At 62.1% G+C, this 55,268-nt stretch carries 57 protein-coding genes, 1 rRNA gene and 1 pseudogene (1 of these 59 running past the window's edge); 36 read left to right on the forward strand and 23 right to left on the reverse strand.

Annotated features, from left to right (window positions below; all coding sequences use genetic code 11):
• Positions 1-154 precede the first annotated feature (154 nt).
• From rrf to AB5Y72_RS06800, 3 genes are all read left to right on the forward strand, one after another.
• A 5S ribosomal RNA gene (gene rrf, locus AB5Y72_RS06790) occupies positions 155-269 on the forward strand.
• 362 nt (positions 270-631) lie between these two features.
• Positions 632-949, forward strand: a complete 318-nt coding sequence (tmaR, locus tag AB5Y72_RS06795) for a PTS system regulator TmaR (protein WP_325783544.1) — start codon at positions 632-634, stop codon at positions 947-949.
• 211 nt (positions 950-1,160) lie between these two features.
• The gene (locus tag AB5Y72_RS06800) at positions 1,161-4,244 is read left to right on the forward strand and encodes a transglycosylase domain-containing protein (protein ID WP_325783545.1); all 3,084 of its coding nucleotides are present in this window, start codon (positions 1,161-1,163) and stop codon (positions 4,242-4,244) included.
• A gap of 64 nt (positions 4,245-4,308) precedes the next feature.
• Here the strand turns inward: AB5Y72_RS06800 and yjgA are convergent, their stop codons facing one another.
• Positions 4,309-4,833 carry a ribosome biogenesis factor YjgA gene (gene yjgA / locus AB5Y72_RS06805; RefSeq protein WP_042074394.1) on the reverse strand — a complete coding sequence of 175 codons (525 nt, stop codon included), beginning with the start codon at positions 4,831-4,833 and terminating at the stop codon, positions 4,309-4,311.
• Between the two features lie 113 nt (positions 4,834-4,946).
• Here yjgA and pmbA point away from each other — a divergent pair, with 113 nt between their 5' ends.
• Positions 4,947-6,290, forward strand: coding sequence for a metalloprotease PmbA (gene pmbA, locus AB5Y72_RS06810; protein WP_325783546.1), 1,344 nt, complete (start codon positions 4,947-4,949; stop codon positions 6,288-6,290).
• A 92-nt stretch (positions 6,291-6,382) separates the two neighbouring features.
• Here the strand turns inward: pmbA and murA are convergent, their stop codons facing one another.
• From murA to mlaF, 7 genes are read right to left on the reverse strand one after another with little or no spacing between them, the layout of a single operon-like run.
• Positions 6,383-7,639 carry a UDP-N-acetylglucosamine 1-carboxyvinyltransferase gene (murA, locus tag AB5Y72_RS06815; RefSeq protein WP_325783547.1) on the reverse strand — a complete coding sequence of 419 codons (1,257 nt, stop codon included), beginning with the start codon at positions 7,637-7,639 and terminating at the stop codon, positions 6,383-6,385.
• A gap of 18 nt (positions 7,640-7,657) precedes the next feature.
• Positions 7,658-7,915: a BolA family iron metabolism protein IbaG gene (gene ibaG, locus AB5Y72_RS06820; RefSeq protein WP_010675882.1), complete on the reverse strand. Its 258-nt coding sequence runs from the start codon at positions 7,913-7,915 to the stop codon at positions 7,658-7,660.
• Complete coding sequence (locus tag AB5Y72_RS06825; protein WP_368198764.1) at positions 7,915-8,187, reverse strand: lipid asymmetry maintenance protein MlaB; 273 nt, start codon at positions 8,185-8,187, stop codon at positions 7,915-7,917. The genes ibaG and AB5Y72_RS06825 overlap by 1 nt, the downstream gene beginning before the upstream one ends.
• Entirely contained in the window at positions 8,184-8,816 is a 633-nt protein-coding gene (mlaC, locus tag AB5Y72_RS06830) for a phospholipid-binding protein MlaC (RefSeq protein ID WP_042074403.1), read from the reverse strand. Before mlaC ends, AB5Y72_RS06825 begins: the two co-directional genes overlap by 4 nt.
• A gap of 2 nt (positions 8,817-8,818) precedes the next feature.
• The gene (gene mlaD, locus AB5Y72_RS06835) at positions 8,819-9,319 is read right to left on the reverse strand and encodes an outer membrane lipid asymmetry maintenance protein MlaD (RefSeq protein WP_325783549.1); all 501 of its coding nucleotides are present in this window, start codon (positions 9,317-9,319) and stop codon (positions 8,819-8,821) included.
• A 7-nt stretch (positions 9,320-9,326) separates the two neighbouring features.
• On the reverse strand, positions 9,327-10,106 hold the full coding sequence (gene mlaE, locus AB5Y72_RS06840) for a lipid asymmetry maintenance ABC transporter permease subunit MlaE (RefSeq protein ID WP_042074408.1): 780 nt from the start codon (positions 10,104-10,106) through the stop codon (positions 9,327-9,329).
• Positions 10,106-10,906, reverse strand: coding sequence for a phospholipid ABC transporter ATP-binding protein MlaF (mlaF, locus tag AB5Y72_RS06845; protein WP_325783550.1), 801 nt, complete (start codon positions 10,904-10,906; stop codon positions 10,106-10,108). Before mlaF ends, mlaE begins: the two co-directional genes overlap by 1 nt.
• 206 nt (positions 10,907-11,112) lie before the next feature.
• Between mlaF and AB5Y72_RS06850 the strand changes: the two genes are divergently transcribed.
• From AB5Y72_RS06850 to npr, 10 genes are all read left to right on the forward strand, one after another.
• Positions 11,113-12,108: a KpsF/GutQ family sugar-phosphate isomerase gene (locus AB5Y72_RS06850; RefSeq protein ID WP_325783551.1), complete on the forward strand. Its 996-nt coding sequence runs from the start codon at positions 11,113-11,115 to the stop codon at positions 12,106-12,108.
• Positions 12,108-12,662, forward strand: a complete 555-nt coding sequence (kdsC, locus tag AB5Y72_RS06855; protein WP_042074412.1) for a 3-deoxy-manno-octulosonate-8-phosphatase KdsC — start codon at positions 12,108-12,110, stop codon at positions 12,660-12,662. Before AB5Y72_RS06850 ends, kdsC begins: the two co-directional genes overlap by 1 nt.
• Positions 12,659-13,219, forward strand: a complete 561-nt coding sequence (gene lptC, locus AB5Y72_RS06860) for an LPS export ABC transporter periplasmic protein LptC (protein ID WP_042074414.1) — start codon at positions 12,659-12,661, stop codon at positions 13,217-13,219. Before kdsC ends, lptC begins: the two co-directional genes overlap by 4 nt.
• Entirely contained in the window at positions 13,206-13,724 is a 519-nt protein-coding gene (gene lptA, locus AB5Y72_RS06865) for a lipopolysaccharide transport periplasmic protein LptA (protein WP_042074415.1), read from the forward strand. The genes lptC and lptA overlap by 14 nt, the downstream gene beginning before the upstream one ends.
• Positions 13,725-13,736: 12 nt before the next feature.
• Positions 13,737-14,462, forward strand: coding sequence for an LPS export ABC transporter ATP-binding protein (gene lptB / locus AB5Y72_RS06870; protein WP_010675872.1), 726 nt, complete (start codon positions 13,737-13,739; stop codon positions 14,460-14,462).
• Positions 14,463-14,527: 65 nt separating this feature from the next.
• The gene (locus AB5Y72_RS06875) at positions 14,528-15,967 is read left to right on the forward strand and encodes an RNA polymerase factor sigma-54 (RefSeq protein ID WP_325783553.1); all 1,440 of its coding nucleotides are present in this window, start codon (positions 14,528-14,530) and stop codon (positions 15,965-15,967) included.
• Between the two features lie 20 nt (positions 15,968-15,987).
• Positions 15,988-16,275: a ribosome hibernation promoting factor gene (gene hpf / locus AB5Y72_RS06880; protein WP_005305957.1), complete on the forward strand. Its 288-nt coding sequence runs from the start codon at positions 15,988-15,990 to the stop codon at positions 16,273-16,275.
• A gap of 2 nt (positions 16,276-16,277) precedes the next feature.
• On the forward strand, positions 16,278-16,724 hold the full coding sequence (ptsN, locus tag AB5Y72_RS06885) for a PTS IIA-like nitrogen regulatory protein PtsN (protein WP_010675870.1): 447 nt from the start codon (positions 16,278-16,280) through the stop codon (positions 16,722-16,724).
• A gap of 40 nt (positions 16,725-16,764) precedes the next feature.
• The gene (gene rapZ / locus AB5Y72_RS06890; protein WP_042074423.1) at positions 16,765-17,631 is read left to right on the forward strand and encodes an RNase adapter RapZ; all 867 of its coding nucleotides are present in this window, start codon (positions 16,765-16,767) and stop codon (positions 17,629-17,631) included.
• Between the two features lie 16 nt (positions 17,632-17,647).
• Positions 17,648-17,920 (forward strand): PTS phosphocarrier protein NPr, encoded by a 273-nt coding sequence (npr, locus tag AB5Y72_RS06895; RefSeq protein ID WP_042074425.1) that lies wholly within the window; start codon positions 17,648-17,650, stop codon positions 17,918-17,920.
• Between the two features lie 14 nt (positions 17,921-17,934).
• Here the strand turns inward: npr and AB5Y72_RS06900 are convergent, their stop codons facing one another.
• The 12 genes from AB5Y72_RS06900 to AB5Y72_RS06955 form a co-directional block, all read right to left on the reverse strand.
• The gene (locus AB5Y72_RS06900; protein ID WP_325783554.1) at positions 17,935-19,839 is read right to left on the reverse strand and encodes a PRD domain-containing protein; all 1,905 of its coding nucleotides are present in this window, start codon (positions 19,837-19,839) and stop codon (positions 17,935-17,937) included.
• A 106-nt stretch (positions 19,840-19,945) separates the two neighbouring features.
• The gene (locus AB5Y72_RS06905) at positions 19,946-20,686 is read right to left on the reverse strand and encodes a KDGP aldolase family protein (RefSeq protein WP_042074429.1); all 741 of its coding nucleotides are present in this window, start codon (positions 20,684-20,686) and stop codon (positions 19,946-19,948) included.
• Positions 20,687-20,794: 108 nt separating this feature from the next.
• On the reverse strand, positions 20,795-21,910 hold the full coding sequence (locus AB5Y72_RS06910) for a DgaE family pyridoxal phosphate-dependent ammonia lyase (protein WP_325783555.1): 1,116 nt from the start codon (positions 21,908-21,910) through the stop codon (positions 20,795-20,797).
• The gene (locus tag AB5Y72_RS06915) at positions 21,894-23,033 is read right to left on the reverse strand and encodes an amidohydrolase/deacetylase family metallohydrolase (RefSeq protein ID WP_325783556.1); all 1,140 of its coding nucleotides are present in this window, start codon (positions 23,031-23,033) and stop codon (positions 21,894-21,896) included. The genes AB5Y72_RS06910 and AB5Y72_RS06915 overlap by 17 nt, the downstream gene beginning before the upstream one ends.
• A 49-nt stretch (positions 23,034-23,082) precedes the next feature.
• Positions 23,083-23,733 (reverse strand): DUF4310 family protein, encoded by a 651-nt coding sequence (locus AB5Y72_RS06920; protein ID WP_325783557.1) that lies wholly within the window; start codon positions 23,731-23,733, stop codon positions 23,083-23,085.
• 11 nt (positions 23,734-23,744) lie between these two features.
• Complete coding sequence (locus AB5Y72_RS06925; RefSeq protein WP_042074437.1) at positions 23,745-24,521, reverse strand: DUF4311 domain-containing protein; 777 nt, start codon at positions 24,519-24,521, stop codon at positions 23,745-23,747.
• A gap of 25 nt (positions 24,522-24,546) precedes the next feature.
• A complete protein-coding gene (locus AB5Y72_RS06930; protein WP_325783558.1) occupies positions 24,547-24,843 on the reverse strand; it encodes a DUF4312 family protein in 297 nt (98 codons plus the stop codon).
• Positions 24,843-25,208, reverse strand: a complete 366-nt coding sequence (locus AB5Y72_RS06935; RefSeq protein ID WP_325783559.1) for an SFCGS family glycine-rich protein — start codon at positions 25,206-25,208, stop codon at positions 24,843-24,845. Before AB5Y72_RS06935 ends, AB5Y72_RS06930 begins: the two co-directional genes overlap by 1 nt.
• Positions 25,209-25,571 (reverse strand): transcriptional regulator, encoded by a 363-nt coding sequence (locus AB5Y72_RS06940; protein WP_042074444.1) that lies wholly within the window; start codon positions 25,569-25,571, stop codon positions 25,209-25,211.
• A 312-nt stretch (positions 25,572-25,883) separates the two neighbouring features.
• A complete protein-coding gene (gene degS / locus AB5Y72_RS06945) occupies positions 25,884-27,011 on the reverse strand; it encodes an outer membrane-stress sensor serine endopeptidase DegS (protein WP_325783560.1) in 1,128 nt (375 codons plus the stop codon).
• Between the two features lie 89 nt (positions 27,012-27,100).
• On the reverse strand, positions 27,101-28,459 hold the full coding sequence (locus tag AB5Y72_RS06950; protein WP_368198765.1) for a Do family serine endopeptidase: 1,359 nt from the start codon (positions 28,457-28,459) through the stop codon (positions 27,101-27,103).
• 81 nt (positions 28,460-28,540) lie between these two features.
• Positions 28,541-28,921: a YhcB family protein gene (locus AB5Y72_RS06955; protein ID WP_042078458.1), complete on the reverse strand. Its 381-nt coding sequence runs from the start codon at positions 28,919-28,921 to the stop codon at positions 28,541-28,543.
• Positions 28,922-29,060: 139 nt separating this feature from the next.
• Here AB5Y72_RS06955 and zapE point away from each other — a divergent pair, with 139 nt between their 5' ends.
• The 8 genes from zapE (at position 29,061) to AB5Y72_RS06995 (ending at position 35,242) form a co-directional block, all read left to right on the forward strand.
• Entirely contained in the window at positions 29,061-30,155 is a 1,095-nt protein-coding gene (gene zapE / locus AB5Y72_RS06960) for a cell division protein ZapE (RefSeq protein WP_368198766.1), read from the forward strand.
• Between the two features lie 266 nt (positions 30,156-30,421).
• A complete protein-coding gene (rplM, locus tag AB5Y72_RS06965; RefSeq protein ID WP_005336289.1) occupies positions 30,422-30,850 on the forward strand; it encodes a 50S ribosomal protein L13 in 429 nt (142 codons plus the stop codon).
• Positions 30,851-30,864: 14 nt separating this feature from the next.
• Positions 30,865-31,257: a 30S ribosomal protein S9 gene (gene rpsI, locus AB5Y72_RS06970; RefSeq protein WP_005336286.1), complete on the forward strand. Its 393-nt coding sequence runs from the start codon at positions 30,865-30,867 to the stop codon at positions 31,255-31,257.
• Between the two features lie 298 nt (positions 31,258-31,555).
• Positions 31,556-32,146, forward strand: a complete 591-nt coding sequence (petA, locus tag AB5Y72_RS06975; RefSeq protein WP_209794238.1) for a ubiquinol-cytochrome c reductase iron-sulfur subunit — start codon at positions 31,556-31,558, stop codon at positions 32,144-32,146.
• A gap of 2 nt (positions 32,147-32,148) precedes the next feature.
• Positions 32,149-33,366 carry a cytochrome bc complex cytochrome b subunit gene (locus AB5Y72_RS06980; protein WP_042078452.1) on the forward strand — a complete coding sequence of 406 codons (1,218 nt, stop codon included), beginning with the start codon at positions 32,149-32,151 and terminating at the stop codon, positions 33,364-33,366.
• Positions 33,363-34,097, forward strand: coding sequence for a cytochrome c1 (locus tag AB5Y72_RS06985; RefSeq protein ID WP_042078451.1), 735 nt, complete (start codon positions 33,363-33,365; stop codon positions 34,095-34,097). Before AB5Y72_RS06980 ends, AB5Y72_RS06985 begins: the two co-directional genes overlap by 4 nt.
• 87 nt (positions 34,098-34,184) lie before the next feature.
• Positions 34,185-34,814, forward strand: a complete 630-nt coding sequence (gene sspA, locus AB5Y72_RS06990) for a stringent starvation protein SspA (RefSeq protein WP_039040485.1) — start codon at positions 34,185-34,187, stop codon at positions 34,812-34,814.
• Positions 34,811-35,242, forward strand: a complete 432-nt coding sequence (locus tag AB5Y72_RS06995) for a ClpXP protease specificity-enhancing factor (protein WP_325783563.1) — start codon at positions 34,811-34,813, stop codon at positions 35,240-35,242. The genes sspA and AB5Y72_RS06995 overlap by 4 nt, the downstream gene beginning before the upstream one ends.
• A gap of 716 nt (positions 35,243-35,958) precedes the next feature.
• Here the strand turns inward: AB5Y72_RS06995 and AB5Y72_RS07000 are convergent.
• Positions 35,959-36,117 (reverse strand): annotated as a pseudogene (locus AB5Y72_RS07000) (acyl-homoserine-lactone synthase); the annotation flags it as partial.
• Between the two features lie 63 nt (positions 36,118-36,180).
• Here AB5Y72_RS07000 and AB5Y72_RS07005 point away from each other — a divergent pair.
• The 3 genes from AB5Y72_RS07005 to AB5Y72_RS07015 all read left to right on the forward strand — a co-directional run bounded on the left by AB5Y72_RS07005 (position 36,181) and on the right by AB5Y72_RS07015 (position 39,955).
• Positions 36,181-36,963, forward strand: coding sequence for a LuxR family transcriptional regulator (locus AB5Y72_RS07005; protein ID WP_325783564.1), 783 nt, complete (start codon positions 36,181-36,183; stop codon positions 36,961-36,963).
• 264 nt (positions 36,964-37,227) lie between these two features.
• Positions 37,228-37,848 (forward strand): L-lysine exporter, encoded by a 621-nt coding sequence (gene lysE / locus AB5Y72_RS07010; RefSeq protein ID WP_325783565.1) that lies wholly within the window; start codon positions 37,228-37,230, stop codon positions 37,846-37,848.
• 127 nt (positions 37,849-37,975) lie between these two features.
• Positions 37,976-39,955 (forward strand): bifunctional 2',3'-cyclic-nucleotide 2'-phosphodiesterase/3'-nucleotidase, encoded by a 1,980-nt coding sequence (locus AB5Y72_RS07015; protein ID WP_325783574.1) that lies wholly within the window; start codon positions 37,976-37,978, stop codon positions 39,953-39,955.
• 253 nt (positions 39,956-40,208) lie between these two features.
• Here AB5Y72_RS07015 and lpxL read toward each other — a convergent pair whose 3' ends face one another.
• Entirely contained in the window at positions 40,209-41,132 is a 924-nt protein-coding gene (gene lpxL, locus AB5Y72_RS07020) for an LpxL/LpxP family Kdo(2)-lipid IV(A) lauroyl/palmitoleoyl acyltransferase (RefSeq protein ID WP_209793703.1), read from the reverse strand.
• Positions 41,133-41,396: 264 nt separating this feature from the next.
• Between lpxL and hldE the strand changes: the two genes are divergently transcribed.
• Complete coding sequence (gene hldE, locus AB5Y72_RS07025; RefSeq protein ID WP_219142937.1) at positions 41,397-42,824, forward strand: bifunctional D-glycero-beta-D-manno-heptose-7-phosphate kinase/D-glycero-beta-D-manno-heptose 1-phosphate adenylyltransferase HldE; 1,428 nt, start codon at positions 41,397-41,399, stop codon at positions 42,822-42,824.
• 232 nt (positions 42,825-43,056) lie between these two features.
• Here the strand turns inward: hldE and tolC are convergent, their stop codons facing one another.
• Positions 43,057-44,382, reverse strand: coding sequence for an outer membrane channel protein TolC (tolC, locus tag AB5Y72_RS07030; RefSeq protein WP_042076817.1), 1,326 nt, complete (start codon positions 44,380-44,382; stop codon positions 43,057-43,059).
• A 307-nt stretch (positions 44,383-44,689) separates the two neighbouring features.
• Here tolC and nudF point away from each other — a divergent pair, with 307 nt between their 5' ends.
• The 10 genes from nudF to parC all read left to right on the forward strand — a co-directional run.
• The gene (nudF, locus tag AB5Y72_RS07035) at positions 44,690-45,331 is read left to right on the forward strand and encodes an ADP-ribose diphosphatase (protein ID WP_318162104.1); all 642 of its coding nucleotides are present in this window, start codon (positions 44,690-44,692) and stop codon (positions 45,329-45,331) included.
• 99 nt (positions 45,332-45,430) lie between these two features.
• Positions 45,431-45,877: a DUF1249 domain-containing protein gene (locus AB5Y72_RS07040; RefSeq protein WP_219142935.1), complete on the forward strand. Its 447-nt coding sequence runs from the start codon at positions 45,431-45,433 to the stop codon at positions 45,875-45,877.
• Between the two features lie 27 nt (positions 45,878-45,904).
• Entirely contained in the window at positions 45,905-46,723 is an 819-nt protein-coding gene (gene cpdA, locus AB5Y72_RS07045) for a 3',5'-cyclic-AMP phosphodiesterase (protein WP_042076814.1), read from the forward strand.
• Between the two features lie 10 nt (positions 46,724-46,733).
• Complete coding sequence (locus tag AB5Y72_RS07050; RefSeq protein WP_368198767.1) at positions 46,734-47,321, forward strand: YqiA/YcfP family alpha/beta fold hydrolase; 588 nt, start codon at positions 46,734-46,736, stop codon at positions 47,319-47,321.
• A 2-nt stretch (positions 47,322-47,323) separates the two neighbouring features.
• Positions 47,324-47,947 carry an NUDIX hydrolase gene (locus AB5Y72_RS07055; RefSeq protein WP_368198768.1) on the forward strand — a complete coding sequence of 208 codons (624 nt, stop codon included), beginning with the start codon at positions 47,324-47,326 and terminating at the stop codon, positions 47,945-47,947.
• Positions 47,948-48,043: 96 nt separating this feature from the next.
• On the forward strand, positions 48,044-48,265 hold the full coding sequence (locus tag AB5Y72_RS07060) for a DUF1656 domain-containing protein (RefSeq protein WP_325783570.1): 222 nt from the start codon (positions 48,044-48,046) through the stop codon (positions 48,263-48,265).
• Positions 48,258-49,124 (forward strand): efflux RND transporter periplasmic adaptor subunit, encoded by an 867-nt coding sequence (locus AB5Y72_RS07065; protein WP_368198769.1) that lies wholly within the window; start codon positions 48,258-48,260, stop codon positions 49,122-49,124. The genes AB5Y72_RS07060 and AB5Y72_RS07065 overlap by 8 nt, the downstream gene beginning before the upstream one ends.
• A gap of 1 nt (position 49,125) precedes the next feature.
• Positions 49,126-51,135, forward strand: coding sequence for an FUSC family protein (locus tag AB5Y72_RS07070; RefSeq protein WP_368198770.1), 2,010 nt, complete (start codon positions 49,126-49,128; stop codon positions 51,133-51,135).
• A gap of 115 nt (positions 51,136-51,250) precedes the next feature.
• Positions 51,251-53,149 (forward strand): DNA topoisomerase IV subunit B, encoded by a 1,899-nt coding sequence (parE, locus tag AB5Y72_RS07075; protein WP_368198771.1) that lies wholly within the window; start codon positions 51,251-51,253, stop codon positions 53,147-53,149.
• Between the two features lie 83 nt (positions 53,150-53,232).
• Positions 53,233-55,268: the 5' portion of a DNA topoisomerase IV subunit A gene (gene parC, locus AB5Y72_RS07080; protein ID WP_368198772.1), read on the forward strand. It continues 259 nt past the right edge of the window; only the first 2,036 of its 2,295 coding nucleotides appear in the window; its start codon is at positions 53,233-53,235; the stop codon falls past the right edge of the window.

A 55,268-nucleotide genomic window follows, 5' to 3' on the forward strand; every position in this document is an offset into this window, starting at 1 on the left:
GATAGGTGGGGTGTGTAAGCGCGGCGACGTGTTGAGCTAACCCATACTAATTACCCGTGAGGCTTAACCATACAACACCCAAGAAGTGTTCGAAGGCTTGTAGCAGATACCGAGAACGAATAATTAAATCAGCTTTTTCAGATTGAAGATTTTGCCTGGCGGCAATAGCGCAGTGGAACCACCTGACCCCATGCCGAACTCAGAAGTGAAACGCTGTAGCGCCGATGGTAGTGTGGCATTCGCCATGCGAGAGTAGGACACTGCCAGGCACCCAACACGAAGAACCCCGCTCATTTGAGCGGGGTTTTTTATTGCCTGAAATGTCTGTTCGCCGTTGTCCTGCCCCTCGCTCCCTCTTATTTATATCTCTGCATGGAGTGGCCTATTTGCCCGCTGTCATTGCTTGGCGTATGGACATGACTTTACCTGAGCACCCACCGCTGTGCATCAGATTGTCCAGTTGGCTCTCTTCTGTTTAAACCCGGTATCGGGCCTGCGATTGGGGTTGTATCTGCATCATAACTCGGTAGAGTAAAGGGCATTCTAGGTTTGCCCATGCCATGCCTTCGTCTCTTTATCTGGTACTGGGAATACCGATCAGTTTTCATTCACCTTCAGTAGTGGTATCGATATGGAACAAGTAAACAAGTCTACCTTCAGCGATGTGTTGGAATATGTGCGTATGTCCCGTCGTCAGAACAAGCTCAAGCGTGAGATCGCGGATAACGAGAAGAAGATCCGTGACAACCAGAAGCGGGTCCTGCTGCTCGACAACCTGAGCGACTACATCAAGCCCGGCATGAGCATCGACGAGGTACAGGCCATCATCGCCAACATGCGTGCGGATTATGAAGAGCGGGTTGATGACCACATCATTAAGAACGCAGAGCTCTCCAAGGAGCGCAAGGAACTGAGCACCAAGCTGAAAGGCATGGGTACCAGCAAGTAATCCCGCCCTGCTCTCGCAAACACCGGCCTTGGGCCGGTGTTTCATTTTCCCCTCAGCTCGGATCTCTTGCCGCGCTGCAACAATCGGCTCCCATTTTCACAATTGCCCTGTTAACATCGCTGCAAAGCAGTCAATAGTTTTCAAGCCCTTGACTTGAAACGACTAAGCTTGATTGAAAGACAATAAATTGCGCAACCATGGTGGGGCTGATATGGGCGCATCAAAACAGACGGATTCGAATAAAGTGGCATCTCAGGATTCATCCGTCCCGCATGCGGACGGGCAACATCAGCGCAAGCGTCGCCCTTGGTGGCGCTGGTTGTTCTGTTTTATCTTCGTGCTTTGCCTGGCTGCCGTGATTGCCCTGGTCGGCTATGAGATGAAGACATCACGGCTGCAGTCGCAGGAGGTCTCCCGCTATGCAGCCAAGCTGACGTATCAGCTTGAACCCGGCCCCAGCAAACAGATCGCCTTCCCGGACGATGGCCCCTTCGACAAGCGCCTTGGCTATGTGCTGATGCCCATGATCCAGGAGCGTCTAACCCAGCGCGGCTATCAGGTGAGCGAGCAGGTGCGTTTTTCTGATGCACTCTACAACTATGCCAGCCATGGTTTCTTTGTCCCTTACACCGAGAAGGTTCAGGCTGGGCTGACGCTGCATGACTGTCGTGCCGAGCCCTTCTACCAGTACAAGTATCCGACCCATTACTATCCGGATTTCAACGCCATACCGCCTCTGGTAATACAGTCGCTGCTGTTTATCGAGAACCGGGATCTGCTGAGCAACAAGGAGCCCCTCGCCAACCCGGCCGTGGACTGGCCACGCTTCGCCAAGGCGGCCCTGTCTCAGGTGGGCAAGGCATTGGACATGCAGGATCAGTCGGCCGGCGGCAGTACCCTGGCGACCCAGGTGGAGAAGTATCGTCACTCTCCCGATGGCCTGACCGTTTCGCCGACCGAGAAGATCCGCCAGATGGTCTCTGCCAGCGTGCGTGCCTATCGTCTGGGGCCCGAGACTCTGGAGGCGCGCAAGCTGGTTGCCTGGGCTTATCTCAACTCGGTGCCGCTCTCTGCCGCCCCGGGATACGGCGAGGTTCATGGTCTGGGGGATGGGCTCTGGGTCTGGTTCGGGGCCAATGTGGACGAGGTCAATCGTCTGTTGGACCCCGCCCGCAATCAGGACGCTACCTTGGCCGAACAGGGCTTGGCACTGCGCCAGGTCGTTTCCCTGATGATTGCCCACCGTCGCCCCTCCTACTACCTGGCTCAGGGCCGGGAGGCATTGTCGACCCTGACAGACAGCTACCTGAGACTGTTCGTGCAGGAAGGGATGATCACGCCCCCCCTGATGGAGTCCGCCCTCAAGGCCCAGCTGGTCTTCCGCGATTTCCTGCAGGCACCGGCCATCACCCGGGTCAACAACAACAAGGGCCTGCAGGTGGCTCGAACCCGTCTGAGCCGCCAGCTCGGGGTTCAGCTCTATGACCTGGACCGCATGGATCTGACGGCCAATACCACCCTCAACATGCCGCTGCAAAACGAGGTCTCACGTTATCTGCAGCAGTTGGCGGATCCCGCCTTCGCCGCCCAGGTCGGCCTGTTTGGTGAGCGCCTGCTCTCGCCGGAGAAAACGGGGGACGTGAAATACAGCTTTACCCTGTTCGAGAAGACCCCGGAAGGGGTCAAGGTGCGCGTGCAGACCGACAACACGGATCAGCCGTTCGATATCAACGAGGGAAGCAAGCTGGAGCTGGGGTCCACCGCCAAGCTGAGGGTGCTGACCACCTATCTCGAGATCGTCACCGAGCTGCACGACAGCTACGGGAACATGCCGGCCGAGAGTCTGCGCAAGATCGAGGTCTCCGATCAGGACAACATCAGCCGCTGGGCCATTTCCTATCTGATCAATGCCAGGGACCGGAGCCTGCCCGTGATGCTGGAGGCCGCGCTGGACCGCAAGTACTCCGCGAGCCCCTATGAAGGCTTCTTCACCGGGGGCGGCATGCACACCTTCAACAACTTCCGCAAGGAGGACAACGGTCGCATCCCCCCTATCCGCGATGCCTTGCGTGAATCCATCAACCTGCCGTTCGTGCGGCTGATGCGGGATATAGTGCGCTACAGCCTTTACAAGGAGGGCAACCGTGCCCAGTTGCTCAAGGATGACAAGGATCCGCGCCGCACCGAGTATCTCGCCAAGTTTGCCGACAAGGAGGGCCAGACTTATCTGCTGCGCTTCTGGCGCAAGTATCGCGGCAAGACGGTGGAAGAGCAGCTCGATACCTTCCTCGACGGTCTCAAGCCCAGCGCCGTGCGTCTCGCGGCCGTGCATCGCTACCTGATGCCGGAGGCGTCGCAGGCGGAGTTTGCCGCCTTCCTGGCGAAGCGCCTGCCACGGGAGAAGCTGAGCGAGAAGCGGGTCGAGCAGCTCTATGTCAGCTACGGTCCGGGTAAGTATTCACTGCCGGACCAGGGCTATATCGCCCGGGTCCACCCCCTGGAGCTGTGGCTGCTCTCCTATCTCAGGGCGTTTGACAAGGCGACCTTCGCCGACGCCGTCGAGGCCAGCCGGGACGAGCGTCAGGAGGTCTACAGCTGGCTGTTCAAGACCCGCCATCGCAGTGCCAGGGACAGCCGGATCCGTACCATGCTGGAGGTCGAGGCCTTCCTCGACATCCATCAGCGCTGGGCACGCCTGGGTTATCCGTTCGACCATCTGGTGCCCTCCCTGGCAACCGCCCTTGGCAGCTCGGGTGACAGGCCGGCGGCTCTGGCGGAGTTGATGGGGATCATCCAGAACGGCGGGATGCGGGCGCCGACCCTGCGCATCGAGCATCTCTCCTTCGCCAAGGACACCCCCTTTGCCACCGCCTTTGAGCCGGCCAATACCCAAGGGGTCAGGGTGATGCCGGTCGAGGTGGCGGATGCCCTGCGCAACGCCTTGTCCAAGGTGGTGGAAGGGGGCACGGCGCGGCGCATCGCCGGAGCCTTCGCCCTGCAGGACGGCACCATCCTGGCCCTGGGGGGCAAGACGGGGACGGGGGACAACAGGATCGAGACGGTTGGCCGCTACGGCAATGTGACCAGCTCGCTGGCCCGCAACCGTACCGCGACCTTTGTCTTCTACATCGGGAATGATCACTTCGGCACCCTGACGGCCTATGTGCCGGGCAGCCAGTCCGACAAGTTCCGCTTCACGTCGGCGCTACCGGTGCAGGTACTCAAGGGGATGGCCCCCCTGCTGGTGCCTTATCTGCAGCCCGGCACCCATACCCAGTGTATGGCGGGCAACTGATCTAGCATAAAAAACGGGGCCTGATTGGCCCCGTTTTTGTTTCTGCCGTCAGCAGGCTGCTGGCTTACAGCTGGTCTTCGATCTCGCCGCGCAGGTACTGGTACATCTCGCGATAGGCGACCGGCGGCTTGTTCAGCTCCCGCTCCTTGTTGGCGGTCCGGATCAGCTGGCGCAGCTTCTGGCGGTCCAGTTCGTGGAACTGGGACATCAGCTCGTTGAGGGCGCTGTCACCCTCGGTGATCAGGCGCTCGCGCCACTGTTCGAGACGATGCAGACGGGCGTTCACGGTGGAGTGGCGCATCTTGATGATGGAGAGGGCCTCTTCGATGGGGCCGACATCGCGGCTGCGCATCAGGCGACCGATGAACTGCAGATGGCGGCGGAAGGACTCATCCTTCTTGGGCTTGAGCTTGCGGCCCAGCTCGACCGCTTCGGCCAGCTCCTCGTCCAGCGGGATCTTCTCCAGCTCGCTGTGGCTCAGGGAGACGATCTCTTCCCCCATCTTCTGCAAGGCCTCGGCATCGCGCTTGAGCTGGCTCTTGCTGGGGCCCCAGTCTTCCCACTCGTTGTCGTCTTGATATTGACTCATCGGTCTCTAGATTCCTGTCATTCACGTTTGGCGGATATGTTACCAGCTTCTCCCGCTGGGCGCAGGGGTCTGATATGCTTAGCCTCTTTCCTTCCTTCATACAGATGTGAGTTATGGACCAGCAAGATCAAATCCGCCAGGATCAAGCCCATCTCGAGGCCGTGGTCGCCGAGGCCCTGGCGATAGCAAAAGGGCTGGGCGCCGGGCTTGCCGAAGTCTCCATCAGCAAACAGACAGGCCTCTCGGTGAATACCCGGGGCTGCGAGCTGGAAAGCATCGAGTTCAACAAGGACGGGGCGCTCGGCATCGCCGTCTATCGCGATGGCTGCAAGGGCTCCTCGTCCACCACGGATCTGACCAAGCCGGCCATTCGTGCCGCCGTGGAAGCGGCCATGGAGATCGCCCGCCATACCTCTCCCGATGAGTGCGCCGGCCTCGCGGATGCGGATCTGCTGGCCTGGGATGCGCCGGATCTGCAACTCTGTCACGCCATCGAGCTCGATCCCCAGCGCGGCATCGAGCTGGCCATCGAGTGCGAGCGACTGGCCCTGGGGCGCGACGCCCGCATCAAGCACTCCGACGGCGCCAGTTTCTCCAGCCATCTGGGGGTGAAGGTCTATGGCAACAGCCACGGCTTCGTCAAAGGCTATGCGGCATCGCGCAACTCCCTGAGCTGCGTGCTGATCGGCGAGCAGGACGGCGATATGCAGCGGGACTATGGCTACTCCTCCAGCCGCTCCCTGGACGGGCTCTGGAGCCCGCAGCGCATCGCCGACGAGGCGGTGGAGCGCACCGTCTCCCGCCTGGGAGCTCGCAAGATCAGCACCCGTCACGCCCCCGTGCTGTTCCACCCCGATACCGCAGCCGGGCTCTGGGGCCACCTGGTGATGGCCATCAGCGGGGGCAACCTCTATCGCAAGTCGAGCTTCCTGCTGGACAAGCTGGGCAAGCAGATCCTGCCCGAGTGGCTCACCATTCAGGAGTTCCCCCACTTGCTGGGGGGGCTCGCCAGCACCCCGTTCGACGGGGAGGGGGTGCGTACCCGCGACCTGGACATAGTCCGCGACGGCGAGCTGATGAGCTGGCTGCTCACCTCCTACTCCGCCCGCAAGCTGGGGCTGACCACCACGGGCCACGCCGGGGGCATCCATAACTGGCAGGTCTCCAGCACAGGTCAGGACTTCCAGGGCATGCTCAAGGAGATGGGCACCGGCCTGCTGGTGACGGAGCTGATGGGGCAGGGGGTCAACATCGTCAATGGCGACTACTCCCGCGGCGCTGCCGGTTTCTGGGTGGAGAACGGCGAGATAGCCTATCCGGTGGAGGAGATCACCATAGCGGGCAACCTGGCCGAGATGTTCAGCCATATCGTGGCGGTGGGGATGGACGAGGACGAGCGTTCCAGCCTCAAGACCGGCTCTGTGCTGGTCGAGCAGATGAAGTTGGCGGGGCACTGATCTCCCTCTGCCCTGTCTGAATCGCGACCATGAAAAAGGCCCCCTCGCCTGGCGAGGGGGCCTTTTTATGCACGGCTCATGAGGAACCGGACTTATTCCTTGATGCGCTCGATGCGACCGCCCAGGCCTTGCAGCTTGTGCTCGATATCTTCGTAGCCACGGTCGATGTGATAGATGCGATCGACTATGGTGGCCCCTTCGGCCACGAAGCCGGCCAGCACCAGGCTGGCGGAGGCGCGCAGATCGGTCGCCATCACCTGGGCACCCTTGAGCTGGTTGGTGTCGCGGCAGATGGCCACGTTGCCCTGCAGTTCGATTTCGGCGCCCATCCGTACCAGCTCGGGCACGTGCATGAAGCGGTTCTCGAAGATGGTCTCGGTGACCATGCCGGTACCCTGGGCGACCGCGTTCAGGACGGTGAACTGGGCCTGCATGTCGGTCGGGAAGGCCGGGTAGGGGGCGGTCTTGATGGTAACCGGCTTCAGGGGGCGGCCCGTCATGTCCAGGGTGATCCAGTCCTCGCCCTTCTCGATCAAGGCGCCTGCCTCTTCCAGCTTGACCAGCACGGCTTCCAGCAGACTCGGATCCGTGTTGCGGCAGGTGATCTTGCCGCCGGTGACCGCTGCGCCCACCAGGAAAGTCCCGGTTTCGATGCGATCAGGCTGCACGCTGTAGCTGCCACCGTGCAGACGCTCGACGCCGTCGATGGTCAGGGTGTCGGTACCCGCACCCTGAATGTTAGCTCCGAGCGCGTTGAGGAAGTGGGCCAGATCGACCACCTCCGGTTCCCGCGCGGCGTTTTCGATCACGGTGCGACCGTCGGCCAGGGCAGCGGCCATCATCAGGTTCTCGGTACCGGTGACGGAGACCATGTCCATCAGGATGTGGGCACCCTTCAGGCGGCCGTCGACACGGGCCTTGATATAGCCGTCCTCGATGGTGATCTTGGCGCCCATCAGCTCCAGGCCGTGGACGTGCAGGTTGACCGGGCGGGCACCGATGGCGCAGCCGCCGGGCAGGGAGACGTCGGCCGCCCCGAAGCGGGCCGCCAGCGGACCCAGCGCCAGGATGGAGGCGCGCATGGTCTTCACCAGCTCGTAGGGGGCGACGTGGTTGTTCACCGCACCGGTCAGCACAGTCACATTGCCGTTGACCTTGGTGGTGGCGCCCAGCATCTCCAGCAGCTTGAGGGTGGTGCCGACGTCTTTCAGACGCGGCACGTTGGAGAGCTGCACCTCTTCGTCGCACAGCAGGGTGGCGAACAGGATGGGCAGGGCGGCGTTCTTGGCGCCGGAGATGGTCACTTCACCGGAGAGGGTGCAGGGGCCGGTGATCTTGAATTTGTCCATGGTTACTTCTTTACCAAATCAGGAGGGCAGCTGGAATTTACGCTCGCGTTTCCACTCGGCGTCGGTATAGGCCTTGATGGAGAGAGCGTGGATCTCGTTGGTGGCGATCTTGTCCATCAGGGGGGCATAGATGGCCTGTTGTTTCTTGACCCGGCTCATGCCGTCAAACATGTCGCCGACGGCGATCACCTGGTAGTGACTGCCATCCCCTTTGACATGGACTTCGGACAATGGCAAAGCCTCGAGGAGTATCGCTTCAATTTCAGAGACTTGCATTATGAGTCCTCAGTTGTGAGCGGGGTTGAATGAAAGAGGCCGGCCACCCCGTAGAGGTTGGTCAGCGTATGAAAATCGTCGGAGGCGCCCACCAGTGTCGGTGTGGCACCTCGTGCCAGGGCCGCCTTGGCCCATTTGACCAGCAGGGCCAGGCCGGCGGAATCCAGGGTGGTGACGGCACCGAGTTCGAGTCGGTCGTCCTGCCACCAGTCGGCGCGGCGTTGCCACAGATCGTTGACCTGGGCAGCCTGCAAGTCACCGCTCAGGATCATGACTTGATGACCAGCGGCTTGGCATTGTGTTCGCGCAGCTGGGCAATCACCGCGTCGATGCCGTTCTGGCGGATGAGGCCGCCGAGCTCGTTCTGCTTGGCAGAGAGCAGGCTGATCCCTTCTGCGACCATGTCGAAGGCTTTCCACTCGCCGGTCTTGTTGTTCTTGCGCAGCTTGAATTCGAGGAAGATGTCCGGCTTGCCGGCCTCTTTCACGCTGACGTTGACGGCGGTGATGTTGCTCTCGGCGGCCTTGCCCGGCTGAACCTTGACGGTCTGCTTGTCGAAGTGGGCCAGGGCATCGGCGTAGGAGCTCACCATGTACTCGGTGAAGACGTCGACGAAGGCGTCACGCTGGGCCGGGGTGGTCTGCTTGATCTGGTTGCCGAGCACCTTGTAGGCGGCGAAGCGGTTGTCCACATAGGGCAGCAGCTCCTCGCGGATGATCACCCTCAGGTGGTCCGGGTTGCTCTTCACCTGGGCCTGGTCGGCTTTCAGGCGGGCAAAGGTCTGCTGGGCGGCCTGATCCACCAGGGCGTAAGGATCCGAGGTGTTGACATCCGCCCGGGCGACGAGGGAGAACAGCATGCTGGTCATCAGACCCAGCAGCAGGGCGACTTTCTTGAACATGGTTACTCCTTGGTTGCGGGTGTATTGGCGGCCGGAGAGGACTGGCTGTAAAGGAGCTTGCCAATCAGGTCTTCCAGCACGATGGCGGACTTGGTGTCTTCGATCATGTCGCCGTCCTTGAGCATGCTGGTGCCCATCTCCTCGTCGGTGAAGCCAGGAGCCAGACCGATGTACTGCTCGCCGAGCAGACCTGAGGTGAGGATGGAGAGGGTGCTGGTTTCGGAGAACTCGCCGGCACTCTTCTGCATCTGCAGGGAGACGACGGGCACCTGGCTCTTGGCATCCAGGCTGATGTCGCTGACACGACCGACGACGACACCGCCCACCTTGACCGGCGAGCGTACTTTCAGGCCGCCGATATTATCGAAATGGGCGCGCAGGGTATAGGTTTCTCCTTCCGGTTTGAAACTCAACCCCGCCACTTGCAGCGCCAATGCCAGAATGGCCGCGATGCCAGCCAGCATGAAGGCGCCAACCAGAAATTCTACTTTGCTGAACTTCATCTTTCCCTTATCCAAACATGACTGCGGTGAGTATAAAATCCAGACCGAGCACGGCCAGGGATGAGTGGACCACGGTGCGGGTCGTCGCCTGACTGATCCCGGCCGAGGTCGGTTTGGCATCATAGCCGTTGAAGAGCGCGATCCAGGTGACCACCAGGGCGAAGATCAGGCTCTTGATGGCCCCTTGCATGATGTCGTCCTGCCAGTCGACGGAGGCCTGCATGGCGGACCAGAAACTGCCCTCATCCACCCCCAGCCAGTCCACGCCAACCAGCTTGCCGCCGAAGATGCCGATGAGGCTGAACATGAAGGCCAGCAGCGGCATGCTGATGACACCGGCCCAGAAGCGTGGCGCCACGACGCGGCGCAGGGGATCGACGGCCATCATCTCGAGGCTCGAGAGCTGCTCGGTGGCCTTCATCAGGCCGATCTCGGCGGTGAGGGCCGAGCCCGCGCGACCGGCGAACAGCAGGGCGGTGACCACGGGGCCCAGCTCCCGCAGCAGGGAGAGGGAGACCAGGGGCCCCAGGCTCTGCTCTGCGCCGAAATCCTTCAATACGTTGTAGCCCTGCAGCGAGAGCACCATGCCGATGAAGAGGCCCGACACCAGTATGATGGCGACGGACTGTACACCCACTACGTAGAGCTGCTGCACCAGCAGCGGGAAGTGCTTGCGTGGCTGGGGACGGCCCGCCAGCGCATGAAACAGCATGATGGTGGCGCGGCCGATGGCGCTGATGAAGCGCACCCCGCTCCGACCCAGCTTGCTTACCTGAGTTGTCAACATCACAGATCCTGTAGCAGGTCGCCTGCCGGAAAATGAAACGGAACAGGACCGTCGGGCAATCCTTTCAGGAACTGCTCGACTTCGGGGTTGTGCTCTTCGCGCAGTTGCTCCGGCGTGCCCTGGGCCACCACCTTGCGGTTGGCGATGATGTAGGCGTAGTCGGCGATGCTCAGCACCTCTTTCACGTCGTGGGTGACGATGACGGAGGTGATGCCGAGGGCGTCGTTGAGCTCCTTGATCAGCTTGACCAGCACCGCCATGGTGATGGGATCCTGACCGACGAAGGGCTCGTCATACATGATGAGATCCGGATCCAGCGCGATGGATCTGGCCAGGGCCGCGCGTCGGGCCATGCCGCCGGAGAGCTCGGAGGGCATCAGTTTCGCCGCGCCGCGCAAGCCCACCGCCTGCAGCTTCATCATGACGATGGTGTGGATCAGCTCCTCCGGCAGACCGGAGTGCTCCCGCAGCGGAAAGGCCACGTTGTCGAAGACCGTCATGCCGGTGAACAGGGCGCCGCTCTGGAACAGCATGCTCATCCGCTTTCGCACTTCATACAGCCGGCTGCGCGAGAGGGTGGGGATGTCTTCCCCGTCAAACAGGATGTGACCGGATTCAGGCTTCAGCTGGCCCCCGATCAGGCGCAGCAAGGTGGTCTTGCCGATCCCGCTCGGCCCCATGACGGCGGTGACCTTGCCACGGGGAATGGTCAGGTTGATCCTGTCGTACAGCAACCTATCTCCGTGACTGAACGTCAGGTCGGAGATGGTGATCAGGTCATCGTTCAAACAATTGTCCATCCGGTATAAATGAAGAGCGAATTTTATGGGCTAGTCTAGGTCTAAGCAACAGCGAGGAACAACTATTGAGCGGGTTTCCCCCCCAAAGATGCGACAGTTTTATGTAACAACTTGCATCAACGACCAGCCCTTCCGCATCCGATTCGCTTATCTCGGCAGACTTTTTTATAATCCCGCAGCAAATTTCGGCCCGGAGCTGTGCCTTTATGTCTGTAAAGCCTGAAAAAGTGTCTGAATTGTTCGATTTCCGTCGCAGTGCCCGTGCGGTGCTGGACATAGAAAAACAAGCCATAGATGGGCTCTACCAGTACCTTGACGAAGCCTTCGAGCGCGCCTGCGAGATGGTGCTGCGCTGCGGCGGCAAGATAGTGGTGACCGGCATGGGCAAGTCGGGTCATATCGGCAACAAGATTGCCGCGACCCTGGCCAGCACGGGGACGCCCGCCTTCTTCCTGCACCCGGGCGAGGCCAGCCACGGGGATCTGGGGATGATCTCCAGCGGGGATCTCATCATCGCCATCTCCAACTCCGGCGAGAGCGACGAGATCCTGGCCCTGCTGCCGGTGCTCAAGCGTCGCGGCATTCCACTCATCTGCATGACAGGCAACCCGGCCTCCACCATGGCGAAAGAGGCCAATGTGCATCTGTGCATCAAGGTGGAGAAGGAGGCCTGCCCCCTCGGTCTGGCCCCCACCTCCAGCACCACCGCGACCCTGGTGATGGGGGACGCGCTGGCCGTGGCCCTGCTGGAGGCCCGTGGCTTCACCGCCGATGACTTCGCGCTCTCCCATCCTGGCGGGTCGCTGGGCAAGCGGCTGCTGCTGCGGGTCGGCGATCTGATGCACAGCGGTGAGCTGTTGCCCAAGGTGGGGATAGATGCCACCATCAGCCAGGCGCTGCTGGAAGTGAGCCGCAAGGGGCTCGGCATGACGGCGGTGGTGGATGAACGGGGGCTGCTTGCCGGCCTGTTCACCGATGGTGACCTGCGCCGCATTCTGGACCTGCAGGTGGATATCCATCACACCCCCATCAGCCGCGTCATGACGGTGAACTGTGTTACCGTAGGACCTGAGATGATGGCGGCCGAGGCCGTCAAACTGATGGAAACCAGAAAGATCAACGGGTTGTTGGTCGTGGACGGGGAAAGACGTCCGCTGGGCGCCTTCAACATGCACGACCTGCTGAAAGCCGGAGTAATTTGATGCAAGACGTACCGACCCTCTATGGTCCGGTGACGCGCAGCCAGTACGAGAGGGCGGCGCAGATCCGCCTGCTGGTGTGCGATGTGGATGGAGTGCTCTCCAATGGCTTCATCTATATGGGCAACAATGGCGAAGAGCTGAAGACCTTCTGCACCCGCGACGGCGCCGGCATGCGGGCCCTGCTCAATGCGGGCATCGAGATCGCCATCATCACGGGGCGCAACTCCCGCATCGTCAGCGATCGCATGAAGGGCCTGGGGGTGCAGCACCTGGTGCAGGGGGCGGATCAGAAGCTGCCCCACTTCGAGGCACTGCTGGCCAAGCTGGGGCTGGATGCATCACAAGCAGCCTATATGGGGGATGACACCATAGACCTGCCGGTGATGCAGGCCTGTGGCCTGGGTATCGCCGTGGCGGACGCCCATCCTCTGGTGCTGGCGCGGGCCGACATGGTGACGCGGCTGGGAGGCGGTGTCGGTGCGGTGCGCGAGGTGTGCGATCTCATCCTCCAGGCCAAGGGCCTGGGAGACTATCAACCCGAGGCGTCGATATGAACAAGCAGACGGTGCTCTTCGGACTGCTGTTCCTGGTGGCGCTGGCGGCCTGGCAGCTTGGCGAGATCGAGCTGGCCCCGGAGCCGACCACCAAGGTGGAGAACTTTCAGCCGGACTTCACCGCCAGGAACCTGGTGACGACCCGCTTCAACGAACTGGGCAAACGGACCGAACGGCTGGAGTCGGAATACGCGGAGTATTACCAGATCCTCGAGCAGGCCACCTTCGACAAGCCGGTGGTCTACATGTTCGACGAGAAGGGGGAGGCCGAGTGGAAGCTGACGGCCGAGACCGGGGTGCTCAACACCGATGACAATGTGATCCTGCGTGACAAGGTGCATCTGGACGGCCTGCTGCCGACCTCGTTCATCTCCACGCTGGACAGCCCTTATCTGGAGCTGGATCTGGTGACTCAGGAGATGAGAAGCAACCAGCACATCAGCATAGTGGGCCAGGAATTCCAGACCGAAGGCGTGGGCCTGAAGGGTCACCTGGAACGTAAATATTTCGAATTACTGGATAAAGGCCATGCCACTTATTTCAATGAAAAACGTTAATCTGGCCCTCACGACCCTGCTGCTGTGCGGCACCCTGAGCGCCAAAGAGTCCGACTTCGCCGAGAAGGTCTATGTGGATGCGGTCAAGCAAGTGGCCGAGATGCAGGACAACCGCATCACCTTCAGCGAGGACGTCATCATCACCCAGGGCACCATCAAGATTCAGGCCGACAAGGTGGTGGTGATCCGCTCCGGCGAGAAGGGGGCGGAAGTGATGACGGCCTATGGCAATCCGGCCACCTTCTTCCAGGTGCTGGACAACGGCAAGCCGGTCAATGCCCACGGCAACAGCATCCGTTACGAACTGAAGAACCGGCTGGTGACCATCACCGGCAACGGCCAGCTCAAGCAGGAAGACAGCCAGGTGAACGGGGATCTCATCCGCTACGACATCGTCAAACAGAAGATGATCGCCGAGAGCAAGGGGCCGGCCCAGCGCGTCAAGACGGTGTTCCTGCCGGATCAGGTCGAGAACTTCGACAAGCCCGCCGACCAGAAGAAGTAGGAAACAGAAACCATGGCAGTGTTAAAAGCAACGGGTCTGCAGAAGAGCTACAAGCGCCGCATGGTGGTCAGCGACGTGAGCCTGGAGGTGGGAACGGGCCAGATCGTGGGACTGCTCGGCCCGAACGGGGCGGGCAAGACCACCTCCTTCTACATGATCGTGGGCCTGGTGCAGCGGGATGCCGGTCTCATCACCATCGACGAGCAGGACATCAGCCTGCAGCCCATGCACATCCGAGCCCGCAACGGCATCGGCTACCTGCCGCAGGAGGCCTCCATCTTCCGGCGCCTGTCGGTGTTCGACAACCTGATGGGGGTCATGCAGACCCGCAAGGGGTTGAGCCGGGAAGAGCGGGAGGATAAGGTCGAACAGTTGCTGGAAGAGTTCAACATCACCCATATCCGCGACAGCCTGGGGCAGAGCCTCTCGGGCGGGGAGCGCCGCCGGGTCGAGATCGCCCGGGCACTGGCGGCTGAGCCGCGCTTCATTCTGCTGGATGAGCCCTTCGCCGGTGTTGATCCTATTTCCGTCATAGACATCAAAAAGATCATCCAGCATTTGAAAGAACGCGGGCTGGGTGTGCTGATCACCGACCACAACGTCAGAGAGACGTTGGATGTGTGCGAGAAGGCCTACATCGTCAGCCACGGCAAGATGATTGCCGAAGGTGCGCCGGCCGACATCCTCGCCGATGAGCAGGTCAAGCGCGTCTATTTGGGCGATCAATTCAGTCTATAGTAAGGGGGCACCCCTCATTTTTGTTAGGTGACTGCCTCGCTGAACATAAGGATATCCCGACGTAGATGAAGCCGACATTACAGTTGCGCCTCGGTCAGTCCCTGACCATGACGCCACAATTACAACAAGCGATTCGTCTGCTCCAGCTCTCCACCCTGGAACTCCAGCAGGAAATTCAGCAAGCGCTCGACAACAACCCCTTGCTGGAGCAAGAGGAGAACGAGGCGCAGGAAACCAGTGAGGCAGAGACAAAGGACGCCAGTCAACTCGACTCCAGCGATGCCATGGCCCAGGAGAGCATGCCGGACGAACTGCCGGTGGACACCACCTGGGACGAGGTCTACTCCGCCGGTACGGCCCAGAGTGCAGGGCCCATTCACGACGGGGAGGACAGCATCTATCAGGGGGAAACCACCGAAAACCTGCAGGACTACCTGCTGTGGCAGATGCGGCTCACCCCCTTCAGCGATGTGGATGCGGCGATCGCGCTGGCCATCATCGATGCCATCGACGAATCCGGCTATCTGACGGCCACCCTCGAAGATATTCAGGCTGCAGTCAGCAGCGAAGAGGTAGAAGTCGAACTGGATGAGGTCGAAGCGGTGCTCAAGCGGGTGCAACATTTCGATCCGGTCGGCATCGCCGCCCGCTCGGTACAGGAGTGCCTGCTTATCCAGCTCGGCCAGTATTCGCCTGAATTGCCCTGGCTCAACGAGGCCAGGGAGGTGATCCGCGAGCACATGGATCTGCTCGGCAATCGCGACTATCGCACCCTGGCTCGCAAGACCCGCCTCAAGGAGAGCGATCTCAAGGAGGTGCTGGACCTCATCCAGCAACTGGAGCCCAGGCCCGGCAACGGCATCATCCAGAGTGAATCCCAGTACGTGATCCCGGATGTGTCCGTGGTCAAGAAGGGGAGCAAGTGGGTGGTGGAGCTCAATCCGGACTCGGCACCGCGCATCCGTGTCAACGAGGCCTATGCGGCCATGGCGCGCAATGCCCGCAGCAGCACGGATACCCAGTTCATCCGCTCCCATTTGCAGGAGGCCAAGTGGTTCATCAAGAGTCTGGAGAGCCGCAACGACACCCTGCTCAAGGTGGCCAGCTGTATCGTCGAGCAGCAGCAGGGCTTCTTCGAGTATGGCGAAGAGGCGATGAAACCCATGGTGCTCAATGACATCGCCGAGGCCGTGGAGATGCATGAGTCGACCATTTCTAGGGTCACGACCCAGAAGTACATGCATACGCCCCGCGGCATCTTCGAACTGAAGTTTTTTTTCTCCAGTCATGTCAATACGGAGGGAGGAGGAGAGTGCTCATCGACCGCTATTCGTGCGCTCATCAAGAAGCTGGTGACGGCGGAGAACCCCGCCAAGCCGCTTAGTGATAGCAAGATCGCGGATTTGCTGGCCGAACAGGGTATTATGGTGGCGAGACGCACGATCGCAAAGTACCGTGAATCCTTGTTGATCCCGCCATCCAATCAGCGCAAACGCCTGGTTTAGGCAAACAAAAGGAAGACGTTATGCAAATCAACCTGACCGGACACCATGTCGAGATTACCGAAGCTCTGCGTGACTATGTGAACAACAAATTTGCCAAACTCGAGCGTCACTTTGACCATATCAACAACGTACATGTGGTGTTGAGCGTCGAAAAACTGAACCAGATCGCCGAAGCCAAGCTGCATGTCAGCGGGGGAGAGGTGTTCGCCAATTCGCAGCATGCCGACATGTATGCGGCGATTGATACCCTGCTGGATAAACTGGATCGGCAGATCATCAAGCACAAAGATAAGTTAAATCAAAAATAACTATGCAACTTGAACACATACTGAGTCGGGACTGCACCAAGAGTGCGGTCCCTTGTACCAGCAAGAAACGTGCGCTAGAGATCATCAGTGAACTGGCCGCAGAGCGCCTCGGTGCCTCCCGCCAGGTGCTGTTTGAGAGCCTGCTGGCGCGTGAAAAGATGGGCAGTACCGGGATCGGTGCCGGTATCGCCATTCCCCACGGCCGGATCGACGATGCTTTTGCCCCGACCGCCGTATTGATGACCTTCTCCGAACCCATCCCTTTCGATTCTATCGACAATCAACCGGTTGACCTGCTCTTTGCATTGCTGGTGCCGGAAAGCGAGTGCAAACAGCACCTCAAGACCCTTTCCCTGATGGCATCCAAGCTGGGTGACAAGGCCGTCTGCCGCCAGTTGCGCCAGGCGACCAGCGACGAAGAACTCTATCAGATCATGACGTCGGCCTGAGGCCGGGTCTGACACAGCCACGTTGGCGTGAGGGGACAAGATGCAGTTAATAGTGGTAAGCGGTCGTTCGGGCTCCGGCAAGACGGTAGCCCTGAGGGTGCTGGAGGATCTCGGGTACTACTGCGTGGACAACCTGCCGGTCAACCTGCTGCCCCAGCTGATCGTCTCGGTGGAGAGCCAGTATGACAAGCTGGCGGTCAGCATCGACGTGCGCAACCTGCCAGCCCAGACAGACAGGCTGGAGAGCCTGCTGAGCCAGGTTCGCAACGAGGGACGGGTGAAGTTTTCGAGCTTCTTCTTCGACGCGGACAACACCACCCTGCTCAAACGCTACGGCGAGAGCCGCCGTCTGCATCCCCTGTCCCGCAACAAGCTGTCGCTGGACGAGGCGATCCGGGAAGAAACCCATCTGCTGGCGCCGCTCTCCTCGACCGCCGACCTGCGCATCGACACTACCAACCTCAGCATTCACGATCTCAGCGAGCTCATCAAGACCCGGGTGCTCGGCAAGAAAGAGAACGAACTGGTGCTGGTGTTCGAGTCGTTCGGCTTCAAGTACGGCATTCCCAAGGATGCGGACTTCGTGTTCGACGCCCGTTTCCTGCCCAACCCGCACTGGATCCCCGAGCTCAAGCCCTTCACCGGCAAGGATGAGCCCGTGGCCAACTACCTCTCGAGCCAGCCCGACGTCATGCTGTTCATCCAGCAGATCGAGAACATGCTGGGGACCTGGCTGCCCCATCTGGAGCGCAACAATCGCAGCTATGTGACCGTCGGGATCGGCTGCACCGGTGGCCAGCACAGGTCGGTGTTCATCGCCGAGCGGCTCGCCAGCGCATTCCGGCTGCTTGGCAAGAACGTGCAGATCCGCCATCGCACGTTGGACAAGCGTTCAAACCCCGCCTGACACACAGGATGCTCAGATGACAGTTTCCGCCTCGGTAGAAGTCAAAAACAAGCTAGGCATTCACGCCCGACCGGCTATGATGCTGTTCGAGCTGGTACAGGGATTCGATGCCCACGTGTTGCTGCGCAACGAGGATGGCGTGGAGGCCGACGCGGACAGCGTGATCGGCCTGCTGATGCTGGACTCCGCCCAGGGCAAGCAGGTGGAGGTGCAGGTGGAGGGCCCCGAAGAGGTGGAGGCCCTGGCCGCCGTGGTGGCGCTGTTCACCTCTGGCTTCAACGAGGAGTAAATTCCCCCGTTGCCTCAGGGAGCGCTGCGCGCCAGCGCCTTGAAGGCGGCAAACTCCCGACAAGCCAGTAGGTTCCTGCTGGCTTTTTCGTTCATCAGCGCCAGAAACAGGTCGTAAAGTCCCATCGCCTCCTCGTAGTCGGCCTTGGCGATGGCCAGCACGAAGATCAGGGTGGCGCTCTCCCCGTTGCCCCAGTCGATCCCCTGTGGCGCCAGCACCGTATAGACCAGGGTGCGGCGCGCCAGCAGACCGAGGGAGTGGGGCAGGGCGATGCCGTCCCCCAGCAGGGTGGAGACGATCCGCTCCCGCTCCTGTAATGATCCCCGAAAGCCGGTTTCCACCAGGTCTTCCGCCTCCAGCTGGCTGCAGATGCGATCAAACAGCGCCGCCTGACTGAGAGGTTCATCAAGCACCATGAAGTGGTCGGCATCGAAGTACTTGTCGAGCAGGTAGGGGCGGGTGCGATCGACCAGCACCAGCTTGCCGAGCTGCTCCAACTGGTATTGGGTCGGGAAGGGGGCCACCTGCACCACGGGGGCATTTTTCTCGCTCACCTTGACGGTACTGATGACGAAATCCTGTTCGACCCGCACCAGCCCCTCGTAATCCCGCACCGACTCCAGCGTGGTCAGCTGAAGCTGGGGGTATTCCCGCCGGATACGCGCCTCCAGCACCCGGAAGGTGGCGTTGCCCGCATCGCACAGCAGCAGCGCCTGGGGGCGCCGGGTGTAACCGATGTCATGGTGGCGCTCCAGGCCGACCCCGATGTGGATCACCAGGTAGCCTATCTCGTGATGGGTCAGGTGGTACGGGGTCTGCCTGATCCACTCCGAGATGGCCGCCAGCGTGATGTCGTAGGCGAGGGGGTAATACTGCTTGATGTGGTCCGCCAGGGGATTGTGGCTGCCGATCTGGTACTTGACCCGCAGCAGCATGACGCCGATGTGGGTCTGCAGGTCGGCCCGCAATTGCGGATCGCCGCGAAGGTCATAAGGGTAGTGCTGGTGGATGTAGTCCAGCAGGTGTGCCACCAGTTGCTCGCTTTCGGCCGCCATGGCCGGGCTGAGCAGGGGCGTCTCCGCGGTGAGGCGTGCCTGGATCTGGATGGCGAGGCAGGCGATCTCCTCCTGCCCCGGCGGGGTCAGGGTCGGCAGCTCGGCATAGATGTCGCGGGCCACCGCAGCCAGGGCCGGCGTGATGTCATCGCTGGCAAACTGCTGCAACTCGTGGCCGGACGCCTGGCGCAGCAGGGCGACGGCGCAGTAGACGGTGACTTGCTGCAGGCTCTCGTCGGCCAGACGCAGCTGATGGCGACCGAGTTGCTCGTGAATGTGGTTGCCCACTACCTCCAGCGTCTTGCTGGGGCAGAGGGTGGGCAGCAGGCTCTGGAGCGGATGCCGGTGCAGCAGCTCCTGGCAGAGCAGCTGGGTGAGGCAGGCGCGGATCGCCGTCTCGCCCCCCTGGATGCGCATCCCCAGCCGGGGTCTGCTGTCGATGGCGAGCCCGAAGTGGGCGAGCCGCTCCCGCACCTCCGTCATGTCACCCTGCAAGGCCGCCCGGCTCAGATACCAGGTGTCCGCCAGTTCGTCGAGCTTGATCCCCTGCTCCGCCTTCAACAGCAGGATCTGCAGGTGCAGCACTCGCTCGCGGCTGGTGCGGGGCAATCCGCTCTCCTGCTCCTGGGCCGCCAGCAGCGCCTCGAACAGCCCCTGATTGTAGATCTTGAGCTGATAGCCGCTGCCGCGCTGGTGGATCAGGTGGGCACCCCGGGTGGCGATGAGCTCGTTCAGGGTCGCCACGTCGGTACGCACCGTACGGGTGGAGACATTGAGGCGGCGGGCCAGCTCCTCCTGCGGCAGCGGCTCGGCGTGGAGCAGGGTGAGCAGTTGCTGGAGTCTGGGGTGGGGCAGCTTGATCATGAGGCGGGATCGGACTCCTGTCGCGGAATGAAAAATCGATGTTAACAAGGGGGTCATTGACAAGCCAGGCACCGGTCAGTGATCGGACCGGTGCCTGAGGGTGTCGCTATGCCAGCAGTCCTTTCATCGTGGCCAGCAGGGTACGCACGTCCTCGGGACGGGTCTGACCGCTCTCGCTGTCGATGATGGAGCTGTAGATGTGGGGGATCACCTTCTCGACCCCGGCATCCAGCGCGATGCGCACTATCTCCTCGAAATTGTCGAGATCGATGCCGCCGGTGGGCTCCAGCCAGAAGCCGTGACGGGCGCAGGCCTCGGCCACCGCCTGATACTCGGCGCGGCACGCCAGGCCTCCCATGGGGAAGAACTTGACCGAACTGCCGCCCATGTCCTTGAGCAGGGCGATGGCGGTGTCGATGGGCACAATGCCGTCCGGCTGCTGGCTGCTCAGGGGACCGGTGGAGATCTTCACCATCCCCGGGGTGCCGGTGGGGGAGACAAGGCCGTTCACCAGGGTGTCAGACTGGCCGAGCAGTGCCCGGCTGGCGCCAACGCCAGTGAACACCTGGTTGACGTGCTGGGGCTGGAGCTGGCGGGCCAGCTCGGCCACCATGGTGGACTGGCGAGGATCGCCTGCCCCCAGCCCGATGGAGAGGGCGTTGTCGATAAGCCTGGCGTAAGCCTGCATGTCGGCCACCGCGGAGGACACATCCGGGTAGTTTTTGGAGAGCACACCGACCAGCACGTGGCCCTCGGCAGCCTCATAAATGTCGACGGCATTTTGTCGGGAGCCGGCCAGCACGTTGAGGCAGACCCGATCGCGGTAGTAATTGGGGGTAAGAGACATCAGTTGTTCTCCTGAATCAGAGGTAGCTGTCGACGACGGCGTGCTGTTTGAAACCCGGTAATGCGTTTTGGCAGACCCGAATGCGGTTGTCGTTGGGAACAAGGGACATCAGCGGTTCTCCTGAACGAGGTGGGCGATGGCGGCATGGATCTGGTCGAGCTGGGGCAGGGTGACGCTGCGCACGTCTATCTCGATGTGCCCCTCATTGGCCTTGTAGCCGCGGCAGTAGATGGCAGGCGTGCCCTGCTGCAGGCGTGCGACGACCTGCTCTGTGGTCATACCGATCTGCTGGTGGTCGAAGGCGATATCGGTGCGGGCGATGTCGCGCCCAGCGCTGTCCCACACCACCCGGGCCTTGACGCCGGGCAACTGGTTGAGGCGTTCGATGAAGGGGGTCATCTTGGCGACCATGGCGGTACCGCTCTCCTTCTCCTTGGCCAGGTAGCGCTCGATGGCGTGGGTCAGGCCGAGGATCCCCTCCTTGCCCACCTTCATGGCACGGCCGATGCCGTTGGCCTGCTGCTTGACCCACTCCACGTACTGGCGCTTGCCGAGCACCAGCCCGCTGGTGGGCCCTTCGATGGCCTTGGCGCCGCTGTAGATGACCAGATCCGCTCCCTGGTTGTAGTAGAGACGCAGATCCTCCTCGGCCGCCGCATCGACGATGAGCGGGATCCCGTGGGCCCTGGCCACCTCGGCCGCCTCGGCCACCGACAGAATGCTCTTCTGCACGCAGTGGTGGGACTTGATGTAGAGGATGGCGGCGGTACTGGCATTGATGGCGGCGGCCAGCTGGGCGGCAGAGCACTCGTTGGCGTAGCCGGCCTCCACCACCTTGCCGCCCCCCAGGTTGACCATGGTGCCGACGGGGGCACCGAAGTTCACGTTGTGTCCCTTGGGCAGCACGATGTCGCTCGGCACATTGTGGGCATGGGCGTGCAACTGCTCGAGGCGGTAGGGGTCGCCGCGCACTATCACCGCGGCCACCGACTGGGCGATGCCGGCGCTGGCGCAGGAGACCACCACCGCATCTTCCACATCCAGCAAGCCCGCCAGGTAGGCGCCGGTCTTGTTGATCAGATCCTTCACCTCGAAGTAGTGGCCGAGGCCGAAGTTGACAGCCTCGACCACCTCCTGCTCGGGGGTGGAGACGCCGAGCAGGGTCATGCGCCCGGAGGCGTTGATCACCGGTTTGAGCCGGTATTTCTCATACACGGAAGGCATGGTGTGATTTCCCATAGTGAGTCAGAACCAGTTCGCCGCCGACCAGGGCGGCGAGGGGCATCAGTTGCCGATCGCCACTGCGGGCGCCGGCTTCGGTATCGGTAAAGAGGGTGGGGCCGTTCATCACCTCGAACAGGGTCAGATCGGCATCGGCGCCCACCTCGAGTCGCCCCTTGCCGGACAGGCGCAGGGCGTCGGCGGCCTGGTGGGTGACGCAGGCGAGCACCTGCTCCAGCGTCATGCCGATGGCGAGAAATTTCGACATCACGTGGGCCAGGCTGTAGACCGGCCCCTTGATGCGGTTCTTGCAGTAGATGTCGGAGCTGATGGTGTGGGGCAGGATCCCCTGCCGAATGGCCGCTTCCGCCACCTCGAAGCTGAAGCTGGCGCCGCCGTGGCCGATGTCGAGCAAGAGTCCACGCCGCATCGCTTCGCGCACCGCCTGGCGCAGCTCGCCCGCCGGAGTCAGGATGCGATTCGGCTTGCCGTTGAAGCAGTGGGTCAGCAGATCGCCGTCCCCCAGCAGGGCGACGATCTCGTCCAGATCCGGCGGCGTGTTGCCCACGTGCACCATGAGCGGCAGGTTGCCGTTGGCCTGCTGGATCTGCTTGGCCATGCGCAGGGGTTGCAGACCGTTCTCGCCCACCACGCTGCCGCTCATGCGTGCCTTGATGCCGACGATGAAGCCGGGGTGGCGGGCAATGGCCGCCGAGGCGAGATCCATGTCGAGGTCCCGGCTGTCGGCCAGCTCGTTCTGGCGCAGCAGGCCGATGCGGGAGATGTTGAGCAGGGCGTGGACCCGGGTCTTGCAGGTGGCGGCTATGCGCTGGAAGTCGTCCACGTCGTCGGCGCCCGTGCTGCCGGCGTCGATGACGGTGGTGACGCCGGACGCCACCCCCACCTTGTCCGGTTCATCGCAATAGATGGGGGAGGCGGGATAGCAGTGGGTGTGGCCGTCGATCCAGCCGGCGCTCACATGCACCTGTCCGGCCAGAGTGAGGGTTTGCTTCGCCTCCGTGGTCTCTGGCAGCGCACCCAGGGCCGCTATCCTTCCGTCCAGGATGGCGATGTCGACAAGCTGCCCGTTTCCCAGGCGTCCCGCCCTGATGATCATGTCGTACATGCTGATGGCCTCGACAAGGCCGCCCCGAGGGGCGGCGGTGATTCCGGGCTTATGCCAGGGCGATGGGGAAGAAGGTGCCGAACAGCATGGCTCCCAGGATGGCGCCACCCGTGATGGGCTTCTCCCAGAGGTAGAACACCAGGGCGCCCAGCAGGGATCCGATGCCGATGGGGATGGAGGCCCCCATGGCGGAGAGGATGATGAGGGGGCCGAGGAAGCGGCCCGAGCTGTTGCCGGCCCCCATCATGACGTCCGCCCCGTAGGTGGAGTCGCTCTGGTTGATGGTGAACTTGCGCGCCAGGATGATCACATAGCCGATGGCCAGACCAATCCCCATGCCGGTGATCAGGGAGGCGGTGAAGTTTTCCACCGGATAGACGATGCCTGCCCCCAGCAGCAGGGCGGGCACGCCAAGGCCGACCCCGGTCTGGATGGCGCCGCCGATGTCCAGGATCCCCACCAGGGAGCCCTCTATGATGCGGGCGAACAGGAAGCTGGCGCCGAAGGCGGCCACCGCACCGTAGGCGCCGGTGTCCATCCCGGCCTTGAGCATGGCAACGAAGGCCACCTCGTTGAAGGCACCGACCCCGTAGAGGTAGAACATATGGGTACCGGCGAAGACGCCGGAAGAGAGCAGACCGACGAAAATGAGGAAGGACCAGTCGGCATACCAGAAGTTGTTTCTCAGTTTCTCATCCATGGTGTGATCCCTTATTTGCCACTCAGCAGGTTGTGGACGTTCTCCAGCCACAGGGGGATCCCCAGGTGGAAGGACTCGATCAGTTTCATGTCGAAGCCGCGGAAGAAGCCGCTCAGCACGAACAGCAGCACGATGGCGCTCATCATGACGCGGGTGACGTGGTTCCAGCCGCTCTCTTCCACCCCCTTGCCGATCAGGATGCCGAGCACCAGGCCTGGTACCGCGTTGCCCATGATGAGCTGGGCCAGACCGCCGAAGATGGTGGCCCAGAAGCCGGACTTCTTGCCCGCCTCGATGGCGGCCAGCCAGAAGATCACCGGCATGACGGTGTTGACCAGCAGGTTGGCGGCCGGCACCAGCACCTTGACCGCGGTGACCTGCAGGGCGGCGGGGACGGCGGCGGCGGTGCTGTTGAGGAAGGCGACCACGATGGCACCTATGATGCCGCAGGCGATGGCCATCTTCCTGGGGTCGTGCAGGGTGGTGGCGAGATCCCGGTTCTTGATCATCAGGGCCGCCGCGCCCCAGTTCGGCAGAATGCGGTGATCCACGTCCTGGGTGAAGGCGCCGGCCGCGACCGTGGAGGCCCAAGCGTTGAAGAAGAAGCCCAGACCGAACGAGAAGTGGGAGGCGGGATCCCCTTCGCAGGAGTTGAGCTCGCCCAGGGTACGGAAGGCCCCCATGCCCTGTACGGTCGGGGCGTGGAACATCCGCGCCGCACCTGCCCCCACCCCGACGCCCACCAGGCCGCCGATGATGAGTGACTTCATCAAAATGATTAGAAACATCCAACTTGTCCTTTTGGTTGTGGGGTCAGATCCGGGTGAAATCCACCTTGTCGACATCCAGGCTGGTGACCTTGACGGTGATCGCCAGCCGGACCCGGAACTCGCGGCGCTGGCGTGGCAGGAAGAAGAACAGGAACTTCTCCACCCGTACCGACTCCTCGGCCTCGAGCACCTCGACCTCAATCGGTTCGATGCGCAGCATCACCTTGGGGCTCTCCTTGAGCAGGCTGGGTTGCACCTGACCGAGGGCGGCGGCGAACGCCTGCTGGCGAGTCGCCCCCTTGCCGTTGACCGTGATCCGGGTGGTGAAGTGCTCTTTCATCAGGCGCGTCCGTGTTTCTTGGCGAAGGCTTCGATCAGCTTCTGGCCCAGCTCTTCCTTGTCCATGAAGCCGAAGCCCAGCACCACGCACCCCTCGTTGATGGCGGTGACGCCCTCCTCGACGGAGCGCATGCCGTAGCGGCACTTGTAGCCGTACCTGGTCTGGGCCGTGATGGCACCGGCGCCGCCGCTGCCGCAGAAGGAGATGCCAAGGTCGGCCTGCTCCCTGTTCATCACGTCACCGAGCTTCATGTCGGCGGCCATGCCGGGGATGACGGTCACGGTGGCGCCGGCGGCTTCTGCGCCCGCCCCCACTTTCTGACCCTTGCCGAGACGATCTCCAATCACGAGTTTGATGGCTGTCATTTAGCTTTCTCCTTTGACTGAGCTGAGCTCATTTTCTTTGGCAACTTCGAAATGGACGGACAACAGGTGTGCCTCCTCGTAGGCGAGTCGCTCCAGCCAGCTGACGACCTGCTCCGCCAACCGCAGGGAGAGCGGTGAGATCTCCTCGAACAGGCTGAGGTCGACCTCCGGCAGGGATTCCCCGCTATGGGAGCGCCACACCATTGCCTTGACGTGGGAAGCCAGCATCTGCTGCTGCACCTCGTTGGGGCGTATGCCCTGATCCGCCAGCAGATTGTGGATGCGGGCCAGGGTGAGATCGGTCTTGCGCAGCAGCGCCGGGCTGTCCGGGGTCAGGGGACTGTCATGGGGGTCGGTATTCAAGGTCTGCTCTCCAGGCTGGCAGAAAGGATGGGAGCACCTTAAGGCGGGAGAGAGGGCAGGAGGAGGCAGGTTTTTTCCGATTCGAAATGGAAATTCCAGGCAAGAAGCCCCGAAAGAGGCCGAATTTGCGGCAACAAGGGGGAAAGGGAGGGGATTGTCCCTGGCGTTCTGTGAGCGGGAGCACAGTTCCACCGCACCGCTGCCCGATCAGGAGCGGGTGGAAACTGTGAGTCATCTCACGTCAGGGGCGGGGGCACTGAGAGGGCGGCACGAAAAAGGGGCTTGATGGCCCCTGCATTAGTTGGTCTGTCGTCAGGTGGCGGGGACGGCGCCGCTGGTCGGCAGGTTCTGATTCTGGTAGCGCAGATCCTCTTCGATGACGACTTCGACGTCCAGGGGCTTGCCATTGCGGATCACCGAGATGATGAGTCTGGTGCCGGGGCGGCTCTCGACGATCTTGTCCATGACGGGACGCACGCCCGTGATGGCCTCGCCGTTGATCTTGAGCAGCACGTCTCCGCGCCTGAGGCCGGCCTTGGTGGCGGGACCGTTGGGATCCAGGCTCTCCACCACCAGGCCCTGCAGATCTCCGAGGTTCAGCATGCGCGCCACTATGGGGTTGATCTCGACGCTGGAGATGCCGAGGTAACCTCGGATCACCCGGCCGTTGGCGATCAGCTCGTCCATGATGCGCTTGGCCAGCTTGTAGGGAATGGCGAAGCTGATGCCGTAGCTCTCCTGGTTGCCATTGAGGTGGTAGGCGGCGGTGTTGATGCCCACCAGGTTGCCGCGGGCATTGACCAGAGCCCCTCCCGAGTTGCCCTCGTTGATGGCGGCGTCGGTCTGCAGCAGATCCTGCCGGCCGTTGCTGTCCGGCCCCATGCTGGAAAGGCCGATGCGGCCGGTGGCACTGATGATGCCCTGGGTGATGGTCTGGCCTACGTTATAGGGGTTGCCGATGGCGAGCACTACGTCCCCCACGTCCGGCAGACGCTCCGGATCCTGCGGGATCACCGGCAGGTTGTCCGATTCGATGTAGAGCACCGCCAGGTCGGTCAGCTGATCGGTGCCGACCAGCTCGGCGCTGAATACTCGCCCATCCTGCAGGGCGACGATGATCTGATCCGCGTCGGCGATGACGTGATAGTTGGTGAGCACGTGGCCGCGCTGGTTCATGATGACGCCGGAGCCCAGCCCCTGGGGCCTGAGTTCGGCCTTCTCGCCGCGATTGCCGGCGAAGCTGCGGGTGTAGATGTTGACGACGGCCGGGCCGGCCCTATGGGCGGCGTAGGAGAAGCTCAACTCGCGAGCACTGGTGATGAGGCCCGGCAGGGGAGCGCCGCCGCGAAAACTGGGAAACAACAGCAACAGGAGTGCAGCCACGGTGAGGCCAAAGCCGACAGACTTGCCCAAGTAACTGATCAAAGGTGGGATTTTCATGTCATTCTCGTCCGTACACGCTGCGCGCAGAGAATAACATCATCGGTGGATAAAAATCACCCGCGGCGGTTGCCGCGGGTGTGAGGGACTTAACGGATCACCAAATAGAGGGAGGAGTCGCCGCGCTGGATGTTCAGCGCCAGCACGTCCGGCTTGTTCTTCAGTGCCTTGGTCAGTTCACCCATGGAGTTGATGCGCAGGCGGTTGACCCCGATGATGATGTCGCCCTTCTGCAGGCCGGAGGCGGCCGCAGGGGAGCGCGGATCGATGTCGGCCACGGCCACGCCGGTCACCGGCTCCGTGGTGGTGCTGAGCTTGGCCCCTTCCAGTGCCGGGTGCAGGGCGCTGGCGAGGATCTCGCTGTCATCGGCCTTCTTCAGGGTGACCTTGACGGTCTGCTCCTTGCCGTCGCGGATGAGGCCGAGGGCGACCTGCTTGTCGGCCCCCATGGTGGCGATCTTGGCGCGCAGCTCACCGAAGGAGCGGATGGGCTTGCCGTTGATGCTGATGATGATGTCGCCCGCCTTGATACCCGCCTTGGCGGCGGCGGAGTCGGGCATGACCTGGTTGACGAAGGCGCCGTCCTTCTTGTTGTAGCCGAAGGTCTTGGCGATCTCGCTGGTGAGCTCGGTGCCGGTGATCCCCAGCTGGCCGCGGCGCACTTCACCATACTTCACGATCTGCTCGGACAGGTCGCGCACCATGTTGGACGGGATGGCGAAGCCGATGCCGATGTTGCCGCCGTTCGGGCCCAGGATGGCGGTGTTGATGCCGATCAGCTCGCCGCGCAGGTTGAGCAGGGCGCCACCGGAGTTGCCCGAGTTGATGGCCGCATCGGTCTGGATGAAGTTCTCCAGGTTCTCGATGTTGAGGCCGCTGCGTCCCAGGGCGCTGACGATGCCGGAGGTGACGGTCTGGCCCAGGCCGAACGGGTTGCCGATGGCCAGGGCGTAGTCACCCACCCTCAGCTCGTCGGAGTCGGCAAACTTGATCTGCACCAGATCCTCGGCCTTGATCTGCAGCAGGGCGATGTCCGACTGCTTGTCCTCGCCGATCTTCTTGGCCGCGTACTCGCGACCGTCTTTCAGATTGACCTTGATCTCGTCCGCCTCGTGGACCACGTGGGCGTTGGTGATCACGTAGCCCTTCTTGGCATCGATGATGACGCCGGAGCCCAGCGCCTGGAACGGCTGCTCGCTCACCTGCTCGTCAGGCATGTTGGGGCCGAAGAAGAAGCGGAACTGTTCCGGCAGACGCTGGCGGGTGATCTTCTTGCCAGAGACGGAGATGTTGACCACGGCAGGGGTCACCTGCTCGAGGACGGGGGCCAGGCTCGGCATCTCCTGGCTGTTCGCCGACAGGGGCAGGGCGGCTTGTGCCGGTGCTGCGGACAGGGCGATACCGACACTGAGGGCTAAGACACTGAATACAGAAAGAGATTTACGCATATGAGAAACAGCTCCCAGAAAAAGTTGCAGTGCAATCGTCAAGGTCTGACCACGATAAGGCGTAATTAGTTCCACCAGAGACTAGCCTGGCTGCTTGAGCAGACCGGAGGCACCCGCGTAATCGCGGGGGGGTTGACCCGGCTCTTCACCGGTAGAGGCGTCGCTTGTCTCTTCCACCTGAGGTTCACGGAACAGCGGCTCCTGCGCCTTGGCCAGGAACTTGCTCTGTTCGGCCATGTGGCGATAGAGGGTCTGGTACTGTTCGGCCAGTTGCTCCATCAGGGCGGCGCTGTCGGCGAAGTGGGTGGTGATCTGGCCCTGATAGCTCTCCAGCTCCTTGTGAGCCTTTTTCAGCTCCTGTTCCAGGCGTCCGGCATCCCGGCTGCGGACAGTGAAACGGCCGATCAAGACGCCGATGATCAGGGCGGCAACCGCCAGCAGGATCCCGTTAAGCAGAGTCATAGAAGCTCCTTGTTACAGCTAAATCGATGAATTTGAAGCGGTCGGATTGACCGCAACGCCTCGTTGGCACTATACCGTGCCCCCCGAGAGCGTGATACCATTTTGTCCCTCATTCAGGGACTTGGAGGCGGTTTACAGGATGACCCCGCAGCAAAAATATCAGCAGGATTTGCAGCGTCCCGGCTTTGTGGCCGACCCGGCCCAGGCCATGGCCGTGGCCCGCCTGGAGCGACTCTATCAGGATCTGTGTGCCAGCCCGACTCCGACCAGATCCCGCGGCCTGCTGGGCTGGCTGCAAAAGCCGAAGAGCCGCGACCCCATCCAGGGGTTATATATGTGGGGCGGTGTGGGCAGAGGCAAGACCTGGCTGATGGATACTTTTTTTGAGAGTCTGCCGGGAGAGCGCAAGCTGCGCATCCACTTCCACCGTTTCATGCACAGGGTGCATGACGAGCTCAAGGGGCTGACCGGGCAGGCCGATCCACTCAAGCTGATCGCCAGCAAGCTGGCCGACGAGACAGATGTCATATGCTTCGACGAGTTCTTCGTTTCAGACATCACGGATGCCATGCTGCTGGGCACCCTGTTCCAGGCGCTGTTCGGGCACGGCGTGGTGCTGGTGGCCACGTCGAACATACCGCCGCAGGATCTGTATCGAAACGGCCTGCAGCGGGCCCGTTTCCTGCCGGCCATCGCGCTCATCGAGCGCCACTGCGAGGTACTCAATGTGGATGGGGGCATCGACTACCGTCTGCGCACCCTGGAGCAGGCGGAGATCTATCACTTTCCGCTGGACGAGCAGGCCAGGTGCAACCTAGACCGCTATTTTGGGCAACTGACCGGGTTGCTTCATTCGAGTTCCGTCAAGCTGGAGGTCAATCACCGCCAGCTGAGCGCGTTGGGGATGGGGGAGGGGGTGCTCTACATGGAGTTTGAGCAGCTCTGCTGCACCCCCCGCTCCCAGGGAGACTACATCGAACTGGCCCGGGAGTTTCACACCGTGCTGCTGGCCAATGTACAGCCCATGGGCTCGGGGACGGACGATGCCGCCCGCCGCTTCATCGCCATGGTGGACGAGTTCTATGAGCGGCACGTCAAGCTCATCCTGTCGGCGGCGGTGCCCATGCAGGCGCTCTATGGCAACGGCCTGCTGAATTTCGAATTCAAGCGTTGCCTTTCACGGCTCCAGGAGATGCAATCGCACGAATACCTTGCCAGAGTGCACCTTCCTTAGTCACAATACCGCGCCTGCCAGTCGGATGGGCATCTGCGGCAGGTAGGGCCGGGCGACATTTGCTGGTTTCATGGCAGTGAAATTAGCAGGTGATATTTAAGGCAACTTCACTTATAATCGCCCGGCCCACGTTACAGCTGTCGATAAGACAGCAACACTTTAAGCTTTACTTGTATTCGAAGGGGTACAGGTAGGCCATCGTTTGTTGTTTGTGGGAGAGCCCCCATAAGCAATTGGGTCTGTAACAGGTAATTGGGTTTAACTTAATGAAAACTTTCGTTGCCAAGCCAGAAACCGTAAAACGTGACTGGTACATTGTGGACGCAGAAGGTAAAACTCTGGGTCGTATCGCAACCGAGATCGCTGCTCGTCTGCGTGGTAAGCACAAAGCCGAGTACACTCCGCACGTTGACACCGGTGACTACATCATCGTTGTAAACGCCGAGAAGGTACACGTAACCGGTAAGAAATTTACCGACAAAATGTACCACGCTCACTCCGGTTTCCCGGGTGGTATCAAGTCCATCAGCTTTGACAAGCTGATTCAGCGCAAGCCGGAAATGGTAATCGAAGCTGCCGTCAAGGGCATGCTGCCGAAGGGCCCGCTGGGCCGTGCCATGTTCCGTAAGCTGAAAGTTTACGCAGGCGCAGAGCACGCTCATGCTGCTCAGCAACCTCAAGTACTGGATATCTAACGGGAACTGGCAACATGGCAGAAAATCAATACTACGGTACCGGCCGTCGCAAAAGCTCCACTGCTCGCGTCTTCATCAAAGCGGGTAGCGGTAAAATCGTAATCAACCAGCGCTCCCTGGAGCAATACTTCGGCCGTCCGACTGCCCGCATGGTAGTTCGTCAGCCGCTGGAACTGGTCGAGATGACCGAGAAACTGGATCTGTACATCACCGTTAACGGTGGTGGCATCTCCGGTCAAGCTGGTGCGATCCGCCACGGTATCACTCGTGCTCTGATGCAGTACGACGAGACCCTGCGTTCCGAACTGCGTAAAGCAGGCTTTGTTACTCGCGATGCCCGTAAGGTTGAGCGTAAGAAAGTCGGTCTGCACAAAGCGCGTAAGCGTCCGCAGTACTCCAAGCGTTAATCCGCTTTTGGTACGCACTCTCACGAGTGTCAAAAAAGCCTGGCCACGTGCCAGGCTTTTTTTATTGGTAATCTTACATACGTCAATGCTAAGCATACGTCACAAAAGACAAAAATTTGTGTATTTATTGTTTTTGCCCCTCGCTTCCATTTCTTGTCAAATTGTTATCTTTTCTTTAAAATTTCCATGGTCTTTCTGTGTCAATTGCCACTCCGCTTCCGCCGCAGTTGTCAGGGAGAGGAGATAGGAAACGGGGACACTATAAGAATGAGCGGAGTCCACATGGGAGAGTTTTTGGATGAGCAATGCGCCAGTTGATACCGGTCGCCGCAGATTTCTTACCTGGTCAACGGTTGCCGTTGGCGGAGTAGGAGCTGCTTTTACCGCAGTGCCGTTTATAAAGTCATGGAATCCGAGCGCCAAAGCCAAAGCGGCGGGCGCACCGGTAGAGGTGGATATCAGCAAGTTGGAGCCGGGTCAGCTGATCCGCGTCGAATGGCGCGGCAAGCCGGTCTGGGTGGTGAAGCGCACCAAGCAGACCTTGGATGCCCTGGCTGCCCACGATGGTCAGTTGCGAGACCCATCCTCGGACGAACCACAGCAGCCGGACTATGCCCACAACGGCTACAGATCCATCAAGCCCGAGATCTTCGTTGCCGTGGGCATCTGTACTCATCTGGGCTGTTCCCCCTCCTACCTGCCGGACAGCTTCGGCGAGCAGGTGCAAGGGGTGACCTCCGGCTTCTTCTGCCCGTGCCATGGTTCCAAGTTCGATATGGCCGGTCGGGTGTTCCAGGGCGTGCCTGCACCGCTGAACCTGGTCATTCCGCCATACCAATTTCTTAGCGACACCACCATTCTGGTGGGTGCCGATGGCAAGGAGGCCTGACCATGTTTGCCAAACTCATGGGCTGGATTGACGATCGTTTCCCGCTCACGGCCATGTACAACGATCACATGGCCAAGTATCCGGCTCCCAAGAACCTGAACTTCTGGTACTTCTTCGGTTCCCTCGCCATGCTGGTGCTGGTCAACCAGATCATCACGGGCATCTGGCTCACCATGAACTACAACCCGTCGGCAGAGGGGGCCTTCGCCTCCGTCGAGTACATCATGCGGGATGTGGATTACGGCTGGCTGCTGCGCTACATGCACTCCACCGGCGCCTCCGCCTTCTTTGTGGTGGTCTATCTGCACATGTTCCGCGGCATGATCTACGGCTCCTATCAGAAGCCGCGCGAGCTGCTGTGGATCTTCGGCATGCTGATCTTCCTGGTGCTGATGGCAGAAGCCTTCATGGGCTATCTGCTGCCCTGGGGCCAGATGTCGTTCTGGGGGGCCCAGGTCATCATCTCGTTATTCGGTGCCATTCCGGTCATCGGTGACGACCTGACCCTGTGGATCCGCGGTGACTACGTCATCTCGGGCGCCACCCTGAACCGCTTCTTCGCGCTGCACGTGATCGCACTGCCGCTGGTGCTGGTGATGCTGGTGGCCATGCACATCCTGGCACTGCACGAAGTGGGTTCCAACAACCCGGACGGCATCGACATCAAGAAGCACAAGGACGAGAACGGCTGGCCGCTGGATGCGGTGGCATTCCACCCCTACTTCACCGTCAAGGACATGATCGGTGTGGCCGGTTTCCTGTTCTTCTTCTGCGCCATCATCTTCTTCAAGCCGGACATGTGGGGTTACTTCCTAGAGAAGCCGAACTTCGAGGTGGCGAACGGGCTGAAGACCCCGGCGCACATCGCCCCGGTATGGTACTTCACTCCCTTCTACGCCATCCTGCGGGCGGTGCCGGACAAGCTGCTGGGGGTCGTCATGATGGGGCTCTCCATCGTCGTGCTGTTCCTGCTGCCCTGGCTGGATCGCTGCAAGGTGCGTTCGGTACGCTATCGCAGCACCCTGCACAAGCTGAACATCGCCCAGTTCGTGGTCTGCTTCATCATTCTGGGTGTGCTGGGGGTGTTGCCATCGACCCCGACGCTGACCCTGATCGCCCAAATCTGTACTCTGGGCTATTTCGGGTTCTTCGTCCTGTTGTTCTTCTACAGCAAGAATGAGCGCACCAAGCCGCTGCCGGAGAGGGTGACATTCAAATGAAAAGAATAATTTTTGCAGTGCTGGCCCTTCTGCCCGGTCTGGTGTTGGCCGCGGGCAGCGGCTTCCCCCTCGACAAGGCGGAGTACGACCTGAGCGACAAGGCATCCCTGCAACGGGGCGCCGCCACCTTCATGAACTACTGTGCCGGTTGCCACTCCACCCAGTATCAGCGTTACAACCGGGTGGCCGCCGACATCGGCATTCCGGAAGAGCTGATGAAGGAGAACCTGATCTTCACCGGCGCCAAGATTGGCGACCTGATGAAGAGCGCCATGTCCGAGAAGGATGCGGCCAAGTGGTTCGGTGCGCCGCCCCCCGACCTGACCCTGGTCGCCAGGGTGCGGGGCGCTGACTGGGTGTATACCTATCTGCGTTCCTTCTACGTGGACGAGACCCGGCCGTTCGGAGTGAACAACGCCGTCTTCCCGTCCGTGGGCATGCCTCACGTACTGGAGCCGCTGCAGGGGACGCCCCGCGCCGAATTCACGACCCACAAGGTCGATGGCGTCGATGTCCAGCAGGTTGTCAGCATCAAATCTGACGGCAACGGTGAAATGAACAACGAAGAATATGATCAGACGGTACTGGATCTGGTAAACTTCTTGGTCTACTCGGCTGAGCCGGTGCAGCAGGAGCGCGAACGCATGGGCTTCTGGGTGCTCGGTTTCATCGCTATCTTCTTCATCTTCACTGTGCTGTTGAAGAAGGAATTCTGGCGCGACGTTCACTAAGCGACCAGATCGGAGTAATATGACGCACGGCAATGAAGACAGACATGCTTCATTGCCGTTTCTGCTTTTTAATGACGGGAGGGTTCAATGGCTGTAGCTGCCAATAAGCGTTCGGTAATGACGCTGTTTTCCGGTGCCAACGATATGTTCAGCCATCAGGTGCGCATTGTCCTGGCGGAGAAGGGTGTTAGCGTGGATATCTGCCAGGTGGATCCTGCCAACCTGCCGGACGAGTTGGCCGAGCTGAACCCGTACAACACTGTGCCGACCCTGGTGGATCGCGAGCTGGCTCTGTACACCTCGCGCATCATCATGGAGTACCTGGACGAGCGTTTCCCGCACCCGCCCCTGATGCCTGTCTATCCGGTGGCACGCGGCAACAGCCGTCTGATGATGCATCGCATCGAGCTGGACTGGTACTCCCTGGCCGACAAGATCATGGCGGGCACGGATACCGAAGCCGCCCGCGCCGAGCTGCGTGACAACCTGCTGGCCATCGCCCCCATCTTCGGCGAGATGCCCTATTTCATGAGCGAGGAGTTCGGTCTGGTGGACTGCTACATGGCTCCGCTGCTGTGGCGTCTTCCGAGCCTGGGTATCGACTTCACCGGTCGTGGCGCCAAGGAGCTGAAGGCCTACATGGTGCGCCTGTTCGAGCGCGAATCCTTCCAGGCTTCCCTGACCGAAGCCGAGCGCGAGATCCGCGCCGGCGTATGAGCATGGAACCGACGATGACCCCCAGTCGCCCGTATCTGTTGCGGGCGTTTTTCGACTGGTTGCTGGATAACGACCTGACCCCTCACCTGGTGGTCAATGCGAACATCCCCCATGTGATGGTGCCGATGCAGTTCGTTCAGGATGGCCAGATCGTCCTGAACATTGCGCCTCGGGCCGTTGGCCAGTTCCACATGGATAATGATGCAGTCAGCTTCAGCGCCCGTTTCGGTGGCGTGTCGCAGCAGGTCTACATCCCGATGGCGGCCGTGCTGGCCATCCACGCCCGGGAGAACGGTGTCGGGACCCTGTTCCCGCCCGAGCCTGGCTACGATCTCTGGCTGGAGCAGGCGAAAACCCAGACACAGCCCGAGCCGGACCCCGAGCCGCCGCGCCCCTCGGGTCGCCCGACTTTGAAAGTCATCAAATAAAAAAACGCAGCCTCATGGCTGCGTTAATGTGATGCGCAGCCCGGTAGGCTATGTCTGCTGGGCTGCTTTTCTGTCACGCAGGGAAATATCACACTCTTTAGCGTTGGCAAACACGGCTTCCATCTCGTTGGGATGTCCAGTGCAACCCCTCTTCAAGTGCCAGTCCCCCCGTGCAGCTCGCATGACCTAGTATCCACCAGCCTATTGCGATGGAAGCCGACTGCGGCTCCCCTTGGTTCACCTGCAAGCCCCTGTTTTGGCCGTTGAGTAGCGTTGATCGCTCCACGATATGTCCGCCTCCTCGCCATCGGCAACAAAACAACTCTCGAGATGTTCAGGCGAGCTGTGAGGACCTCCAGCATGCGCTATGCCGGTGTCAGGCGCCTGAGCAGCAGGCCACCTGCATTGCTGGGTGAGTACTGACTGGCAACCAGAGCCACGATGCTGCTCGAATCTGACATCGTGCTGCCATCGGGAGTCTGGGGTCTCAAGCTGATCCCCGACATCCTGATGCATGCAGGCTTCGATTCGCCCCAGGTTACCCAACCGCTCCTGTCAGCCCAGAGCGAACCTGCGGCTCCCTGGCTGAGCGGATTAGCGAGCAGGCAGACAGATCGGTGCCCATGCCAAGGTGTTGTGCTGAGTCGTCGACTGATGAGCTTCACCGGTATTGGCTCAACCCCGTACACACCCCGTCTGGCCTCAATCTGAGTTTGGTTGGTATCGGGTTTGTCGAAACTGTCCCGCTCCAGCCCCCGGTGGGATTCCACATCCCAACCGAGTCGATCGGAGAAGACGTGCTTGCGAAAGCGATAAAGCTCGTTTTCGACCTCCCATCTGGGGTGTTCTCTCAGTTTTCCTTTGAAAACAAGCATTCATGTCTCTCCATTTCATGGTTAGGCGCTATAATCCAAGGCCTTGGCCAGGGGGGCTAGCCTATGACACGCGACCAACTGCTTGAGTATCTGGAACATTTCACCCTGGTGACCGATGGCAACCGGCTGGCTGAGCTGATCGGCCGCTTCACCCTGGGAATGGGCTACGACTACTATAGGTTTGCGCTCATCCTGCCCATGTCGATGCAGAGGCCCAAGGTGGTGCTGTTCAACCAGTGCCCCGACTCCTGGGTACAGGCCTACACGGTGAACAACATGCTGGCCTGCGATCCCATCATCCAGCTTGCCCGCAGGCAGACCCTGCCCATCTACTGGAACCGGCTGGACGAGAAGGCGCGCTTCCTGCAAGAGGGGAGCATGGACGTGATGGGGCTGGCGGCTGAGTTCGGGCTGCGCAACGGCATTTCGTTCCCGTTGCATGGGGCGGCGGGGGAGAACGGCATACTGTCGTTCATCACCCGGGAGAGGGCGTCGAGCGATCTGATGCTGGAGTCCTCGCCCATCCTCTCCTGGATGTCCAGTTACATCTTCGAGGCGGCGATCAGGGTGGTGCGCAGCAGCATGAGGGAGGATGAGCCCCAGGAGGCACTGACCGAGCGGGAGACCGAGTGCCTGTTCTGGGCCAGCGAGGGGAAGACCTCGGGCGAGATCGCCTGCATCCTCGGGATCACGGAGCGTACCGTGAACTACCACCTCAATCAGGTGACCCGCAAGACGGGGTCGATGAACCGCTATCAGGCCGTCGCCAAGGGGGTGAGCAGCGGCATATTGCTGCCGAACCTGGAGCAGGTGGTGGTCACCAACTTCCCCAAGCTGCTGCAGTGAGCCTCGACCGGGCGGCATTGCTCCGTCGCCCGGCATCTCCCCTGTCGCCATCGCCCGCTGTCCTGCGCCGCTCCCTCATCCCGCCGATTCTCGGGGTGGTGACCGGGGCCCCACAATTGTCAGATCCTGCAATTGACAACCTTCTTTGTGTGGTTTCGGCGCGAATATCATCAGTTTTATGAATGCATCAGAAAATGAATGAATTTCTCTGATTGCCTGCGCCCCCTTATAGTGCGTCCAACTCTTTCACAGGAACGCATGTACATGTTTGCCACCACCCTGCAAGGCTTCACCCTCGGCCTCGCCATGATCATTCCCATCGGTGCCCAGAATGCCTTCGTGCTGAGCCGGGGCATCCACCGCAACCACCACCTGCTGACGGCGACCCTCTGCTGCCTGTGCGATCTCGTGTTGATCGGCCTAGGTGTGTTCGGCGGTGCCAACCTGCTGGCGGCCAGTCCAGTGGGGCTGGCGCTGCTAACCTGGGGCGGCGTGCTCTTCCTCGGCTGGTTCGGTGTGCGCTCCCTGCGCAGTGCCTGGCGCGGGCAGGGGGCTGCCCTGGCGGATTCCCCCCAGCTGATGGGGGTCAAGGGGGTATTGGCCATGACGCTCGGGGTGACCCTGCTCAACCCCCACGTCTATCTGGATACCCTGATGCTGCTCGGCTCCTTCGGCAGCCAGTTTGCCGAGGATCTGCGGCCCGCCTTCGCGGCCGGGGCCATGCTGGCCTCCCTGGTCTGGTTTTACGGATTGGCGTTCGGGGCGGCGGCGCTTTCCCCCTGGCTTTCTCGGGGGCGGGTACAGCAAGCCATTGATCTTGTTGTTGGTCTCATCATGCTGGTGCTGGCGATCAAGCTGGCCAGCGGGGCACTAATGGCCTCATAAGGCTATTTTTGTGCCGCGCTTCATAAAAATGAGTCCCGGCTTCATATGCTGACATATTCGTCTGTTAAATTCCCGGCGCTGGTAAAGCGTTACTCATAATAAAAGGGAAAATACAGTGAAAAACACCATGAAGCTGGGGGCCATCGCCACCATAGTGCTGCTGTCTGCCTGCAGCAACGAAAACGACAGCAAGGCACAGCCGGGGACTGTCTCCCTGCGTCTGATCCAGACCTCCGACATCCACTCCAATGTGCTGGGGTACGACTACTACCAGGACAAGGAGGACCGCAAGTTTGGCCTCTCCCGCACCGCCCTGCTGATCCGCGCCGCCCGCGCCGAGAACCCCAACAACCTGCTGCTCGACAACGGTGACCTGCTCCAGGGCACGCCGCTGGCGGACTACATCTTCGAGCAGTCCGGCGCCGGTTACCTGGAGAAGCAGGCCCACCCGGTGTTCAAGGCGATGAACGAGCTGGACTATGACGCCGGCAACCTGGGCAACCACGAGTTCAACTACGGTCTGGATTACCTCGGCAAGGTGCTGGCGGGGGCTGAGTTCCCCTATGTGAACGCCAACGTGTTCGAGGCGGCCGCCTTCAAGCGCGATGCGAAGGGGCAAGTAGACTGGAGCGGCAACAAGTTCACCCCCTACCTGCTGCTGGATCGCCAGGTGACTGATGACAAGGGCCAGCTGCAGACCGTCAAGGTGGGCATCCTGGGCCTGACTCCGCCCCAGGTGCTGCAGTGGGACAAGCGCCACCTGGAAGGCAAGGTGGTGGTGGCCGACATGGTCGAGACCGCCAACCACTATGTGCCCGAGCTGCGCGCCAAGGGCGCCGACGTGGTGGTGGTGGTGGCCCACACCGGCATCAACGCCAGCAGCTACGAGGCCATGATGGAGAACTCCGCCTGGCACCTGGCCAAGGTGAAGGGGGTCGATGCCCTGATGCTGGGTCACGCCCACAAGAACTTCCCGGGGGACTTCCCGGATCTGCCGGAGGTGGACAACCAGGCCGGCACCCTGAGCGGCATTCCGACCGTGATGCCCGGCTACTGGGGCAACCACCTCGGCATCATCGACCTCAAGCTGGAACAGGTGGACGGCAAGTGGCAGGTGAAACAGAGCCAGGCCAGCCTGCGCAAGATCGACTCCAGCGAGGGCAGCGCGGTGGATCAGCGGGTGGTGGACCTGGTGCAGGCGGACCACGACGCCACCAACCAGTGGCTGGACGAGCCCCTCGGCAAGATCACCTCCTCCATCCACAGCTTCTTCGCCCTGGTGCAGGATGATCCTTCGGTGCAGCTGGTGAGCGATGCCCAGCGCAAGCATGCCGAGCAACTGCAAAAAGACGGTCTGCTCAAGGAGCCGTATCCCATCCTGTCGGTGGCGGCGCCGTTCCGTGGCGGGCGCAACGGCATCAACGACTTCACCTATGTGGCCCAGGGTGACATCTCCCTGCGCAACGTCTCCGACCTCTACATCTATCCGAACACCCTGCAGGTGGTCGAGGTGAACGGGGCCACCGTCAAGGAGTGGCTGGAGATGAGTGCCGGCCAGTTCAACCAGATCGACACCGGCAAGACCGAGGTGCAGTGGCTGGTGAACGAGAAGTTCCCCACCTACAACTTCGACGTCATCGACGGGGTCAACTACGAGGTGGATATCACCCAGCCGACCCGCTACGGCAAGGACGGGACCAAGGTGAGCGACGGCCAGCGCATCAGCAACCTCACCTTCAACGGCCAGCCCGTCGATCCGGCCCAGAAGTTCTACGTGGTGACCAACAACTACCGCGCCAGCGGCGGTGGCCACTTCCCGGGTATCGACGGCAGCAACATCGTCCACGAAGACCCCTCCGAGACGCGGGAGATCATCGCCCAGTACCTGAAGGCCCAGTCTGCGGATAACCCGGCCGGCTTCAGCCCGGCGGCCAACAACAACTGGCACATGAAGGCCCTGCCGGCCAACGTGGACGTGCGGCTCTACTCCTCGCCCCGCGAGGAGGCCAAGCAGCTGGCCGGTGCGGATCTGGCGTACCAGTCCACCCTGCCGATGGACGATGCCAAGCACCCCGGCTACGCCATCTACCGCCTGATCCGCCAGTAAGGCGGGCTCGGGCAGACAACAAAAAGCCCTCGCAGTGCGAGGGCTTTCTCATTGGGGCCGGTTGCTCAATCCCATCGGCAGCAGCCCGGATCCTCCGGGTCGAAGCGGGTCTTGGGGAGGTGATGAATGTCTCCCAGTAGTAACCGGCATCCTCCGGGTCGAAGCGGGTCTTGGGGAGACGGTGAATGTCTCCCAGTAGTAACCGGCATCCTCCGGGTCGAAGCGAATCTTGAAGCAGCGGTGAATGCCTCTATCAGTAGTAACTGGGATCTTCCGGGCTGGGACGGGTCTTGAAGCGGCGGTGCAGCCACATGTACTGCTCCGGGGCCTTGCGCACGGCGGCCTCGATCTCGCGGTTGGCGCGGCTGGCGTCGGCCAGATCGTCGCCGCTCGGGTAGCCTTCCAGCGGCGCCCCGATATGCAGGGTGTAGCCCTCTTTGGTGCGGATGTTGTAGCAGGGCAGGGTGACGGTGTTCTTGACCCGCGCCAGGGTGGCGGTCCCCGTGATGGTGGCGGCCTGCTCGACTGCGAAGTAGGGCACGAAGACGCTGGCATGGCTGCCGTAGTCGTGATCCGGCGCGTACCAGAGGGCATCGCCGTTGCGCAGCGCCTTGATCATGCCCTTCACGTCCATGCGGTCCACCAGGTACTTGTTGGAGGCGCAGCGGCCGTGGTACTGGGCGTACTCCAGCACCGGGTTGGTGTTGGGGCGATAGACGCCGACCCCGGGCCGCACCAGGCCGAAGCAGCGCGCGTTGAGTTCCAGGGTGAGGAAGTGGCAGGAGAGCAGCAGCATGCCCTGGCCTTGCTCAACGGCCCGGATAACATGCTCTTCCCCCTCCACCTTCATGAGGCGGCGCATCCGCCAGTCCGGCCAGAACCAGGCGATCCCCACTTCGAAGATGGCGCAGCCCACGCTCTCGAAGTTTTGCACCAGCAGGGCCTCGCGCTCATCCCGGCTCAGCTCCGGCATGGCCAGCTCCAGGTTGCGGCGCGCTATCTTGACGCGGGATTTCAGCACTTTGCGGGCCAGGGTCCCGAGCTGGCGGCCCAGCCACATCTGGCTGCGCCAGGGCAGCAACACCAGCAGCCAGAGCAGGCCGAGGCCGAACCAGCTGCCCCAGTAACGGGGATGGAACAGACGGGGTTCGAGGCGGGGAGCATGTTCTTGGGCCATGAAGAGTCTCTTGTTCACAAACGCAAAATAGGGGAGTCCAGCCGAACGGGGACGAGCCGTGCTCGTGCCTGGCCGTGCGGATGGCGCCACTCGCAATCTGGGGATTCTATCCGAAAAACAGGGGCGGGTGCGAATCAGCGTCGCCTGGTCAGAGGGGTCGGCAGGGGCGGGTGGCGGTGGGCGGTGCCGCGCTTTTTTCACGCCGGGGAAAAGAGTGTGATAAAATCGCCCGCTGAAATTTTCAGGTTTTGAGAGCCGATACAGATGAAGATCACCCTGCCCGAGTTTGAAAAAGCCCGCGTTCTGGTCGTTGGCGATGTCATGTTGGATCGCTACTGGCACGGCCCCACCGGCCGCATCTCCCCCGAGGCACCGGTGCCCGTGGTCAAGGTCGAACACATAGAGGAACGTCCGGGTGGCGCCGCCAACGTGGCCCTGAACTCGGCGGCCCTGGGGGCCCAGGCCGTGCTGCTGGGGCTGACCGGCCAGGATGAGGCCGCCGACGCGCTGGCCGGCCAGATGGCGGGGGTCAAGGTGGCCTGTGATTTCGTTCGCCTGACCGACTACCCGACCATCACCAAGCTGCGGGTGCTCTCCCGCAACCAGCAGCTGCTGCGCCTCGACTTCGAGGAGGCCTTCCACGACGTGGACGCCAGCCTGCTGATGGGCAAGGTGGAGCAGGCGCTGCCCGAGGCGGACGTGATGATCCTCTCCGACTACGGCAAGGGCGCCCTGAACGACGTGCCTGGCATGATCCGCCGCGCCCGCGTCGCCGGCATTCCCGTGCTGGTGGATCCCAAGGGGACCGACTTCGAGAAGTACCGCGGTGCCACCCTGCTGACCCCCAACATGTCCGAGTTCGAGGCCGTGGTGGGCAAGGTGAAGGGGGAGGAGGATCTGGTCGCCAAGGGACTGGATCTGGTCAAGCGCTTCGAGCTGGACGCCCTGCTGGTGACCCGCTCCGAGAACGGCATGACCCTGATCCGCGAAGGCCAGCCCGAGCTGCACCTGCCGGCCCAGGCCCACGAGGTCTATGACGTGACCGGTGCCGGTGACACCGTCATCTCCACCCTGGCGACCTCCCTGGCCGCAGGCATGAGCCTGGACGAGGCCTGCGCCCTGGCCAACACCGCCGCCGGCATCGTCGTCGGCAAGCTGGGGACCTCCACCGTCAGCCCGGTGGAGCTGGCCAATGCGCTCTACACCGAGCAGGAGACCGGCTTTGGCGTCATGTCCGAGGCCCAGCTCAAGGTGGCCGTGCAGGCCGCCCGCCTGCGGGGCGAGAAGGTGGTGATGACCAACGGCTGCTTCGACATCCTGCACGCGGGCCATGTCTCCTATCTGGCCAATGCCGGCAAGCTGGGGGATCGCCTGATCGTGGCGGTGAACACCGATGAATCCGTGCGCCGCCTCAAGGGGCCGGGTCGCCCGGTGAACCCGACCGAACGCCGCATGACGGTGCTGGCGGCCCTGGGCGCCGTGGACTGGGTGGTCCCCTTCTCCGAGGACACTCCCCAGCGCCTGATCGCCGAGATCCTGCCGGACCTGCTGGTCAAGGGTGGCGACTACAAGCCCGAAGAGATTGCCGGCTATGCCGAGGTGACTGCCAACGGCGGCGAGGTGCGGGTGCTGAACTTCGAGGACGGCTGCTCCACCAGCGACATCATCAAGACCATCCGCGAGCGCGGCTAAACCCATCCTATTAGGCTATTTTATTCGCCATTTTGAACCCGGGCAGTGCTCGCTTATGTGAAACCAAGGGCTCACGTACTCCAGTACGCTCCGGTTTCTGTGCGCTGTCCTGATTCAAACTGCCTTCAACAACGACGCCTACCGGGATAGGTTGGAAGTGAGTGGTTTGACTACTGTGCAGACATAAAAAAGGCGACCCCGGGGTCGCCTTCTTTCATGGTGTGCGCCTGGCTCAGGACTGCTTGGTGACCTGGGCCGCGGGCATCAGCCCCTGGTTGACCTCCTCCAGATCCTTCTGCTCCAGGATGCCGGCGGCCTGCTTCAGGGAGAGGATGCTGAGGATGTAGTTGTAGCGGGCCTCGGAGAGCTTCTGCTTGGCCTGATACAGCTTGCGGGTGGCGTCCAGCACGTCGACTATGGTGCGGGTGCCCACTTCGTACCCGGCCTCGGTCGCCTTCAGGGCGCTGTCGGCGGAGATGACGGACTGGCTGTAGGCGCGCACCGAGCCGATGCTGGCGTTCACGTTGTTGTAGGAGGAGCGGACCGTGCTCTGCACCGAGCGGAAGCTGCGCTCCAGCTGTTCGCTGGCGGCCACGTAGTTGAACTGCGCCTGCTTGACCTGGGAGGTGGTGGCCCCGCCGGTGTAGAGCGGCAGGTTGAAGTTCAGGCCGATATTGCCCTGGTTGCTGTTGCTCTCGGGGTTGCGGATCTCATCCTTGTAATCGTTGTAACCGGCGCTGAGCCCGGCGCCGAGATCCAGGGTCGGCTCGTGGCCTGTCTTGGCCAGATCGATCTGCTCCTTGGCGATGTCCTTGCCGATGCGGGCGCTGTGCAGCTCCAGGTTCTTGTCCAGGGCCAGCTCCAGCCACTTGTCGGAGTTGAAGGCCGTCTTCTGCGGACTGAAGCGCTCGGTGTTGAGCACGTCCAGCTGACGGTGATCGATGCCGGTCAGCTCGCGCAGGCTCTCGTAGCTGTTGTCCAGGGTGTTCTCGGCATTGATCTCGTCCGCCAGCGCCTGGTCGCGCTCGGCCTCGGCCTCATGAACGTCGGTGATGGCGGTCAGGCCCACTTCGAAGCGCTGCTGGGTCTGTTCCAGCTGACGTTCCACCGCGGTCTTGTTGGCGCGCACGAATTCCAGGGTATCCATCGCCTTGAGCACGTCGAAATAGGCCTGGGCGGTACGCAGCATCAGGTTCTGGTACTCGAGGTTGTAGGCCACGTCGGACTGGGTGGCGCTCTTCTCGGTCAGGTCCAGGTTGACCCAGTTGCTGCGGCGGTAGATGGACTGATCCAGCGTCACTGAGCCGGTGGCGCCCGTGTTGGTCTGGGTATCGTCCTTGTTCTGCAGGTAGTTGAGGCCGGCACCCAGGTTGATCTGGGGCAGCAGGGCTGCGCGGGATTCGTTGATCTTCTCGAAGGCTTGGTCCCGTTTGGCCTTGGATTCCAACAGCTGGGTATCCTTGATCTGGGCTTGTTGGTAAATTTCGAGCAGGTTTTCGGCATGAGCGGCGCCGCTCACACCCAGCATCACCATGACTGACAAGAGTGTTCTTTTCATATGATATTTTTAACCTTATGTATCAACCCAAAGCTGTCCGCTGGATGAAGGGGGGGATTGTCACCGACCAAGCTTGATTTCAGCTTAACCACTCTACTATAAGCAGATTTCATTGCGAACTGTCTCTTTTCCAGTAACGGAAACGTCAAGAGGCAGGGCAGGTTTTCTCGGCAACCCGCCTAGCCAAATGTCCTGTGGCTGCTAAAATCCTTCCCTCATCATCGGCGAGAGCAAATGAATGAATGTTCATTCATGCCCCCGAATATTATGGTCAAACCAGGCCAAGTCAAGCTGGTAGGAGTCTCATATGTCACAGCAAGCCTTGCCTCAAACCCGTCACTACTCCGGCGATGATGTGAAAATCATCGGGAAATCAGCCGGATATAACGGCTTCTTCAAGGTGAACGTCTACCGCCTGCAGCACAGGCTGTTTGCCGGTGGCTGGAATGAGCCCATAGTGCGGGAACTGTTCGAGCGCGGCCATGCCGCCGCCCTGCTGCCTTATGATCCGGTACGGGATGAGATCGTGCTGGTGGAGCAGTTTCGCATCGGCGCCATGGAGACCAGCGCCACCCCCTGGCTGCTCGAACTGGTGGCCGGCATCATAGATGAAGGGGAGACCGCCGAGGCCGTGGTGCGGCGCGAAGCGGTGGAAGAGGCGGGGATCGAGGTGGGCCGCTGTGAACACGCCATCAGCTATCTGGTGAGCCCGGGTGGCAGCACAGAGCGCATCGAAGTCTACGTTGGCGAGGTGGATGCGAGCCGGGCCGCGGGGATCCACGGTCTGGCGGAGGAAGGTGAAGACATCCGGGTGCACGTGGTGAGCCGCGAGCAGGCCTATGCCTGGCTGAAGGAGGGGCGCATCGACAACGCCGCCTCCGTCATCGCCCTGCAGTGGCTGGCCCTCAACCACGGCGAACTGCGGGCCCGCTGGTTGGCGGGGCGCTGAGGTGGCACTCGTTCAGGCCAGGGTCAGGTGTCATGTGTCCGACTTGATCACCATGCAGCGGGTCCACCCTTCGTGGACCCTGATTGATGGAGCCGCAACATGCCATTGGTCCAGAGCCCGATGAAGCGCTATGTGCCCGATCTGATGTCCTTGCAGCGTACCTGCGAGGTCAATTACATGGCGCTGATGAAACTGTTGCCGCCCGGTGGCAGCGTGGGTGCCGAGCGCCGCTATCAGGTGGGCAACGGCCTGCAGTTCCAGCTCACGGTGACCGAGGAGAGTCGCTTCACCAGCCAGGTGATCCTGGCCCAGCACAACCCCGAATTGCCGAGCTACTTGCAAGCCCGGATAGAGATTCGTTTGTATCATGATGTGCGAATGGCGGAAGTGTGTGCGGCGCAACAGATTTCAATGTTGCAACCACGTTATGATTATCCCAATCAAAAAATGCATCACAGGGATGAAAAAGAGCAGGTAAATCTATTCCTGGCCGATTGGTTAAGATTTTGTCTCAAACACGGCACCAGCCTGATCAACATCCTCTAGTTGAACCCATAAAAAAGAAGCGTGATTTTGGAAACAGAGCTACCTCAGGCGCCGGACGGCAGTGTGCGCCTGTTACAGATTACCGACACCCATCTCTTCGCGAGCGCCGAGGGGCGGCTGCTGGCCGTGCCCACGGCGCAGAGCCTGGCCGCCGTGCTGGAACAGGTGCAGGCCAATGACCACCCGTTCGATCTCATCCTCGCCACCGGGGATCTCTCCCAGGATCACAGCCCGGAGTCCTACCAGCGCTTCGCCTCCATGATGGCGCCGCTCGCTCGCCCCATCTACTGGCTGCCCGGCAACCACGACGACGGCCCCCTGATGACCGAATACCTGCATGCGGCCGGCATCAGCGAGGCCAAGCAACTGGTGGGGGAGCACTGGCAGATCATCCTGCTGGACACCCAGGTGCGTGGCAAACCCCACGGCGTGCTGGGGGATCACCAGCTGGCGGCCCTGGATCAGGCGCTGCGCCAGCACCCCGAGCGCCATGCCCTCATCGCCCTGCACCATCAGGCGGTGCCGGTGGGCTGCGCCTGGCTGGATCAGCACAACCTCAAGAATGCCGACGACCTGTTTGCCGTGCTGGCCCGCCACCCGCAGCAGAAGACCATACTGTTCGGCCACGTCCACCAGGAGTTTGACGAGGTGCATCGCGGCGTGCGGCTGATCGCCAGCCCCTCCACCTGCATCCAGTTCAAGCCGCTCTCCGACGGCTTCGCCCTGGACGAGTCCGGCCCGGGCTGGCGCTATCTCACCCTGCATCCGGACGGCAGGGTCGCGAGCCAGGTGTGGCGCCTGCCGATGGGGCAGTTCGTGCCCGACCCCGATGCCACCGGTTATTGAGGAGGCCTGCATGACCTCCGTTCTGCTTTATCTGCACGGTTTCAACTCCTCCCCCGGCTCGGCCAAGGCGCAACAGATGGCGGCCTGGGTGGCCGAGCACAGGCCCGACATCGAGGTGGTGATCCCGGCCCAGCCCAATACGCCAGCGGCGGCCTGGTCCGCCATCGAGCAGGCCATCGCCGGCCTGAAAGCCCGTCACGGCAGTGCGTTCAAGCTCGGCGCCGTGGGCAGCTCCCTCGGCGGCTTTATGGCGACCAGGGTGAGCGAGCTGCATGGTTGCCGCGCCGCCCTCATCAACCCGGCGGTGCGCCCTCATGAACTGCTCTGCGACTACCTCGGTCCCCAGACCAACCCCTACAGCGGCGAACGCTATGAGTTACTGCCTGCACATATGGATGAGCTGCGGGCGTTGGCGGTGCCGGTGACGGCCCCCGAGCGGCTCTGGATCCTGCAGCAGCAGGAGGATGAAGTGCTCGATTATCGCAAGGTGCTGGACGAATACCGCTTTGCCCGCCTGTCGCTGGAGTGCGGTGGCAACCACGCCTTCACAGGCTTCGAGCGCTACCCCGCCCAGATCGTCCGCTTCCTCGGGCTCTAGCCGTGCAACCGCCACTGGCCGCCTTTCTGGAACAGGTGCTGGCCACGGCGCAGGCCGGGCTTACCTATTCCAAAGATCCCTTCGATATCGGCCGCTTCGAGGCGCTGCGAGCCGCCACTGTGGCGCTCATCGCCAGCCAGAGCGAGCTGGCACCGGAAGCCATCGGCGACTGGATCGCCCTGGATAGCGGTTATCCCACCCCCAAGCTGGATGTGCGAGCCTTCATCCAGAACGATGCGGGCCATCTCCTGCTGGTGCAGGAGCGCTGCGACGGGCTCTGGACCCTGCCGGGGGGCTGGTGCGACATCGGCGACTCGCCGGCGGGGGCCGTGGTGCGCGAGGTGGTGGAGGAGACCGGCCTCGCCTGCCGGGCCGTGCAACTGCTGGCCCTGTTCGACAAGTTCAAGCATCCCCATCCCCCGCAACTGCCCCATGCCCACAAGGCTTTCTTCCTGTGCGAGGTGACGGGGGGCGCGCTACTCACCGAGACTAATGAGACCCAGGGCGCGGCGTACTTCCCCATCGACGGCTTGCCCCCGCTCTCTCGCCATCGGGTCGTGGCATCCCAGTTGCGCACCCTGCACGCCCATCTGCGCGAGGGTCGGCGGGATACCCTGTTCGATTGAGGCGACGACGCGGGGAAGGAGTCACCCGCTTCTGTCGCCGCTGTCGGCTGTGTTAACCTTGGCGCACCCCTTCCTCCGCCCACAGGGAGCCTGTCATTGCCCATCTCTTCCGCATTGCCCGACCTTGTCCTTGGCGCCTCTCTCTACTTTCCTCCCCTGTTCAAGGCGGTGCTGCTCGGCCTGCTGGGCTGGCTGCCGCTGCATCATCTGCTGCGTGACTGGCTCTACGGCGGGGATGTCTGGCATCCCCTGCTGATGGATCTCTCCCTGTTTATCCTCGCCGTCAGCGGCGCCCTATGGATATTGCTACATGGCTAAATCACCCCTCGCGACCCTCAAATACTTCTCTACCCTGCTGGTCTGCGCGCTGGCGCTGGCTGCGGGCTGGTGGCTGTGGAACTACTACATGCAGGGGCCCTGGACCCGGGATGGCAAGGTGCGGGCCGAGCTGGTCAGCATCACCCCAGAGGTATCGGGCAAGATCATCAAGATAGCGGTGAAAGACAACCAGCTGGTGAAGGCGGGGGAGGAGATCTTTACCCTGGATCCCGAGCCCTACCGGATCGCGCTGGATAACGCCCAGGCGGCGCTGGCCAAGGCCAAATCGGATCTCGACAGGGCGGAGCACGAGGCGGGCCGTCGCCAGAGCCTCTCCCGCAGCGTCATCTCCGCCGAGGCGGTGGACGAGGCCCGCCTCAACGCCCAGGCGATGAAGGCGGCCTACCAGGTGGCCCAGGCCAATCTGGAGCAGGCCAGATGGTCGCTGGCCAAGACCCGGGTTCATGCCGCGAGCGACGGTTACATCACCAACCTTCAGACCCGGGTCGGCAACTATGCCAGCGCCGGCGTGCCGCTGGTGGCGCTGGTGGACATCCACTCCTTCTACGTGCAGGGCTACTTCGAGGAGACCAAGCTCAGGCACATAGCGCCGGGCAAACCGGCCGAGGTGGTGCTCTACAGCGGGGCGCAGCGGCTGCGCGGCGAAGTGGAGAGCATAGGGCGCGCCATCCATGATCAGAGCGTGGAGGGGGCCGACAACCTGCTGCTGGACGTCAAACCCAATGTGCCCTGGGTGCGGCTGGCCCAGCGGGTGCCGGTGCGGATCAAGCTGCTGGAGGTGCCGCCAGAGCTGACGCTGATCGCAGGCACCACCTGCACCATCACCATAGGGGAGTAAGGTGGCCGCCTCGCTCTGGCGCCAGACCCCCTGGGGCAAGGCCAATGGCGGCCAGTGGCGCTACGCCCTGCGCAACAGCCTGGCGATGTGCCTGTCGCTCTGGCTGGCCTTCGTGCTGGCGCTGGATTCCCCCTACTGGGCGATGACCTCAGCCGCCGTGGTGAGCTTTCCCACCGTGGGCGGCGTCATCAGCAAGAGTCTGGGGCGGGTAGTGGGCAGCCTCATCGGCGCCATGGCAGCTGTGGTGATCACCGGCCTTGGCATCAGCGATCCCTGGCTGTTCAGCTTCCTCATCGCACTCTGGCTGGCGCTCTGTACCTACATCTCCAACCACCATCAGAACAACGTCTCCTACGCCTTTGCGCTGGCGGGCTACACCGCCGCCATCATCGCCTTCTCCTGCGTCAACCTGACCGACCCGCAACACATCTTCGACATCGCCCAGGCGCGGGTGAGCGAGGTGATCATCGGCATCCTCTGCGGCGGCCTGTTGATGATGATCCTGCCCAGCACCTCGGATGGCGAGACCCTGCTGCAGTCGCTGCACAAGACCCAGGCCCGCCTGCTGGAGCATGCCCAGCTACTCTGGCTGGGGGAGGCGAGCCCGGAGGTGCGCACCGCCCACGAGGGGTTGATCGGCCAGATCCTCACCATGAACGTGCTGCGCATCCAGGCGGTCTGGAGCCACCATCGGCTGCGTCGCCACAACCGGCTGCTCAACTTCCTGCTGCACCGCCAGCTGCGGCTCATCAGCCTCATCTCCAGCCAGCGCCGCATGCTGCACAACTGGCCGACGCAACCTGAGGGGCTGCAGGCGTTGCTGGAGCGGCTGCTGGTCGAGCTGGGCCAGCCCGGCTGCGACAAGTACCGCATCGCCCGGCTGCTGGCCCCCTTGGTGCCGACGGCGGCCAGCGACTACCGGCTGCACACCTTCTGGCGGCGGCTGCGCCACTTCTGCTGGAGCTATCTGGAGTGTCAGCGCTGGCTGGATCGACTGGCACGCTACGACGATCAGGAGTGGCCGGCACCGCCACGCCACTCCTCGCTCACCAGCCACACGGATACGCTGGAGGCGGCCTACAACGGCGGGCGCACCTTCCTCTGCGTGCTGCTGGGTTGCGCCTTCTGGATCCACAGCCAGTGGGATGCGGGCAGCTCGGCGCTGACCCTGCTCTCCATCTGTTGCGTGCTCTACTCGGCCACCCCGGCGCCCGCCAAGGGGGCCAACACCATGCTCAAGGCGATCCTGCTGCTCAGCCTCATCTGCTTCGCGGTCAAGTTCGGCCTGATGATCCGGCTCGACGACTTCTGGCTCTTCTGCGCCCTGCTGTTCCCCGCGCTCATCACCATGCAGCTGTTCAAGCAGCAACAACCCAGGCAGGCGGTGCTCTGGGGCCAGCTTATCGTGCTGCTCGGCTCCTTTCTCGCCATCACCAATCCGCCGAGCTACGACTACCTGCAGTACATCAACGGCAGCCAGGGGCAGGCGCTGGGGGTGATGAGCGCAGCTCTGGCGTTCCAGCTGCTGCGGCCGAGCTCGGATCGGCGCAAGAGCCGCCGCCTTATCCGCTCCCTGCGCCGCCACTTCATGGATCAGCTGGCGCCGGCCCCGCGCCAGAGCGAGAGCCAGTTCGAATCCCTCATCTACCACTGCATCAGCCAGCTCAGCCAGAGCCAGGATCAGACCGCCCGTCTCTGGGTGCTGCGCTGGGGCGTGGTGCTGCTCAACTGCAGCCACATCGTCTGGCAGCTGCGCCAGTGGCGCGGCGAGGATCAGCCCCTCTACCTGGTGCGCGACGCCTGTATCCGATCTCTGCAGGGGATCCTCACCGAGCAGGGGGTACAGCACGCCTCTTTGGATCGCACCCTGGCCGAGCTGCAGCGGATCTGCGGGGCCCTGGCCAACCACAGGGAGCCGGCGGCGCGGGAACTGGCCGGCATGGTGTGGCGGCTGCACAGCTCGCTCTCCCAGTTGCAGCAGGCGCTGCCGGTGGCTGTCGAGGCGAGCTGAACGGGGCGGGGGCGGCGGCTTATCCGGTCGGGATCAAGCTTTGCCGCCGACGGGTTTGTCCAATACCCTCCCAGCGAGTAAGATTCCCCCCAAACGTCAATTCGCAAGGCCCTCCATGTCTACTCAATACAATGCGGATGCCATTGAGGTCCTCAATGGCCTTGAACCGGTGCGTCGCCGCCCCGGCATGTATACCGACACCACCCGGCCCAACCACCTCGGCCAGGAGGTCATCGACAACAGCGTCGACGAGGCGCTGGCGGGCCATGCCCGCAACCTGGAGGTGATCCTGCACGAGGATCAATCCCTCGAGGTGATCGACGACGGTCGCGGCATGCCGGTGGACATCCACCCGGAGGAAGGGGTCTCCGGCGTGGAGCTGATCCTCTGCAAGCTGCATGCGGGCGGCAAGTTCTCCAACAAGAACTACCAGTTCTCCGGCGGTCTGCACGGGGTGGGGATCTCGGTGGTGAACGCCCTCTCCGATAGGGTCGAGGTGACGGTGCGCCGGGACGGCCAGGTCTATGACATCGCCTTCGAGCGGGGCGAGAAGGTGTCTGATCTGACCATCACAGGCACCTGCGGGCGTCGCAACACCGGCACCCGGGTGCGCTTCTGGCCCCAGCCGAGCTATTTCGACTCGCCCCGCTTCTCGGTCTCGAAACTCGAGCACCTGCTGAAAGCCAAGGCCGTGCTCTGCCCCGGCCTCACCATCAAGTTCCTCGACAAGAACACCGGCATCCGGCTTGAGTGGTGCTACGAAGACGGCCTCAAGGATTACCTGATCGACGCGGTCAAGCAATTCACCTGCCTGCCGGAGCAGCCCTTCGTCGGCAGCTTCAGCACCGAGCAATCGGCGGTGGACTGGGCCCTGTGCTGGCTGCCGGAAGGGGGCGAGTGCCTCGCCGAATCCTATGTGAACCTGATCCCCACGGCCCTCGGTGGCACCCACGTCAACGGCCTGCGTCAGGGCCTGCTCGACGCCATGCGCGAGTTCTGCGAGTTCCGCAACCTCTTGCCGCGCGGGGTCAAGCTGACCCCGGAAGATATCTGGGATCGCTGCGCCTACATCCTCTCCATCAAGATGCAGGACCCCCAGTTCGCCGGCCAGACCAAGGAGCGGCTCTCCTCCCGCCAGAGCTCGGCCTTCGTCTCCGGCGTGGTGAAGGATGCCTTCAGCCTCTATCTGAACAGCAACACCGAGCTGGCCGAACAGCTGGCGGAGCTCTGCATCTCCAGCGCCCAGCGCCGGATGCGCGCCGCCAAGACGGTGGTGCGCAAGAAGATAACCCAGGGCCCGGCCCTGCCCGGCAAGCTCACCGACTGCGGCTGCGCCGATCCCATGCAGGGGGAGCTCTTCCTGGTGGAGGGTGACTCCGCGGGGGGCAGCGCCAAGCAGGCGCGGGATCGCGAGTTCCAGGCCATCATGCCCCTGCGCGGCAAGATCCTGAACACCTGGGAGGTGGAGGCCGGTCAGGTGCTCGCCTCCCAGGAAGTGCACGACATCTCGGTCGCCATCGGGCTCGACCCCGACTCCAACGACCTCAGTGGCCTGCGCTACGGCAAGGTGTGCATCCTGGCGGATGCGGACTCGGACGGTCTGCACATCGCCACCCTGCTCTGCGCCCTCTTTGTTAAGCACTTCCGCGCGCTGGTGGAGAAGGGCCACGTCTATGTGGCCATGCCGCCCCTCTACCGGATCGATATCGGCAAGGAGGTCTACTACGCCCTTGACGAAGACGAGAAGAACGGCGTGCTGGAGCGGGTCGAAGCCGAGAAGAAGAAGGGCAAGGTGATGGTGACCCGATTCAAGGGGCTGGGTGAGATGAACCCCAAGCAGTTGCGGGAAACCACCATGGATCCCAACACCCGCCGTCTGGTGCAACTCACCATGGGCGAGGAAGGGGAGGAAGGGGGCGAGACCCTGCAACTGATGGACATGCTGCTGGCCAAGAAGCGGGCGAGCGATCGCCGTGAGTGGCTGGAAGAGAAGGGCAACCTCGCCATCATCTAAGCCGTTGGCCGGCCCTGTCGGGGCCGGCAAGCATTTAGCCGGAGTCGCCTTGTGGCGGCTCCCGAACCGGAAGAGAATTTCACATGAGTGATGCTATCGAGCTCAGTCTGGACGGGGTCGAGCGCCAGCCAATGCGCACCTTTACCGAGCAGGCTTACTTGAACTACTCCATGTACGTCATCATGGATCGGGCCCTGCCGCATATCGGCGACGGCCTCAAGCCCGTGCAGCGGCGCATCATCTACGCCATGAGCGAGCTGGGTCTGTCGGCCCTCTCCAAGCACAAGAAGTCAGCCCGTACCGTGGGTGACGTGCTGGGTAAATATCACCCCCACGGCGACAGCGCCTGTTATGAAGCCATGGTGCTGATGGCCCAGCCCTTCTCCTACCGCTACCCGCTGGTGGACGGTCAGGGCAACTGGGGGGCGCCGGACGATCCCAAATCCTTCGCCGCCATGCGTTATACCGAGGCGCGGCTGTCGCGCTTCTCCGAGCTGCTGCTCTCCGAGCTGGGCCAGGGCACGGTGGAGTGGACGCCGAACTTCGACGGCACCATGAAGGAGCCGGTGGTGCTGCCGGCGCGCCTGCCGCACATCCTGCTCAACGGGGTGACCGGCATCGCGGTAGGCATGGCGACCGATATCCCGCCCCACAACGCGCGGGAAGTGGCCCACGCCTGCGTGGAACTGCTGGATAATCCCAATGCCGGCCTGGATGCCCTGATGGCCCATGTACAGGGGCCGGACTACCCGACCAACGCCGAGATCATCACGCCGCGCGACGACATCCGCAAAATCTACGAGACCGGCAAGGGCTCCATCAAGCAGCGGGCGGTGTGGAGCGAGGAGGATGGCGACATCGTCATCACGGCGCTGCCTCATCAGGCCTCCGGCGCCAAGATCATGGAGCAGATCGCCGCCCAGATGGTGGCGAAAAAGCTGCCCATGGTTACCGATCTGCGCGATGAATCGGACCACGAAAACCCGACTCGTCTGGTGATAGTGCCGCGCTCCAACCGGGTGGACGTGGAGGGGCTGATGGCCCACCTGTTCGCCACCACTGACTTGGAGAAGAACTACCGGGTCAACCTCAACATCCTGGGTCTGGACAACCGGCCCCAGGTGAAAGACCTCAAGACCATCCTTACCGAGTGGCTGAGCTTTCGCCGCGAGACGGTGCGCCGTCGCCTGCAGTATCGCCTCGACAAGGTGCTGGCCCGCCTGCACATCCTCGAAGGTTTGCTCATTGCCTACCTCAACATCGACGAGGTGATCGAGATCATCCGCACCGAGGAAGAGCCGGGTCGGGTGATGATGGAGCGCTTCAACATCAGCGAGACCCAGGCCGAGGCGATCCTCGAGCTTAAACTGCGCCACCTGGCCAAGCTGGAAGAGTTCAAGCTGCGCGCCGAGCAAGAAGAGTTGGCCGAGGAGCGCGACAAGCTGGAACTCATCCTGGGCTCCGAGCGCCGCCTCAATACCCTGCTCAAGAAGGAGCTGCTGGCGGACGCCGAGAAGTACGGCGACGATCGCCGCACCCCGCTGGTGGAACGTGCCACAGCAGTGGCCCTGACCGAGAAGGAGCTCACCCCGAGTGAGCCGGTTACCGTGATCCTCTCTGACAAGGGCTGGGTACGCGCCGCCAAGGGCCACGACGTGGATGTGGAAGGTCTCTCCTACAAGGCGGGGGACGGTTATCTGGCCCACGCCCATGGCCGCAGCAACCAGCAGGCGGTCTTCCTCTCCACCCTGGGGAGAACCTACTCCCTGGAGGCCCACACCCTGCCTTCCGCCCGCAGTCAGGGGGAGCCGCTCACCGGTCGCTTCGCGCTGGGGGCCGGTGAAGAGGTGCGCCATCTGGTGATGGGCAACGAAGGCGAGCCGTATCTCATTTGCTCCGACGCCGGTTACGGCTTCGTCTGCAAATATGACGATCTGATTGGCAAGAACAAGAACGGCAAGGCGCTGCTCACCGTGCCGGAAGGGGGCATCGTCATGGCGCCCCAGAGGATAGGCGCGCCGGACACGGATCTCTGCATGGCCATCTCCAACGAGGGCCGCATGCTGCTGTTCCCGCTCAACACCCTGCCGGTGCTCGGCAAGGGCAAGGGCAACAAGCT

Source organism: Aeromonas sp. R7-4 (assembly GCF_040908055.1).
Taxonomy (GTDB): domain Bacteria; phylum Pseudomonadota; class Gammaproteobacteria; order Enterobacterales; family Aeromonadaceae; genus Aeromonas; species Aeromonas sanarellii.

What these genes read in the sequence shown, in the direction of transcription:
- hldE (WP_219142937.1), top strand. Translation starts at nt 41,397, where the DNA reads ATGAAGATCACCCTGCCCGAGTTTGAAAAAGCCCGCGTTCTGGTCGTT.
- petA (WP_209794238.1), top strand. Translation starts at nt 31,556, where the DNA reads ATGAGCAATGCGCCAGTTGATACCGGTCGCCGCAGATTTCTTACCTGG.
- mlaC (WP_042074403.1), bottom strand. Translation starts at nt 8,816, where the DNA reads ATGTTCAAGAAAGTCGCCCTGCTGCTGGGTCTGATGACCAGCATGCTG.
- AB5Y72_RS07065 (WP_368198769.1), top strand. Translation starts at nt 48,258, where the DNA reads ATGGCTAAATCACCCCTCGCGACCCTCAAATACTTCTCTACCCTGCTG.
- ptsN (WP_010675870.1), top strand. Translation starts at nt 16,278, where the DNA reads ATGCAACTTGAACACATACTGAGTCGGGACTGCACCAAGAGTGCGGTC.
- AB5Y72_RS06980 (WP_042078452.1), top strand. Translation starts at nt 32,149, where the DNA reads ATGTTTGCCAAACTCATGGGCTGGATTGACGATCGTTTCCCGCTCACG.
- AB5Y72_RS06800 (WP_325783545.1), top strand. Translation starts at nt 1,161, where the DNA reads ATGGGCGCATCAAAACAGACGGATTCGAATAAAGTGGCATCTCAGGAT.
- AB5Y72_RS07050 (WP_368198767.1), top strand. Translation starts at nt 46,734, where the DNA reads ATGACCTCCGTTCTGCTTTATCTGCACGGTTTCAACTCCTCCCCCGGC.
- mlaF (WP_325783550.1), bottom strand. Translation starts at nt 10,906, where the DNA reads ATGGACAATTGTTTGAACGATGACCTGATCACCATCTCCGACCTGACG.
- ibaG (WP_010675882.1), bottom strand. Translation starts at nt 7,915, where the DNA reads ATGCAAGTCTCTGAAATTGAAGCGATACTCCTCGAGGCTTTGCCATTG.
- AB5Y72_RS07015 (WP_325783574.1), top strand. Translation starts at nt 37,976, where the DNA reads ATGAAGCTGGGGGCCATCGCCACCATAGTGCTGCTGTCTGCCTGCAGC.
- sspA (WP_039040485.1), top strand. Translation starts at nt 34,185, where the DNA reads ATGGCTGTAGCTGCCAATAAGCGTTCGGTAATGACGCTGTTTTCCGGT.
- AB5Y72_RS07040 (WP_219142935.1), top strand. Translation starts at nt 45,431, where the DNA reads ATGCCATTGGTCCAGAGCCCGATGAAGCGCTATGTGCCCGATCTGATG.
- murA (WP_325783547.1), bottom strand. Translation starts at nt 7,639, where the DNA reads ATGGACAAATTCAAGATCACCGGCCCCTGCACCCTCTCCGGTGAAGTG.
- AB5Y72_RS06875 (WP_325783553.1), top strand. Translation starts at nt 14,528, where the DNA reads ATGAAGCCGACATTACAGTTGCGCCTCGGTCAGTCCCTGACCATGACG.
- AB5Y72_RS06930 (WP_325783558.1), bottom strand. Translation starts at nt 24,843, where the DNA reads ATGAAAGAGCACTTCACCACCCGGATCACGGTCAACGGCAAGGGGGCG.
- mlaD (WP_325783549.1), bottom strand. Translation starts at nt 9,319, where the DNA reads ATGAAGTTCAGCAAAGTAGAATTTCTGGTTGGCGCCTTCATGCTGGCT.
- kdsC (WP_042074412.1), top strand. Translation starts at nt 12,108, where the DNA reads ATGCAAGACGTACCGACCCTCTATGGTCCGGTGACGCGCAGCCAGTAC.
- lptB (WP_010675872.1), top strand. Translation starts at nt 13,737, where the DNA reads ATGGCAGTGTTAAAAGCAACGGGTCTGCAGAAGAGCTACAAGCGCCGC.
- rapZ (WP_042074423.1), top strand. Translation starts at nt 16,765, where the DNA reads ATGCAGTTAATAGTGGTAAGCGGTCGTTCGGGCTCCGGCAAGACGGTA.
- mlaE (WP_042074408.1), bottom strand. Translation starts at nt 10,106, where the DNA reads ATGTTGACAACTCAGGTAAGCAAGCTGGGTCGGAGCGGGGTGCGCTTC.
- AB5Y72_RS06825 (WP_368198764.1), bottom strand. Translation starts at nt 8,187, where the DNA reads ATGATCCTGAGCGGTGACTTGCAGGCTGCCCAGGTCAACGATCTGTGG.
- AB5Y72_RS06910 (WP_325783555.1), bottom strand. Translation starts at nt 21,910, where the DNA reads ATGCCTTCCGTGTATGAGAAATACCGGCTCAAACCGGTGATCAACGCC.
- lptA (WP_042074415.1), top strand. Translation starts at nt 13,206, where the DNA reads ATGAAAAACGTTAATCTGGCCCTCACGACCCTGCTGCTGTGCGGCACC.
- AB5Y72_RS06915 (WP_325783556.1), bottom strand. Translation starts at nt 23,033, where the DNA reads ATGTACGACATGATCATCAGGGCGGGACGCCTGGGAAACGGGCAGCTT.
- AB5Y72_RS06905 (WP_042074429.1), bottom strand. Translation starts at nt 20,686, where the DNA reads ATGTCTCTTACCCCCAATTACTACCGCGATCGGGTCTGCCTCAACGTG.
- npr (WP_042074425.1), top strand. Translation starts at nt 17,648, where the DNA reads ATGACAGTTTCCGCCTCGGTAGAAGTCAAAAACAAGCTAGGCATTCAC.
- lpxL (WP_209793703.1), bottom strand. Translation starts at nt 41,132, where the DNA reads ATGGCCCAAGAACATGCTCCCCGCCTCGAACCCCGTCTGTTCCATCCC.
- AB5Y72_RS06985 (WP_042078451.1), top strand. Translation starts at nt 33,363, where the DNA reads ATGAAAAGAATAATTTTTGCAGTGCTGGCCCTTCTGCCCGGTCTGGTG.
- tmaR (WP_325783544.1), top strand. Translation starts at nt 632, where the DNA reads ATGGAACAAGTAAACAAGTCTACCTTCAGCGATGTGTTGGAATATGTG.
- lptC (WP_042074414.1), top strand. Translation starts at nt 12,659, where the DNA reads ATGAACAAGCAGACGGTGCTCTTCGGACTGCTGTTCCTGGTGGCGCTG.
- degS (WP_325783560.1), bottom strand. Translation starts at nt 27,011, where the DNA reads ATGAAAATCCCACCTTTGATCAGTTACTTGGGCAAGTCTGTCGGCTTT.
- pmbA (WP_325783546.1), top strand. Translation starts at nt 4,947, where the DNA reads ATGGACCAGCAAGATCAAATCCGCCAGGATCAAGCCCATCTCGAGGCC.
- nudF (WP_318162104.1), top strand. Translation starts at nt 44,690, where the DNA reads ATGTCACAGCAAGCCTTGCCTCAAACCCGTCACTACTCCGGCGATGAT.
- yjgA (WP_042074394.1), bottom strand. Translation starts at nt 4,833, where the DNA reads ATGAGTCAATATCAAGACGACAACGAGTGGGAAGACTGGGGCCCCAGC.
- AB5Y72_RS07005 (WP_325783564.1), top strand. Translation starts at nt 36,181, where the DNA reads ATGACACGCGACCAACTGCTTGAGTATCTGGAACATTTCACCCTGGTG.
- AB5Y72_RS06955 (WP_042078458.1), bottom strand. Translation starts at nt 28,921, where the DNA reads ATGACTCTGCTTAACGGGATCCTGCTGGCGGTTGCCGCCCTGATCATC.
- lysE (WP_325783565.1), top strand. Translation starts at nt 37,228, where the DNA reads ATGTTTGCCACCACCCTGCAAGGCTTCACCCTCGGCCTCGCCATGATC.
- zapE (WP_368198766.1), top strand. Translation starts at nt 29,061, where the DNA reads ATGACCCCGCAGCAAAAATATCAGCAGGATTTGCAGCGTCCCGGCTTT.
- AB5Y72_RS06925 (WP_042074437.1), bottom strand. Translation starts at nt 24,521, where the DNA reads ATGTTTCTAATCATTTTGATGAAGTCACTCATCATCGGCGGCCTGGTG.
- tolC (WP_042076817.1), bottom strand. Translation starts at nt 44,382, where the DNA reads ATGAAAAGAACACTCTTGTCAGTCATGGTGATGCTGGGTGTGAGCGGC.
- rplM (WP_005336289.1), top strand. Translation starts at nt 30,422, where the DNA reads ATGAAAACTTTCGTTGCCAAGCCAGAAACCGTAAAACGTGACTGGTAC.
- hpf (WP_005305957.1), top strand. Translation starts at nt 15,988, where the DNA reads ATGCAAATCAACCTGACCGGACACCATGTCGAGATTACCGAAGCTCTG.
- AB5Y72_RS06950 (WP_368198765.1), bottom strand. Translation starts at nt 28,459, where the DNA reads ATGCGTAAATCTCTTTCTGTATTCAGTGTCTTAGCCCTCAGTGTCGGT.
- AB5Y72_RS06920 (WP_325783557.1), bottom strand. Translation starts at nt 23,733, where the DNA reads ATGGATGAGAAACTGAGAAACAACTTCTGGTATGCCGACTGGTCCTTC.
- parE (WP_368198771.1), top strand. Translation starts at nt 51,251, where the DNA reads ATGTCTACTCAATACAATGCGGATGCCATTGAGGTCCTCAATGGCCTT.
- AB5Y72_RS06995 (WP_325783563.1), top strand. Translation starts at nt 34,811, where the DNA reads ATGAGCATGGAACCGACGATGACCCCCAGTCGCCCGTATCTGTTGCGG.
- AB5Y72_RS06935 (WP_325783559.1), bottom strand. Translation starts at nt 25,208, where the DNA reads ATGACAGCCATCAAACTCGTGATTGGAGATCGTCTCGGCAAGGGTCAG.
- AB5Y72_RS06850 (WP_325783551.1), top strand. Translation starts at nt 11,113, where the DNA reads ATGTCTGTAAAGCCTGAAAAAGTGTCTGAATTGTTCGATTTCCGTCGC.
- AB5Y72_RS06900 (WP_325783554.1), bottom strand. Translation starts at nt 19,839, where the DNA reads ATGATCAAGCTGCCCCACCCCAGACTCCAGCAACTGCTCACCCTGCTC.
- rpsI (WP_005336286.1), top strand. Translation starts at nt 30,865, where the DNA reads ATGGCAGAAAATCAATACTACGGTACCGGCCGTCGCAAAAGCTCCACT.